Here is a 56,900-nt window from a genome sequence, read left to right as displayed (position 1 = left end):
GCTTGGAGGAATCCCAGGAGGATCCGGATGGCGTGATGGGGCGGCATCGGTGTTGCGGAGGGGCTGAACCCTTGCAGGTCCACGTAAAGCTGACCGTCGGGAAAGCGGTCGCGCAGCCGGTGAGCCCAGTGCACGGCGAGGGAGGTCTTTCCGACTCCTCCGGTGCCGCTGATCACACATGTCGTGGCGGCGTTGGGTGGCTGCTCAGCTGCTGAGCAGAGCAGCCGGTCAAGGTCGGCCAGCTCGGGTTCGCGGCCGCTGAAGTATTTGACGTCCGAGGGGAGCCGGCAGATCCGCGTGCGTGGCGCGGGGCCGCCGGCCGGCTTGGTGTCGGCCAGGATGGCAGCGTGGAGCTGCTGGAGCTCTTCACCTGGTTCGATGCCGAGTTCGCCGGTGAGCACTGAGCGGGCCTGCCGGAAGGCTTCGAGTGCTTTGTCGCGTTGGCCGGTCTGCGTATGCCCGATCATGATCAACTGCCAGGCGCGCTCGCACAGGGGCTGTTCGACGACGAAACCGCGCAGGCCTTCTATCGCCTCCGCAGGCCGGCCGAGGGCGATCTTCGCCGCCGCCCAGTTCAGTTTCGCCGCCGCCAGTCGTTCTTCCAGTTCGGTCAGGTGGGCGAGCATGGGGCCGGTGAGCTTGGTGCCTTCGGCAGGCTTGCCGCGCCACATGGATAGAGCTCTCTCGTAGTGGCGGGCGGCGGCGTGCAGGTCGCCCTGCTCGTCCTCGGCGTGTGCGAGCCGTACCGCCCGTTCGAACTGCAGGAGATCCACCTGCTCGACGGATGCCTGCAAAAGGTATCCCGCCTTCGTGGTGGCGAGCTGCGTGCCGGAGGGCAGCAGTTTGCGCAGCTGGGAGACGTGGTTGTGCAGGTTGGCGATGGCTGAGGCAGGAGGATCCTCCCAGAGCGTCGCCATCAACCGCTCCCTGGAAACCACCGTGTTGACATTGAACAGCAGGACGGCGAGCACAGCGCGCGGCTTGCCACCCAGAAGAATCTGCTGACCATCGGGCCGGCACACCTGCACCGGACCCAGCACCTTGAAAACCGCGTCAACCAAGGTTCCGACTCCTTGCATGTGGTGCGCCGGTGACATCGTTGCGATCAACGTGTGGCTCAAGACCTTATGAAACCCGGCCTGGACTTTCCGGCCTTCGCTGATGACGACGGCGATGATGGCAAGGGGGAGTGGCCTACGGGCAGGTCTTCGTCTTCACCGAGCAGAGCTTGACCTCGGGGTCGTTCCACCAGCAGTGCGGTCGAGTATCGGCACGGCACAGGTCTCAGGAAGCGGAATGGCCCGTGCCGTCGTCGACGGCCGACAGCACGTCGTTCAGGAGGTCCGCGGCAGACGGCTCCTGGTCGATACGGCACAGCCGCGAGAAAAGAGTGTCCCCGGCGTCCGGTGTCAGTACGCCGCGGGTGCATTCTTCGAATTTCGCGCGCAGTTCCGTACGGGACATCGGATCGCGCGGATGGCCTTTGGGCGCGGTCGATGACGCGGTCATCTCGCGGCCGTCGGAAAGGGTGACGGTGAGCCGTACGTCCTTGGCGTTCGATGGGAGCGTGGCCTCGTCGAGCACGTCGCGGGTCACCTTGCGCATGAGCGGTGCGAGCGCGGAAAGCCGCGCGGGCGACTCCTCCCGGAAGCAGCGCTCGGTCAGCTCGCCCGTGGTGAGCGCCTGGGCGACGCAGAACTCCGGGCTGAAACGCGCCTCGTCGCCGGTGACGGGGGAGGGGAATCGCAGCGTACGGCTCGTCTGCGCGGAGATCGTGCAGGTGATGGCCGTGATCGCGGGGATCTGCGCGGCGATGGACGGGTGCAGCCGTACCGCGCAATCGACCAGGCCGGTCGCCGATCCGCAGCACGGGTATGGCTTGAAGCGGATTCCGGCGTCGATGTACGGCCGGTCCGTTCGCGGCGGAGGCCAGGTGCCGCCGAACACCTGGAGGTAGGAGGCGTCCGAGGTCAGCGCGTGCGTGCCGGCCTCGAACCCGGCGGCGGCCAGTTCGGCGGCCAGCACGCCGTTGCCCGCTGCCCAGCCCGCGTGCAGCGGTTTGGTCATCGAGCCGAAGTTCGCCTGCACGCCGGAGGCCAGCGACGTCGCGATGCCCAGCGCGTGCCTGGCCTGCGCGCGGGTCAGCCGGAGGAGTCTGGCCGCCGCGATCGTGGCTCCCAGCACGCCGATCGTCGCGGTCGTGTGCCAGCCGCGCCCGCGCTGCTCGTCGGCCGCGCAGGCGCCTATCCGGCCGATCACCTCATACCCCGAGAGGTAGGCGTCGGCGAGTTCCGCGCCGCTGGCCCGTTCCTGGTGGCCGAGCGCCAGCACGGCCGGGATGAGCACCGCCGAGGGATGGCCGTGCAGTACTTCGGAGACGTCGTCGTAGTCGCGGCCGTGTGCGAGCGCGCCCCAGCCGATGGCGGCGTGCCTGGTGGTGAGGCCACTGCCACCGGGCAGGGGTATCGGGCCGGCGCCCGTACGTCGCAGATAGTCGGCCAGGATGCGGTACGGCCGGTCCGCGACACCGGCCAGGGACACCGCGAAGAAGTCGGCGAAGGCGAATCGCACGGACTCCCGGGATGACTCCGGCAGCCGGGACCAGTCGGCGTCGACGAGATCAGCGAGAATTTCCATTTCAGGCCACCTTCAGTTCGAGCCGTCGTGAGAGAAGGCTGAGCGAGTAGCAGATGACGAAATAGATCACGGCGGCGAAGAACAGCAGCTGGAACGGGTAGGCGAGACTCCGCGCGTTCGCTTCCAGCACCCGGGTGAAGAACTCGGGAATGCCGATGATGGTGGCTACCGAAGTATCCTTGATCAGCACGATCATCTGCGAGACGAGGGCCGGCATCATGCGCCGGGTCGCCTGCGGCAGGATGACGTACCTCATGGTCGCGAAGCTGGACAGGCCCGAAGCGCGGGCGGCCTCCGCCTGCCCCCGCTCGATGCTCTGTATGCCGCCGCGAACGATTTCCGCCACGTACGCACCGATGTAGATGATCAATGCGAGGGTGCACGACCAGAACGCCGACACGTCGTATCCCTGCGCCGCGATCATGAAGTACGTGAAGAAGATGAAAAGGATCAAGGGCACGCTGCGCACTCCCTCGACGATCGCCACGGCCGGATAACGCAGCCACCCGCAGTGCGAAAGGCGCAGCAGGGCGAGCACGGTGCCGAGCGCGAGGCTGCCCAGAATGGCGATCCCGGAGATGCTCAGCGTCCAGGTGAGACCACCGATCATGTAGCCGAAGTTGCCCCATATGACGTTCATCCCGATCAGACCTCCACTCTCAACCGCCGCAACGGTCGTGGCGTGCGCGGTTCACCGGTCCAGCGCCGGTCCAGCCATCGGGTGCAGAGGCTCAGCACGGCACCCTCGGCCAGGCAGACAGCTGAGAAGATCACCATCGCCACCCCGAACACGGCGAAGAACTGAAAGGTCGTGGACTGGATCTGGTACGCCTGATAGACGAGATCGGGCACGCCGATGACCATGACCAGCGCGGTGTTCTTGGTGACGGCCACGTATTGGTTGCCCAGCGTCGGCAGGATGATCCGGATGACCTGCGGGAAGATCACCCGCAGGACGGCGGAGCGGTACGACAGACCGGTCGACCGCGCGGCCTCCATCTGCCCGCCCGGCACGGACTGCCAGCCGCTTCTCACGATCTCCGCCATGTAGCTCGACCGGTAACTCACCAGCGCGCACAGTCCGGCGACGAACTGGGTCGAGTACAGGTCACGCGCCGGTTCGGTGATCGCCAGAACCCACTCGAGTGAGAAGACGCCGAAGTTCCACACACTGAGGTGGATCAGGAACGGCACGTTCCTGCAGAACTCGGTGACGGCCGCCATCGCCCAGCGAAGCGGCGCGAGCCGCGGCGAGATGCTCACCCGGCCGAGGGCGATCAGTGTGCCGACGATCGAAGAGAGCACGATCGCGTAGCCCGTCAGTTGCAACGTGATCAGAAGTCCGGAAAGGAGCAGGTTCCGGCCTTCGGCGCCGAGGACGACGCTCCAGTCCACACCACCGTCGGTCATGATTATTTCTCCGGCCAGACGTCGACCGCGAACGAGTTGTTAGGGCCCCACCATTTGCGCACCAGCCGGGTGTATGTCCCGTCGGCCTGCATTTCCATGAGCAGCCGGTTCAGCGTGTCCCTGAGCGTCCCGTCGCCCTGTCGTACCCCGATTCCGTACGGCAGCGGCAGCAGTCCCTCCGGTCCGATCACGCGTGTCCGGGTGCCGCTGGCGTCAAGCGCCTTCTTGCTGCCCTCGATGGTGCCCTTGGTGGCGAAGACCGCGTCCGCCTGATGGGCCTTCAGCGTCTGCATGGTGTCGGTCCACTTGGCGACGCTGAGCACGGAACACGTCGCGCAGACCTTCGGCACCAGGGTTTCCTGGATGGACCCCTGCGCCACGACGATCTTCTTTCCCGCGAGATCGTCGATCGCCTGGTAACGGGACTTGTCGAGCACCAGGAATTTCATCGACTCACGGAAATAGTCGATGCTGTAGTCGATCGTCTTGTCCCGTTCCCGCGTGTGCACCATCGAGGCCAGCAGCAGGTCCACCTTTCGGGTCTGCAGGTTGGCGATCCGGTTGGAGCTGGTCACCGGCTGGGTCTCGAACCGGACGCCGAGCCGTCTGGCCATCTCCTTGCCGACGTCGATGTCGAACCCCTCGGGGCTGGACCCGCCCTGCGGCACCGAGCCCCAGACGACCGCGTCGTACTTGGTGCCGGCGACCAGCGCCCCAGCCTTTTTGATCTTGGCCAGTGTGTCGGCGCCGGCCGCCTGGCCGCCGCCGGACAGCGCGCACCCGGACATGCCGAGCACCAGCGCGGCCAACGCCGCTATAAGTGGTCTCATCGAACTCACCTTCGTGGGCATCCGCCGCGGTTCACGTGATGATCTGGGAGAGGAACCGACTGGTGCGGGGGTCGGCCGGTGCGTCGAAGAACTGTGCGGGGGGTGCGACCTCGACGATCTCCCCGGCCTCCATGTAGACGATGGTGTCCGCGACCTTGCGGGCGAAGGCCAGCTCGTGGGTGACAACGATCATGGTCATTCCGCCCTGCGCGAGGTCGGTCATGACGTCGAGTACCTCACGGATCATCTCGGCGTCCAGTGCGCTGGTCGGCTCGTCGAACAGCATGATCCGCGGCTTCATGGCGAGGGCCCGGGCGATCGCGGCGCGCTGCTGCTGGCCTCCGGAGAGTTTCGCCGGATGTTTGTCGGCCTGCTCCGCGATCCCCACCTTCGTCAACTGCTCGACGGCCAGGTCGTTCGCCTCGGCCTTGGACAGTCCGCGGACCTTCATCGGAGCCAGCATGATGTTGGCCCGCACGGTCATGTGGGGATAGAGGTTGAACTGCTGGAACACGAACCCGATCTCGGCGCGCAGCTTGTCGAGGTTCGCCTTCCTGTCGTGCACGACGACGCCGTCGACGCGTACGGACCCGGACGAGATCGGCTCCAGTCCATTCACACAACGAATCAGGCTGCTCTTCCCTGAGCCCGAGGGTCCAAGGATCACGACCACCTCGCCGCCGCGCACCTCCAGCGATACTCCTGACAACACCTGGAAGTCGCCGTACCACTTCTCGATCTTCTCGATGCTGATGGCGGTCATGGCCGCGCGACGATCCGGTCGATGGCCTTCTCCAGCTCGCGCGCGCCGTTCGCGACGTGCTCGCGGGCGCGTTCGACGACGCGCCGGGCGGCGTTGAGCGCATGCGCGAACTCGCCCAGCTCCCGTTCGAGCGCGCTCGGCGCCGGGCCGCCGTACAGTGTGCGCGCGTGCACGGACGCGCGCGGGTCGAGCGCCGCGGCCAGGGCCTCCGGCGACAGGCCGACCGGCTTGCCGAAGTACTCGACCCCGGCCTCGTCCAGCATCTCGACGGTCGTCTCCAGCGGCGGCACGTTTCGCTCGAAGCTGTGGCGCACCAGGATTCCGACGATCTGGTGCGCGGTCCGCCAGGGGAGGCCCTTCTCCCGTACGATCGCGCCGGCGACGTCGGCGCCCTGCGCCCAGAACCGGCCGACGACGTCGAGCATTCGCTCCGCGTCCACACGAAGCTCGCGGAATACCATGATCGCCTCGTCGAGCCGTCGCTGCGCGCCGGTGAACGCGGCCCAGAGCGCGGACTCGGTGGCCTTGCGCCCCGCGACGGGCAGGCCGGTCGAGCCCTTCTCGACCATCAACGCGGTGAACAGCCCACCGGCGGTGGTTTCGCTGACGGCCTTCGTCGCCTCGCAGAAGTAAGGGTTGCGCTTCTGCATCATGATGCTGCTGGTGCCGCAGAACCGGTCAGGCAGGTCGACGAAGCCGAACTCCGAGCTGAACCAGAGTTGCAGGTCGTCGGCCAGCCGGGCCATGTTCGCGGTATGAATCGCCATGACCGACATGGCTTCCATGCACTCCGCGTCATGGCTGAGGATCGCGTCCATGGTGTGCGGAATCGGCCGGTCGAATCCCAGCAGCTCGGCCGTACGGTCGCGGTTCAGCGGGAACTCGCTGCCCGCCAGGATTCCGGCGCCCGCCGGGCTCATGTTGACCCGCTCGTAGCACTGCCGGAGCCGGTCGAAGTCACGGCCCAGCACGCAGACCCACATGGACAGCCAGTGGCCGAAGCTGGTCGGTTGCGCGTTCTGCGCGTGCGTGTACCCGGGCATGACGACGTCCGCGTAGGCCGGCGCCAGCTCGATGAGCACCGCACGGAAGCCGTTGATCTTCTCCATGGTGTCGAGCAGGTGGTCGCGGGTCGCGATGCGGCGGCCGACCGCGCCCAGGTCGCCGGAGCTGCGGCCGAGGTGGATGCGGCCGCCGACCTCCTCGCCCAGGTTCCTGATGAGGTACTGCTCTCCCGAGTGCATGCCGCCCTGCACACGGAAACGTGCCTCACTCACGCCCTCGCGCTCCATTTCCCGAATCGCGCGGAGTATCGCGGCGGCGGCGTCCAGCTCGATAAGCCGTTCCTCGGCCAGCATGACGAGATGCGCCTTGTCGAATTGGTGAATGGCGGGAAGCGTGTCGCCCAGTTTTTCGGTACGGTGCGATTCCAGTTCCGGGAGAATCTCCTCGGTGAGCCGGATGCCCGCTGTGCGAAATCCTCGGTATTCCGAGGGAATCTGCTGGCGGGGCATCAGTGCCCTGCCTCGTCAAAGCACCGCATCGCCGCGAACCCGTGTGTGTAGGCGGCACCGGCGCGCAGCGCGGCGGCGACGAAGGCGGTCTCGGCGATCTCCTCCTCGCTCGCACCCGCCTTCTTGGCCGCGACCGTGTGGCTTTCCAGGCACATCCGGCACTGTGTCGTCAGTGCCACCCCGATCGCGATCAGTTCGCGGTACTTCGGCGGAACGGTTCCGTCCGTGCGCGACATCACGGTGCTGGAGAAATTGGTGTACGCCTCGGCCTCGACCGGCGCGGCCCGGCGCAGTTTCGGCATGAAATCGCGGTCGGTACGGCCTGCGGCATTGGTAGAACTCATGCGACGTCCCCTCGGAATTCACGAATATCGGCACCGGCAATTCGCTGGAATTGCGGTAACCGCTAATGACTCCGATTGTTACCGTCGTGAAAACTCTGGGGCTAGACCGTGATCCCGATGACCTCATAGGCTACGACAATGACCTCGGGACGGGACAGGTTCGACCTTCAATCCCTCCGGCTGCTCGTGGCGATCGGGCAGCGACTGAGCATCGGCAAGGCCGCCGCCGACGTCGGTCTGTCCCAGCCGTCCGCCAGCCTCCGGCTTGGCGAGCTGGAGCGGAAGATCGGAGTCACGCTGGTGGAGCGGTCGCCGTCCGGATCACGCCTGACGCCGATCGGCAAGACCGTCGCGGGCTGGGCACGGCAGGTCGTCGACGCGGGCGACACCTTCGTTCACAGCGTGCGCATGCTGCGCGACCAGAAGGAACGCCGGTTCACCGCGGTCGTGTCGAAGACGATCGCCGACCACCTGATGCCGGGCTGGCTGGTCGCGATGCACGCGGGCACGCCCGATGTCACGGTTGCGCTGGAGGTCGCCGACCCCGACACCGTCGTCGAACGAGTGAGAACCGGCGGGGCCGGGGTGGGCTTCGTCGAGGGCGACGTATCGCTGGGCGGCCTGCGGTCCAGGAAGATCGGCGACACGGAGCTGATGGTCGTCGTCGGCTCGGGTCACCCCCTGCGCGGTCGTGCGCCGCTCGACCTGGCCGGCCTCGCGGAGATCCCGTTGGTGCTGCGCGAGAGCGGTTGCGGTAGCCGGGCGGCGCTGGAGAAGGCGCTGGCGGCGATCGGCGCGCGGCCGACGGTGGCGGTCGAGATGGCCTCAACGGCCGCGATCAAAGCAGTGGTCGCAGCCGGCGACGGCGTCACCGTGCTCAGCAGCCTCGCCGTCGCCTCGGACGTACGCACCGGCAGGCTCGTGGTGTTGCCGCTGGTAGGCGGCCCGCTGCGGCTGCCCCTGCACGCCGTGTGGCATCGGGGCTCACAGCCGGTCGGACCGGGGCGTGACCTCCTGGCCATCGCCACCGGAGTTCGCGGGCAGGTCCGTCCCGGAAACGCCTAGCTGGTAGCCCTGGTGGGCGGAGAAGTCGGCGGAGACGACGAACCGGTCGCCGCGGATATGAGTGTGCCGCCACTCGACCGGATCCCCTCCCGCCATGGCGACCCGCTCGATGGAGAAGGCCGCGCCGTCGGCGTTGAGCCCGAGCACCCGTCGCAGTGCCGGGCTCGGCCGTACCGCACGCAGCCGCTCCGTCCCGCCGGACAGCCGTACGCCACAGCGCGCGGCCAGCTCCGCGTAGAGCGCCGTCCTGGTGAAGTCGACCTCGAGCAGCGGGGCCGCCACCGCGAACGGCAGCCACGCGCGGTCCAGCGCCAGCGGCTCGCCCCCGGCCATGCGAAGCCGCTCGAGGTGGACGAGCCGGTCGGAGGCGCGGAGCCCGAGGCGCTCGGCGGCTTCGGCGTCGAGGACCGGCCGAAGCTTGCGAACGATGCTGCGCTGTTCCAGACCCGCCGCCTCGACCGACGCGAAGAGGCTGTACAGCGCGCCCAGCGGCTGGTCGATCTCACTCTGGACGGCCACCCGGGGCGCGCGACCGCGGCCGAACACCACCAGTCCGCGGTCGCGTACCTGCCGAAGCGCGGCTCGGGCCGTGTGCCGGCTCACCCGGTACTGCTCGCTGATCTCCATTTCACCGGGGAAGCTCTCGGCGAACTCCCCGGCCTCGATGCGTCGGACCAGGTCCTCGTACAGCTGTGACCACAGCGGTATCGGGCCTTCTCGATCCAGGTCCGCGGCGTCGGGCGTGCGTCCCATCCGGCATGCCTCCGTTCGAGTGCGGGTATGGACATCGAGCCTTAAATGTACGTACATTAGCCGTCCCATGGCGGATGAAAGGGAAGCCTTGCGGACAGAAATCCTCGACACGCCAGAACTCGGTGACCGCAGCTATCTCATCCACAACGGCGACGCTGCGATCGTCGTCGACCCACAGCGAGATGTCGAACGGCTCCTCGCTATCGCCGACGGTCTCGGCGTCGGCATCGACCTGGTGCTGGAGACCCACATCCACAACGACTACGTCAGCGGCGGGCGCCTGCTCGCCACGACCACGGGTGCGCGATATGCGGTCAACGCCGAAGACCCGGTCGGATTCCCACGGCTCGGCATCGGCGACGGCGACCGCCTGACCGCCGGGTCGTTGTCGGTCCAGGTGCTGGCCACGCCGGGCCATACCCACACCCACCTGTCCTACGTGGTGGCCGACCTCGCGGACTCCGGCCCGCCCGCGGTGTTCACCGGCGGTTCGCTGCTCTACGGCGGTGTCGGCCGTACGGATCTCGCCGGCCCGCGCGACACCGAGGAGCTGACCCGGGCGCAGTTCCGCTCCGCGCACCGGTTGGCGCGGATCCTCCCGCCCGCCACCGCCCTCTACCCGACGCACGGCTTCGGCAGCTTCTGCTCGGCCGGAGCCGCCACCGAAGGACACGGCGACGGGCACACCTCCACCATCGGCGGCGAGGTGGCACGCAACGACGCGCTCACCGCGAGCGACGAGGAGACCTTCGTCCGTGCCCTGCTGGCCCGGCTGACCGCGTACCCCGGCTACTACGCGCATATGGCGTCGCTGAACCACGCGGGCGCCGGCCCGATCGATCTCACCGGGCCAGAGCCGGTCGACCCGGCGGAGCTCGGCGCGCGGATCGCCGCCGGCGAGTGGGTCATCGACCTGCGCGAGCGGATCGCGTACGCGGCCGATCACGTCATGGGCACCGTCAACGTCGGCCTGGACACACGGTTCGCCACGTACGTCGGCTGGCTCGTGCCGTGGGGCAGGCCGCTCACGCTCATCGGGGCGCGTGCCGGCGACATCCGGCGAGCGCAGCGGCAGCTCGGTCTGATCGGCATCGCCCGGCCGAGCGGCGCGGCGGCCGGCGACCTGGCGACGATCGCCGGGCCGCTGGACCGCGGCGGATACGAGCGGGTCACGTTCGCCGGGGTGCCCGAGCCATCGGCTTCTGACGTGCTCCTGGACGTACGGCGCGACGATGAATGGGCCGCGGGCCATGTGGACGGCGCTGTTCACACTCCGCTCGCCGAATTGACCGACCGGCTGCCACAGATTCCCCCCGGGCGGGTGTGGGTGCACTGCGCCGGTGGATACCGAGCAAGCAGCGCCGCAAGCCTCCTGCACGGAGCCGGGCGCGACGTCGTGCTGGTCGACGACGACTTCGCCAACGCCACCTGCACAGGCCTCGCCATCGTCGGCGCCGACCATCCCCTGTAGGGAGCCGGAATGTTCCTGACCAGACTGCGTGACGCGCTCACCGAGGCCGACGTCGTCGACGATCCGCAGATCATCGAGAGCTACCGCGCCGACCACGCGCCCGGCGTGCCCGCCGGCATGCCGCGTGCCGTGGTGTTCCCCCGGAGCGCCGAGCAGGTCGCGGCCGTACTGCGCGCCGCCGTGGCCGAGCGGGTACCGGTGGTGCCACGTGGCGCCGGGTCCGGGCTGGCCGGTGGTGCCAACGCCGTGGACGGCTGCGTAGTCGTGGTCATGGATCGGATGGACGAGATCGTCCGGATCGACCCGTTGGACGGCGTCGCCGTCGTGCAACCGGGCGTGCGCAACACCGCGCTGCGCGAAGCGGCCGCCGAACACGGTCTGTGGTACGCGCCGGATCCGGCCAGCCGCGACTTCTGCTCGATCGGCGGGAACGTGGCGACCAACGCGGGTGGCCTGTGCTGCGTCAAGTACGGCGTGACCCGCGACTCCGTGCTCGCCCTCCAGGTCGTCCTCGCCGACGGCTCGATCACCCGGCTCGGACGGCGCAGCATCAAGGGCGTCGCCGGATACGACCTCACCGGACTGTTCGTCGGCAGCGAGGGCACACTCGGCATCATCACCGAGGTCACCGTGCGCCTGCGACCGCTGCCTCCGCCGGCGATCACCGTGGTCGCCTCGATGCCCGGCCTCACCGCCGCCGCGACCGCCGTCCAATCCTGTCTGACCACGATGACGCCCAGCCTGCTGGAACTGCTCGACCGTAGGACCATTCGCGCCGTCGAGGAGTGGAAGGGCCTTGGCCTGGACACCTCGGCGGCGGCGTTGTTGCTCGCCCAGACCGACCTGCCCGGCGAGGCAGGCGAGGCGGAGGCGCGCCGCCTGGAGCAGACCTTCACCGAGCACGGCGCGCTGGAGGTGTACCGCTCGGAAACCGCCGAGGAAGCCGAACTGCTGCTCGGCGCCCGCCGCTTCGCCTTCCCCGCGCTCGAACGGCTCGGCCGCGTCTACCTGGAGGACATCGCCATACCCCGGGGCCGGCTGGCCGACCTGCTGGCCGCCGTCGAACGCATCGCCGACCGGACCGGTGCCATCGTGGGCACGTTCGGCCACGCCGGCGACGGCAACATGCACCCCACCATCGTCGCCCCCTGGGACGCCCCCGAAGCCGGCACGGCGGCGACAGCCGCCTTCCACGCGATCATGGACGCGGCTCTCGACCTCGGCGGCACGATCACCGGTGAACACGGCGTCGGCCTGCTCAAACGCCACGGGCTCGCCGGCGAACTGGACGACACCGCGCGCCGCCTGCACCTGCAGATCAAACAGACCCTCGACCCGTACGGCCTGCTGAACCCGGGCAAAGCCCTCCCCTCCATGCCCTGAGCCCTCGCACGAACGCTGAAGGAGTCACCGTGCCCACACCCCTGATCGATGTGCCGACGCTGCGCCATGCCCTGGACGGCCCCCGCCCGCCGATCCCGCTGGACGTACGGTGGGCTCTGGCCACCGGGCCCGACCGCGCAGGATATGAGAAGGGCCATCTGCCGGGCGCCCGGTTCGTCGACATGGACGCCGATCTCGCCGACCCGCCGGGAGCGGGCGGCCGCCACCCCCTCCCGGCCGCCGAGCGGTTCACCCAGGCGATGCGCCGAGCGGGCGTCTCCAACGACACGCCAGTCGTCTGCTATGACGCGGGCCCGGCTTTGTCGGCGGCACGGGCCTGGTGGCTGCTTCGCCACTTCGGCCATGCTGACGTCCGCATTCTGGACGGCGGGTACGCGGCCTGGGTCGCGGCAGCCCTCCCCGTGACGACCGGCGACGTCACCGTACCTCTGGGAGACTTCGCCGTCTCCGCCAGTCGCGCGGCGACCATCGAAGCCGGCGACGTCCTTGGTTTCGCCGGCTCGGGCGGCCTCCTTCTCGACGCCCGCGACACCGAGCGCTACCTGGGCCGCACCGAACCCGTCGACCCGATCGCCGGACACATCCCCGGTGCCGTCAGCGCCCCCACCACCGAGAACACCACCACCTCGGGCACCTTCCACGATCCGTCGGCGCTCCGCGACCGCTTCACCGCCCTGGGCGCCTCCGACGACCGCCGCATCGCCGTCTACTGCGGCTCCGGCGTGACCGCCGCCCACCAGATCGCCGCCCTGGAAGCAGCCGGCTACCAGGCCGCCCTGTACCCCGGCTCCTGGTCCCACTGGATCACCGACCCATCCCGCCCGGTGGCGACAGACGCATAGCGCCGGCTCTCAATCGCGTTGCGCGAGTTCTTTCCCCCGGCCCTGGTCGCGTTCGGTGACCTGGCCGGGGCCGATGCATTGGACTTGCTGGGCCCAGCACCTCGTGGTGGTCCGTCCCCGCATGGATCAGCTGGAACCTACTTGTCCGGTTTTCGGGGCGCCCCTTGACAACGAGTTTCGGAGCCGCAAGCCTGGATTCAACTTTATGCGTAAGGAGCGAGACGATTAGTGTATAGCCCTGCCTCTGAGGGTCGCGAGTCTGACTCGGCCTTCCTCAGCACACTCGCGAATGGGCTGAAGGTTTTCGAGGTTCTCACCGAGCAGCGGGCGACCTTGCGCGCCCTGACCGAAGCGGTGGGACTACCGCGCCAGACGGTCTACCGCATCGTGCACACCCTCGAGGTTCTCGGCTGGGTGGAGCGAAGAGCCTCCGATGACACGTACGCGCCCACCGTACGAATGTGGGCCATCGGCGCCCGATCCCACGGTGCCACCGAGCTTCGCGTTCAGTGGGCCAACCTCGTTTCGAGGCTGGCGGAAAAAATCGGGGAAACCGTGCACCTCGCGGTCTATGACCAGGGGTGCAGCGTCTACATCGACAAGCGCGACGGATGGCATCCCATCGGCAGCTACACCAAGCTGGGCGGACGCTCGCCGGCGCACTGCGTGGCCACAGGCAAGGCTCTGCTCGCTCATCAGCCTCCGTGGGTGCCGGAGCAGTTGCTGAACGCGGGTCTGAGGCACTACACCGACACGACGATCACCGAACCCGCGGCCCTGCAGGCCGAACTCGAGGGCGTGCGCCGGCAGGGTTTCGCGATGAACAACGGTGAATATCGCGCGGAGGTGGGCGGCGTCGCCGTTCCCATCCGCTCACCACTGGGCGACGTCGTCGCCGCGCTGGGGTTCTCCGGCCCGGTGGACCGGATCCAGGATCGCAAGGACGAGCTGGTGACGATCTTGTTGAACGCCGTATCAGGCATTCCCGCCCAGCCACCCACCGAAAGTTGATCTCAACCACCCCTCCGTCCAATCCATGAGGTGGCCGGCAACTCCATGAGTGTCAGCAAGACTCACAACAGACCCGATGCCCCGCCGGTCCAGGAGATCCGCGAGGGGGAGTTCTTCGCCCAGGTCGGTCCGTCCGGCCGCGGCAAGTGCTGCGGCAAGTCGACAATCCTGAACATGGTGGCCAGGCTCCTGTCGCCGAACCTGAAACCGATGATCGTCAATACGGGCGATGTGATCGCCCTCGACTCACTCACCTTGACCGCATGAGGGCGGGGGATCACGGGATGGGGAGCGTGGCCGCAAACCCTGCCTCGCCGGAGATTCGTCAGCCGCTGCGTGGTGTGCGGGTGCTGGAGTTCGGGCACGTGGCGGCCGGCCCGTTCGCCTCATCACTCCTGGCCGACCTCGGCGCGGACGTGGTGAAGGTGGAGCCACCCGGCGGCGACCAGATGCGGGCCTGGCCGCCGCTCGCGCGCGACGATGACGACACCTTCAGCCACAACTTCGCGGCGGTGAACCGCAACAAGCGCAGTGTCGCCGCCGACCTGCGCGTCCCGGAGGAGGCGACGCGGGTCCGATCCTTGTGCGCCGCCGCGGACGTCATCGTCGAGAACTATCGCCCCGGCGTCCTGGACCGTCTCGGCTTCGGCTTCGACGAGGTCAGCGACGGGCATCGCGGCATGGTGTACTGCTCGATCTCCGGATTCGGCCGGGCTTCTGCGCACGCCTCGGCGGGCGCCTACGACGTGGTCATCCAGGCGATGAGCGGTTTGATGAGCGTCACCGGCGAGCCCGGCCGCCCTCCGGTCAAGAGCGGGGTGCCGGTCGCGGACTTCGTGACCGGGCTGTACGCCGCGTTCACGGCCGCGGCGTTGCTGCCGCAGGTACGGCGGACGGGTTCCTCGGTGCACGTCGACTGTTCGATGCTGGACTGCATGCTGGGGGTCTCGGCCCTGCAGACCAGCGCCTACTGGGGGAGCGGGCAGGATGAGGGGCCGCTGGGCTCCGCGCATCCACGTAATGCCCCCTACCAGGCGTTCTCCGGGTCGGATCGTCCCTTTGTGCTGGCCGCGGGCAACCAGCGGCTGTGGCGCTCGACCTGCGAGGTGGCCGGAACCGAGCACCTGCTGGACGATCCGCGGTTCGCGGACCAGGTGAGCAGGGTGGCCCACCAGGGCGAGCTCGCGGAGCTTCTCCAGGGCAGCTTCGGCCGCAAGCCGGCCGCCCACTGGGTCACTGAACTGCGACGGCGCGGCGTCCCTGTCAGCCTGGTCAACAGGTTCAGCGAGATCCTCTCCGACGAACACGTCGCCGAGAGTGGACTGGTGAGCGAGGTGCCGGTGCCGATCGCGGGCCCGACGTCCATGCTGAACTTCCCGGTGCGCATCGCCGGTGCTCCGGGAACCGTGGTGCGGCGCCCGCCGTTGCTGGGCGAGCACACCGATGAGGTGCTCGCGGACTGGACGGCACCTCATGACCGATAGCCCGCTGGTCAGGAAGGTTTCCGCGGCACGCTGGGACGTCGTCCTGAACAGGGAGGACAACCGTAACGCGCTGTCGGCGGAACTGGTCGAGGAGCTGACAGGGTGTCTGGCCGCCGCGCGGGCGGAAGGCATCGGTCTCCTCGTCCTGCGCAGCTCGGGCAGGGTCTTCAGCGCGGGCCTGGACCTGAGCGATCTCGACGGGGAGACCGACGCGACGCTCTCGCTGCGCCTGGCACGCATCAGCATGCTGCTGGAGACCGTGCGCCGCGCGCCGTACCTCACCGTGGCTCTGCTGGAAGGGCCGGCGGTCGGCGCCGGCGCCGACCTGGCCCTGGCCTGTGACCTGCGCATGGGTACGGAGGCGGCGTCGTTCCGGTTCCCGGGCTTGCGGTTCGGGCTGGTGCTGGGCACCGGCCGGCTGGCCGAACTGGTCGGTGAGGCGTTCGCCCTCGATCTCGTCCTGACCAACGGCGTCCTGGACAGCGGTACGGCGCGACGGCGAGAAGTGCTCGAAGTCGTGCCCAACCCAGAACACGCGGAGACGATCCTGCGGCGATGGGAAGCCGCGATCGACCGGCTTCCCCCGGGCGCGCTGCACGAACTCCTCGGCGCCGTCAGATTGACCCGGCAGGCGGGCGACGGAGTCGCTGAGGCCGTACGCACCTCCGCAGGCATACCAGGTCTTCAACAAAGGATCGCCGGCTACAGAAAGGCAGCCAACAATGGGACAGAACGCCAGCACCGCGGCGACCTCACCGGCCATCCAGCGCCTGATCGCCCAGGTGACCGAACTGGTGGAACGTCACACGGATGAGCACGCGCTGACCGCACGCGTCGCCCAGGCTCTCTCCGAAGCCCTCGCGCAAGGTCTCGACCTGGGCGCGGAGTTCCAGGTGCCCGACCCCGACCGCTACGTGATGTATCCCTTCTTCGTCGACCCGATGGGCCGGTTCTCCATCGCCTCGGCAGTCTGGAACGTGGGCCAGGGTACGCCGGTGCACGGGCACGAGACCTGGGGCGTGGTCGGCATCTACGCAGGCCGGGAATTCGAGCGCGCCTACGAGAAACCCGCTGCGGAAGGCGAGCCGCTCGCCGTCCGGGACGAGCACATCTGGTCCCCGGGAGAGGTCACCGTGTGCTGCACCACCGACGACGATGTTCACGAGGTCCGCTGCGAAGGCGACAGTCCGGTCGTCGGCATTCACGTCTATGGCGCCGACATCGGCCGCCTCCGCCGTCGCAGTTACCAACCCCAGACGGGCGCGGTCTCCTGGTTCGTCTCCTCGTGGGCCACCCCCGCCGCGAACACCTGATCGCTACGCATCAAGCCAGGGACTGTGAAATCAACGGCGGATCTGATGATCAAGGGAGAGTCGCTTGATGTCTGAGAATGCCGCAGCTGACCGGCGAGGGTGGTCTGCTGCAGCAGCTGACCAAGCGGACCGTGGTGACCGACGTCGACCCGGCGCAGGCGCGAAGAACGGCGGCGGTTAGCTGCTCCGTTGACCCGAGCATGACTGTTCGGCCAGGTCACGATACTCGGGCGTGGGTAGAGCTGCCGAAGGAGTGGATCCTGCTGGTTCGCCTGGCATGGGACGGATCATGGTGGAGCCGGCCTGCTCCAGGATTGGAATCTGAGGAGGAACAGTGGCCCAGGCTCATGGCCTCCGCCGCACGGCGGTTCTGCTGGTCGATCCCTATAACGACTTCATCTCCGAAGGCGGCAAGCTCTGGCCACGACTTGAGCCTGTGGCGAAGGAGGTCGGCCTGCTGGACAACCTGCGTACCGTGATCGCTTCCGCCCGCGAGGCCGGCGTCCAGGTGGTGTTCGTCCCGCACCGCCGCTGGGAGCCGGGCGACTATGAGACCTGGGACCACCCGAACCCTACCCAGCGCGGCATTCAGGAGCGGCACAGCTTCGCCCGGGGCTCCTGGGGCGGAGAGTTCCACCCTGACCTCCAGCCGCAGGCGGGCGACGTCGTCGTCCACGAGCACTGGGCGCAAAGCGGGTTCGCCAACACCGACCTGGACCTCCAGCTCAAGCAGCACGGCATCACCCACGTCGTGGTCGTCGGCGTGCTGGCCAACACCTGCGTCGAATCCACCAGCCGGTTCGCCATGGAGCTCGGCTACCATGTGACGCTGGTCCGCGACGCCACCGCTGCCTTTCTCCCCGAGATGATGCACGCCGCGCACGAGCTGAACGGCCCCACCTTCGCCCATGCCATCCTCACCACGGGAGAGCTCGTCACCGCGTTCGAAGAAGCGCGGCCATGATCCTCACCGCAGCGCGCACCTGCTCCACGTCTGGCGAAGGGGTGTCTCCCGCGCGACCCTGAAGCGGGAACGCTCACTGCCAGATCGCACCAGAGAGGGGCTCGCCTGCGCGGGTAGGGGTCTCCAATGGACGGGTCAGCTGTTCACGGTCGCCTGCTCAGGACATCGGCCAGCAGGTTGAGCGCCTCGATCACGCGTTCACGATCCGCGCCCAGCCCCTTCAGCAACTCGGCCTCCCGGGCCAGTTGCCGGGGAAAGATCGCGTCGACGGCCGCCTCGCCCTCGGGCGTCAGCCGTACCAGCGCGGCGCGCCGATTGCTCGGACTGGGTTCTCGCGTGATCAGGCCGCGACTCTCCAGGCGGATCAGTGTCTTGCTGATCGCGGCCCGTGAGTGGCGCATCTGGTCGGCCAGGTGACGCGCGATCGTCGGGTTGGGGTCATGGCGCAGTCGCAGGCACACGTCGAGTTCCGCACCGGTCAGCGCGGCATCGGCATACAGCGGGTCCAGCGCCTCTCCCAGCAGGGTGACGACGCGTTTGAGCGGGCCGATCACCTCCATGGGCGAGGTGTCAAGGTCGGGACGGGCCGCGGCCCACAGGCCACGAACGTGATCGCTACTCCGCTTCATGCCGGCCTCCATAGTTGTTAACTGGTTGACAACTAGGTTACCGTCGACAGCATGGCAGAGACCACGACTCTCCGGCGCCCTAACCTGTTGTTGGCCGTCTTGGGCCTGCTCACGGCAGTGGCGCCGCTGGCCATCGACATGTACGTGCCCGGTTTTCCCGGTCTCGGCCGCGAGCTGGCCGCGGGCGAGCCGGCGGTGCAGCTGTCGATGAGCGCCTTCCTGATCGGGCTGGTCGCAGGCCAGCTGGTGATCGGGCCGCTCAGCGACGGGCTGGGCCGGCGCCGGCTCCTGGTGCCGGGCACCGCCGCCTTCGCGCTGCTGTCAGCCACGTGTGCGCTGCTGCCGACAGCGCCGCTGCTGGTGGCCGGCCGTTTCCTGCAGGGCTGTGCGGCGGCGGCCGGGCTCGTCCTGGCCCGCGCGGTACTGACCGACAGCTTCCCCAGGGCGCGGCTGCCGCTCTACTTCTCCGTCCTGGCCATGATCTTGGGGGTGGCGCCCGTCCTCGGTCCGCTGGTGGGCGGCCTGATCGTGGCCGCTTCCGGCTGGCGCGCGGTGTTCTGGGTGCTGAGCGCCCTCGGGCTGGCGATGCTGGCGGCGACCTGGCTGGGGGTGCCGGAGTCGCTGCCACCGGCCCGGCGCTCAGCGGGCGGCCTGCGGCATGCCTTCGGCTCGATGGCCGTGTTGCTGGGCCAACGCGCTTTCACCGGATACACCCTGTCCCTCGGCTTGGCCGCCGGGGCGATGTTCGTCTACATCGGCGCCTCCAGCTACGTCTTCCAGGACGGCTACGGGATGAGCTCCGTCCAGTACGGGCTGGTGTTCGCCGTCAACGCCGGGGCCATGCTCGCCGCCAGCGCGAGTTTCGGCCTGGCCGCCCGCCGGATTGCGCTGCCCGCGCTGCTGACCGGCTACCTCGCCATCGCCGCCCTCGGCGCGCTGACGCTGACCGTCCAGGCCGTGCTGGCGCCCACCCTGACCGGCACCTGGCTCTGCCTGGCCGTGACGTTGTTCGGCGTCGGCGGCGTCTTCCCGGCCGTCACCACCATCACGCAGAGCATCGGCCATGCCCGCGCGGGGGCGGCCTCCGCGTTGTCCGGCGGCGCCGCCTACCTGTTCGGCGCCCTGGCCGCCCCGTTGAGCGGCACCACGGTGCGCGCGATGGCGTGGGTCATGCTGGCCTCACTGGTGCTGGCGGTTCTGGCACTCGTACTGGCGCGCCCCTGGCGGCCTCTGACCGAAAAGAGCTTCGCATGAGCACCATGCGCCTGATCAGGGTGCTGGCGGCGCTGAGCGGCCACCCGATCCGCCTGTCCAGCGTGGCCGCCCCGGATGACGACCCCGACAGCACCCGCCTGCGCGTGGAACCCACCGGCCAGATCAGGCCCGGCCGCGGCACTCGCGCCCATCGGGGGATCGTGTACGCCGCTCCGGCGCGCAAGCTGCGCATGGACATCCTGACCCCGCGAGCACCCGGCCCGCATCCGCTGGTGCTGTATCTGCCCGGGGGCGGCTTCGTCACCGCCCGGCGCGGGATGGCCGCCCGCCAGCGTCGCTACGTCGCCCAGGCCGGGTTCGTGGTGGCCAGCATCGACTACCGCACCGTCAACGACGGCGCCACCTACCGCGACGGGCTCGCCGACGTCGCCGCGGCGCTGCGCTTCCTGCGCGCCCAGGCCGATCGGTACGGCATCGATCCCGCCCGGGCCGCGCTGTGGGGCGAGTCAGCCGGCGGCTACCTGGCCGCCATGGCCGCGACCGACCCCACCAGTGGCGTCGCGGCGCTGACCGGCACGGGAGTCGACGCGGTGGTCGACGTGTTCGGGGCCTGCGACCTGGCCACCGTGGCAGACGGCTTCGACCCGGCCACGGTGACGGCCTACACCGCGCCCGGCGCGGCGCTGCCCACCTACCTGCTGGGACCCGGCCGGGCCCTGGCCGACCATCCCGGCGAGGTGACCCGCGCCGACCCGGCTGGCCATGTCACCGGTGCGACACCGCCGTTCCTGCTGTTGCACGGCGACGACGACCGCGTCGTGGCTCCCGCGCAGACCGCCCGCCTGCACCAGGCACTGCGCCGCGCCGGTGCGGACAGCACCCGCTACGTGCTGCAGGGCGCCGGCCACGGCACCATGTCGCCCAACCCCCGGATCTGGACCAGTACGCAGGTCATGTCGATCATCGTGAGCTTCCTCCACGCTCGCCAGGCAGCCGCTCAGGACTCCGGCGAGGAGAGCAGCAGATGATCACCTAGCGAGCGTGACGCAGCTTGCCTGACAACTCGCCGTGACCAGGAGGCCGGCTGGAGAGCCCTGGCCCGTGCTTCGAAGGCGATCTGGAAGGCGTTCCCAGCGGGTTCCCCTCGGGAGGAAATCCCTACGGGGGGCGGAAACCCCACAGGGGGGCAGGATGCTACCGGACGTCCATTGACGGCGCCGGAACCCGTCCACGAGCATGACCAAAGGCGCCCGAACTGTCCGCGTATCTCCGAACGCCCGTGGTGCGTCACCCCTTTTAACGTGCCCTGAGGCGAGCCGGTTCAGGTTCGCCGTGCGTTTCATCCCCCGGAGTAGCCATGAATTCCCTCAAGGGTCCGTTAGTGGTCTTATCGGCAGCTCTGCTCGTCCTCAGCACCCTCGTCGTCCCCGCGTACGCGGCCGTCCCGTTCCCTGTCGAGAGCCTCGACGGAAGCGGGAACAACGCGGCCAACCCGACGTGGGGCCGGACCGGCACCGCGTACTCCCGGGTCGGTTCCACTCGCTACGGCGACGGCGTCGGCTCTCCCACGACCGGCCCGAACAGCCGGTTCGTCAGCAATCGTGTCCACAGCGACCTCGCACAGAACGTCTTCTCGGAGCGGCATGTCACCGGCTGGGGCTGGACGTGGGGTCAGTTCCTCGACCACACCTTCGGCCTGCGCGACGGCGCCGGCCCGACGGCCACGACCGCGAACATCCCGTTCAACGCCGGTGATCCGCTGGAGACCTTCACGAACACACTCGGCTACATCCCGTTCGCCCGGTCGGCTGCCACCGCGGGCACCGGCACGAGCGCGGCCAACCCGCGCCAGCAGACCAACACGCTCAGCTCCTACCTCGACGCGTTTCCCGTGTACGGGGGCACGAACACGAGGCTCGACTGGCTGCGCGCCGGCACGGTCGACGGGAACCCGGCCAACAACAGCGCGACGCTGCTGATGCAGAACAACTACCTGCCGCGCAGAACCGCACGGGGGAACGCCTCGACGGCGCCCGCGACGGACGTCGACGGCCGCCTGCTGGCAGCCCCCGGCAACGCCCTCGTCGCCGGTGACGTGCGGGTCAACGAGAACATCAACCTGACCGCCACCCACACGCTGTTCGCCCGCGAGCACAACCGGATCGTGTCCCTGCTGCCCGCCTCGCTGAGCGAGGAGGACAAGTTCCAGATCGCGCGCCGCGTCGTCATCGCCGAGCAGCAGTACATCACCTACACCGAGTTCCTGCCCGCCATGGGGGTCAACCTCCCCGCCTACACCGGGTACAACGCCGGGATCAACACGAGCCTGAGCAACGAGTTCGCGACGGTCGGCTACCGGTCGCACAGCCAGATTCACGGCGAGATCGAGGTCGAGACCGACGCCGACCGCTACTCCCCGGCCCAGCTGAACGCCTTCACGGCGATGGGCCTGGAGGTCACGGTCGACGGCGACGAGGCCGCGATCGTGATTCCGCTGAACGTGGCCTTCTTCAACCCCGACCTGGTCAGCTCGCTCCAGCTCGGCCCGCTTCTGCAGGGCATCGGGCTGGAGTCCCAGTACCGGAACGAGGAGATGATCGACGACCAGTTGCGCAGCGTGCTGTTCCAGGTGCCGGTCTCCGGCAATCCGGAGTGCCTGGACGGGCCCGACCTGCCGCAGTGCTTCAGGGGTGTCGTCGACCTCGGCGCGATCGACATCGAGCGCGGCCGGGACCACGGCATGCCGACCTACAACCAGCTCCGGCAGGCGTACGGGCTTCCGGCGCGTACCTCGTTCACCCAGATCACCGGCGAGTCGACGGCGGCGTTCCCGGCCGACCCGACGCTGACCCCGGGCAACGAGATCAACGATCCGGACAGCATGACCTTCACCCGGCTGTTCGACCTGTTCGGGCTGCAGGTGGACGTCAACGACGAGGACGCCCTGGAGACCGACCCCGTCAGCTTCACCCGGCGGACCACGCTCGCCGCACGCCTGCAGGCGATCTACGGCAACGTGAACAATGTGGACGCCTTCGTCGGGATGGTGGCCGAGCCGCACATCGCGGGCACCGAGTTCGGCGAGTTGCAGCGGGCGATGTGGGCGCGTGAGTTCCGGCGGCTGCGCGACGGCGACCGGTTCTTCTACGGCAACGATCAGGGACTGACGACCATCCTCAACCAGTACGGCATCGACTACCGGGCCAACCTCGGCGACATCATCGCGCGGAACACCGACATCCCGCGTGCCGAGCTCGCGTCCAATGTGTTCTTCGTCCACGGTGACACGCCCCCGACGAGCTGCCGGGTGACGTACACGATCGTCACGAGCTGGCCGGGCAACTTCCAGGCGAACATCAAGATCTGGAACACGGGGACCAGGCCGATCAACAACTGGACCCTCCGGTTCGCCTTCGCGAACGGGCAGCAGATCACCCTGCCATGGAACGGGACCTTCGCCCAGGACGGGGTACGGGTGCCGGTGGAGAACGCCGACTGGAACGGCACGATACCTGCGGGCGGCTCGCTGGACGGGGTCGGGTTCAACGCGACCCGTGGTGCCGCGAATGCGAGTCCGGCCAACTTCACTCTGAATACCACTCCATGCGCCTCGGGCTGACTCCTGGCGTGATCGGGTCGTCCACGGGGGCGCCGCCCCCGCCGGGCGGCCCGATCACGCCGCTCTGGTACGCGATGAGCAGCGCCTCGGACCGGTTGCGCGCGCCCAGTTTCTGGAACAGCCGGGACTGGGTGCTCTCCACGGTCTTGACGGTGACGCCGAGGCAGCGCGCCGTCTGCCGGGTGGTGCTCCCGCTGCCGATGCAGTCGAGGACATGGAGCTCCCGGTCGGTGAGGTCGGGCACCCGGATGGGCCGGTGAGCCACCCCGCCCCACGCGGGCGCGCCGAGGTAGGACCCGCTCATCAGAAAGTAGCCGCGCGACACCAGTGAGATGGCGGCGCGCAGGTCGCGGTCCACCGCGTCCCCCCAGAGCACCGCGTGCGCGCCGTGCCGCAGTGCGTCGAGGACGGCGGCCAGGTCCGGTGGCGTCGACCAGACGAGGACGACCGGGCAGCGCAGCCGCGCCGGCAGCAGCCAACTGGCCGCGCACGGGTCCACGAGCAGTACGGTCATCGGGCCCCGATGCCAGCGGGTCCAGTGCGCGCCCGTCACGTCGGCCCGCCGGGTGACCACGAACGGCATGTCGTCCCCGAGCAGCGTCTGTGCGATCGACTGCAGGTTGTTGCCGGGAGGGGCGTGCACGACGACCAGGCAGGGGCGGCCGCCTTCCGCCGGGGGCTGCAGCCGGCCGTCGACGCCGAGCAGTCCGTCGAACAGTCCGAGGGAGATGGCCCGCGATACGGCGTGTGACTGGTTGCCGACGCCCAGCTTGTCGTAGAGGCGGCGCTTGTAGCCTTCGACCGTGCGTCGGCTGACCGCCAGGAAGGTGGCGATCTGTGGCACGTTCTGGCCACAACCCAACAGCGTCAGGACGGTCATCTCCGCATCGGTGAGATCGGCCGGCCGTGATGAGGGACTGTTCATGGCGCCCCCAGCTGAGGGTGATCCATTTGGATAGTGGGCTGGTGACCGAAATTTGTCAATAATCTTTCCAATTGGGGCCGGATTCCCCGGCCACGCTGTGCTCCTCCTATGTCGCAGCGGGTGTGGCCCGCCCATGGGGCGGGCGTGTGACGTGCGAAAACTCGACCTGGAGGTTCGCTTGCGAGCGGCTGCTGTGGCTGGGATCTTCCCGTCATGCCACCCGCTACATGATCGTCAGGGTCACGCTCACCGCGATATGGCTGCGCTCGCGGCGCACCATAACGGGCCCGCCATTAGTCATGGCCTACCGGCTCTGCCACGGCCCGATGATCAACACCAGACCGGCATGCGAACTCCCTGTCTACGCGGCAGAACCAGCTCCGAATCCCAGACCGGCGGAGGCGTCATCCTCGTGGCTTCACGAGTTCTCCCTCGCCTTGGGCAGGATCGAGCTTGGACGACCGGGAGGACGCCCCGCATCGGCGAGAGATACCTACCTCGATCGCCTATCCCACCGCGGACGAGGCCTCTCCATGGACTCGCCGACAGCCCCAGCTGGGTTCTCCCGAACCAGGCGCGCGACGGTGTCCGGCCGGATGGGCGGCATGAAGCTGACCTGGCTGGCCAACGGCGGGCACCGGCTGCTGTTCGACCTCGCGTCCGATCCGGACGAGCTCGATCCGGTACAGGAGGAGCGTTCAAAAGACGCCGAGCAGCTACGCGTCGAGGGCGTGACGGAGTGCCTCGATGGTGTCGGGCTGCGCACCTTTCCGTACGAGACGTGGCCGCTGAGCCGGATCCATCAGTTCGACCTGTCGCGCGGGGTGACCGGCTTCGGCGCAGGATGAGCCGCCCGCCGGGGGGCGTCGGCACGAACGGCCCCGGGTGCCGCGCAGTAACGCGTGATCGGGATCGCTTTCGAAAGCGAACGTCAGCGGTACGATGACGAATGAAACACGCTGACGGGAAGGAGCCCCCACGTGCTGGCCGAGGAGCGACACGGGGCGATCTTGCGAGAGCTGAGCCGTAAGGGCTCGGTCAAGGTGGCGGATCTGGCCGCCGGCCTTGGCGTCTCGGCCGTCACCATCCGGCACGACGTGCGGGAGCTGGCCGGGCGCGGGCTGCTGCTCCGGGTGCACGGCGGCGCCGTGTCGGTACCGGAGGCGCCACAGCGGGAGCGCGAACGGGAGGGGCCGGCCGCCGGCGAGCAGGCCAGGGAGCGCGCACGGCCCGAGCCGTACGTGCTGGGCATGCTCGTGCCGCAGACCGCCTACTACTTCCCGGCGGTGATCAGGGGCGCGCAGGAGGCCGCACACGAGCTCGGCGTGCGCATCACCCTCGCGGTCTCCCGGTACGACCTGGGGGAGGACCGCCGCCAGGTGGCGCAGCTGCGGGCCTCCGGCGTGGACGGGCTGCTGCTGACGCCCAGCGACAACCCCACGCTCTCGCCGGCCACGGAGCAGTGGGTGAACCAGCTCGACATGCCCGTGGTCCTGGTCGAACGGCAGGCGGGCTGGTCGATCCCGAAGGCGGAGCAGGTGGCCACCGACCACGCGTACGGTGCTTATCTGGCCACGTGCCATCTCGCCGGGCTGGGGCACCGGCAGGTGGCGCTGCTCGCCTGCGAGAGCAGGACCACCCCGTGGATACGCCAGGGGCACGAGCTCGCCCAGCGCTCACTCGGCCTGCGGGAGGGACCGGTGCGGATGTTCCCGCGCGCCGCCCCGGGCGCACCGGCGGCGATGGACGAGCACGTCGACGATCTTCTGGGCGTCTTCAGGGACGAGGGCGTGCGTGCCGCTCTCGTGCACAATGACATGGACGCTCTCTCCCTGGTCAGGCAGCTGCGCAGCCGTGGGGTCTCGATACCGGAGGATCTGGCGATCGTGACCTACGACGACGAGGTCGCCGCCCTCGCCGACATCCCCCTGACCGCCGTGTCGCCGCCCAAGGAGGAGGTGGGGGCCGCCGCCGTGCGCATGCTCGTCGCTCGGCTGAACGACCCGGACCGGCCGCTGCATGTCCAGCTGCTGCGGCCGAGGCTCCGGATCCGGGCCTCGTGCGGTGCGCCTCCCGGGTGATCGTCAGTTTCGTTTACCTTCACTTCGCGTCGCTGTAATACAACTGTAACTGATCTTCGCTCGACGGTGCATTGACAGGCTTCATTCGAAATCAAATGATTGCAGCCATCTTCACTCCCTCCTCTGGACGGTGCACATGAAGCCTGGATGCCTGCGGATTTCGGCCCTCGTCGCGGGCGCTGTCGTGTCGCTGTCAGCAGTCGCCGCCTGCGGAGGCGCGGACTCGGGTGCCTCCGGCGCGAAGCCGGGGCCGGCCGTCATCACCTTCCGCTCCTTCGTCAAGGCCTCTGACGTCGTCACCGCCGCCTTCAACAAGACGCACAAGGACTTCCAGGTCAAGTGGGAGAACGTGCCGAGCGGCGGGGACTACTACACCAAGCTCGCCAGCTCGGTGAAGGCCGGCAACGTTCCCGACGTGGCCATCGTCGAGTACAACCAGCTGCCCGACGTGGTCAGCCAGGGTGAGCTGGAGGACCTCACCGAGACGGCGGGCCCGGTGGTCGCCAAGAACTTCCCCCCTCAGGTCCAGCAGCTGGTGAACCTCGGCGGCAAGACGTGGGGCATTCCCCGCGACGTGGCCCCACTGGTGTTCTTCTACCGGAAGGACTTCTTCGACAAGCACGAACTCGAGCCGGCGAAGACCTGGGACGACTACACGAAGCTCCTCGAGAAGGTGAAGAAGGCCGATCCGAAGGCCCGAGGCGGGATCTTCGCGACCGCCGACCCCGGCGCGCTGGCCGCGCTCTCCTGGCAGGGCGGCGGACGGTGGTACGGCACCGAGGGCCAGTCCTGGAAGGTGAGCATCGACGACGAGCCGTCCAAGAAGGTAGCCGCGTACTGGAACGACCTGGTGCTGAAGGGTCTGGTCGGCACGTACGCCTCGACCAGCGAGGACGCGTTCTTCCAGGCGCTGCAGAAGGGTGAGGTCGTCTCCTACCTCTGCGCCAACTGGTGCGCGGGCGCCCTCCAGTCCACCGTCCCCGACCAGAAGGGCAAGTGGGCCATCGCGCCGGTGCCGAGCCTGGACGGCCGGCCGGCTTCCGCGATGCTCGGCGGTTCGGCCTTCACCGTCCCCAAGGGCGCCAAGCACCCCGAGCAGGCCCTCGAGTTCATCAAGTGGATCACTACGGATCCCGAGGGCATGAAGGCATGGCTGTCCAGCGGCACCAGCAGCATGTTGCCCGCCGCGCCGGCTCTGCTGCCGGCCACCAGTGCCTTCAATACCGACTTCTTCGGAGGCCAGGACATCTTCTCCGTCGTCTCCAAGGCCTACGAGTCGGTGCCGGCCGGCTGGACGTGGGGGCCGAGCGCCGGTGTGACGGGGACGACGATCTCCGACTCGCTCGGCAAGGTCGCCAGCGGCGAGGCGAAGCTGGCCGACGTGCTCACGAGTGCCCAGCAGGCCACCGTGGCCGACTTCAAGAACCGCGGCCTGAGCGTCGCCCAGTAGTGCCATCCAGGACCGGTGTCCGCCCAGAGAGGCGGACACCGGCGTCGACCCGTGAAGGAGATGCCGTGGCGACCCGCTCGGTCCGGCGGCAAGGGCGCACCGCCGCCCTGCTCATCGGCCCGTTCCTCCTGCTCTTCCTCACCTTCTCCGTCGCACCGCTGGTGTACGCGGCGTGGCTGAGCCTGTTCACCGAACGCAGCTCCGGCCTCGGTTTCGGGGGTGTCGAGACCTTCTTCGCCGGCCTCGGCAACTACGGCCGGGCGCTCGGCGACGCGGCGTTCCGCGACAGTTTCCTGGTCATCGCGATGTACGTGCTGCTGTACATCCCGGTGATGATCGGGGGTGCGCTCGTGCTGGCGCTGCTGCTGGACTCGACCATGGCACGGGCGAAGCGCTTCTTCCAGCTCGGCCTCTTCCTGCCGCACGCCGTACCGGGACTCATCGCCGCGATCATCTGGGTGTACCTGTACACGCCTGGACTCAGCCCGGTGATCGACCTGCTCGAGTGGGCCGGCGTGCGGTGGAGCTTCCTGTCGGCCGACCACGCGCTGTTCTCGGTGATCAACATCTCCACCTGGGAGTGGATCGGCTACAACATGGTCATCCTCTATGCCGCCCTGCAGGCCATTCCGAGGGACGTCCTGGAGGCGGGGACGGTCGATGGGGCGAGCGGGCTGCGGATCGCCCTGCGGATCAAGATGCCGCTCATCCGCCCGGCGATCGCGCTCAACGTGCTCTTCACCGTCATCGGCGCGCTGCAGCTCTTCACCGAGCCGAAAGTCATCTACCGGGCGTCGACCGAGATCGGCAGTTCCTGGAGCCCGAGCATGTACGCGATGCGGGCCGCCTTCGACAACCACGACTACGGCCTGGCCGCCTCCGCCTCGATCCTGCTCGCCCTGCTCGGCGGAGTCCTGTCCTTCGTCGTGACCCGATTCTCCGCGCGGAGGATGCAGCCATGACCCTCACCGCCACGTCCGCACCGGCGCTTCCCGCCTCCACACCGCCCAAGAAGGCCGGTGCCCGTCTCGTGCCGCGCATGCTCTCACGTACGGCCGTCAACGGTGTGCTCGCCCTCGCCATGCTCTACACGGTGATGCCGCTGCTGTGGCTGCTCATGGCGGCCACCAAGAACATGCGCGACCTGTTCGGCACCAACGGCTTCACCTTCGGACGGACCTTCGACCTCGGGTCCAACCTGGCGCACCTGTTCGCCGCGGGCGACGGCATCTACCTTCGGTGGCTCGGCAACACCGCTCTCTACGCCGTTGGAGGCGCCTTCATCGCCACCACGCTGTGTGTCGCGGCGGGATACGCCTTCGACAAGTTGTCGTTCCCGCTCAAGGAGAAGATCTTCGGGCTGATCCTCCTCGGCGTACTCGTGCCGGCCAGCGCGATGGCCCTGCCGATCTACCTGCTGGCGTCGAAGGCCGGCATCGTCAACACCTTCTGGGGCGTCTTCCTCCCGAGCCTGGTCTTCCCCTTCGGCGTCTACCTGGCCAGGGTGTTCAGCGCGGCCTACGTGCCGGCCGAGGTGATCGAGGCGACCCGCGTCGACGGCGCCGGCGACCTGCGGACCTTCCTCAGCGTCGGCCTGCCGATGCTCCGCACGGCCTTCGTCACCATCTTCCTGTTCCAGTTCACCGGCATCTGGAACAGCTTCTTCCTGCCGCTCGTGATGCTGACCGACCAACACCTCTATCCGCTCAACCTGGGTCTGTACACCTGGCAGACCACGTCGCTGAACCAGGGCCACCCGGAGGACTACCTGCTCGCCATCACCGGCTCGCTGGTGGCCGTCGTGCCGCTGGTCATCGCCTTCGTGGCGCTGCAGCGTTACTGGAAGGCGGGCATGACCACGGGAGCCGTCAAGTGACCCGTCCCCGCGCGTTGCTCGCCATGGAGCCGCGATTCATGGACGGCCTGTTCGGGCCGGACGGGCTCGACCGGCTCACCGGCTTGGTGGACGTCGACCCCGGCCTGGTCGTCGACGACTTCACGGACGTGCCGGAGCTGGCCTCAGCCGAGGTCCTGGTCACCTGCTGGGGTTGTCCGGCCATCGACGCGGCCGTCTTGCGACGGGCACCCGATCTGCGTGCCGTCGTCCACGTGGCGGGCACGGTCAAGAGCCTGATCACGGACGCCTGCTGGGAGCGCGGCATCGCGGTCTCGTCGGGGGCCGCCACCAACGCGGTCCCTGTGGCCGAGTACACCGTCGCCGCGATCCTGTTCGCCGGCAAGCGGGTCCTCGGCATCCGGGATCTCTATCGAGCCGAGCGCCGCGCCCTCGACTGGGCCGCGCACTTCCCTTCACTGGGCAACTACCGCAAGACCGTCGGGATCATCGGGGCCTCTCACACCGGCCGCCGCGTGCTCGGCCTGCTCCGCTCTTTCGACCTCGACCTGCTGATCAACGATCCCTACCTGGACGAGGCCGGGGCCGCCGCGCTCGGTGCCTCACCGGTGGGCCTCGACGAGCTGCTGGCCGCCGCCGACGTCGTCTCCGTGCACGCCCCGGCGCTGCCCGAGACCCGTCACATGCTGGACGCCCGGCGTCTGGGGCTGCTCTCCGACGGCGCCACGCTCATCAACACCGCACGCGCCTCGCTGGTGGACATGGGGGCGCTCACCAAGGAGCTGGTCTCGGGCCGGATCGACGCCGTCCTGGACGTCACCGAGCCCGAGATCCTCCCGGCGGACTCGCCCCTCTACGACCTGCCGAACGTCCTGCTCACCCCGCACATCGCCGGCTCGGCGGGTGGCGAGCTGCGCCGCCTGGCCCACGCGGCCCTCGACGAGCTGGACCGCTACAGCCGTGGCGTCCCGTTCGCACACCCTGTCCTGCCCGAGACGATCGGCCGCTCGGCGTGACACAGACCGCTCTCGTGAACCTAGTTCGGGTTGTTCGCGTGGGTGAGGGTCTCCCACGCGACGAACAGGTTGTTGCTGCCCGCCGGCCGCTGCCGCTCGGTCAGCGTCTGCGTGTTCGTCATCCCGATGCCCATCCGGTTGTGCAGGCCGTTGAAGCCGACCTCGGTGATCGGGCCCAGCCCGAGGGTGAGGCCGCCGCCGCACAGCCAGCCCGGCACGGCGGTGCCGAGCTGGTACTTGGCGTGGAAGCCGAGCGCGTGCCTGAGCCGCTCCGCGACCTCGGGGTAGAGGTCCTGGCCCTGGATGCGGCTGATCTCGGCGATGTGTGAGATGGAGGACAGGCCGTAGCCGGTGTGCGTGAAGTCGCGGCAGGTCTCCTGACTGAGACCGTCGACGAAGGTGCTCTGGCCGTGCCAGAACCCGATGATCTCGGCCGGGGTGTCGATGCCCCCTACGGGCGGCGGGACCGGCAGGCTGCCGTCGGCGGCCACGTAGACGAAGGCCGGCAGGCGGGCGCGGAACTTGGCGACCGCCCGGTCGTATGCGGTGCGGTCCTCCAGGAAGACGGCGATGCCCAGGGCCGCCTCCGTCATGGTCAGCTCCCAGTTGCCGTTGCTCGACGAGCCGCCGGCGACCTCGGGCAGGTACACGTTGCGCAGCATGGTGGCGAAGCGGCCGGCGTTGGGCCAGCCGGTGTAGGTGTAGCGGATGATCTCGGCGGCCCGCGGCCAGGTCGAGCCGGCCCAGCCGCTCTGCAGGGGCGCGTTGCTGTTGGTGTGGTCCTGGATCGTCGCGGACCAGGCGTCCATGATCGAGATCGCCTTGTCGGCGTACCGGCTGTCGCGGGAGATGTACCAGCGCAGCGCGAGCGTGTACGCCGCCAGGGCGTCCTCGCGCTCGTCGGTGCAGCCGTTGTTCGGGTTGGAGTAGGACCCGCACTCCACGACCGCCCGGGGACGCGGGGTCCTGGTCAGGGAGGCGTAGGGGCTGGCGTTCATCTGGTCGTACGCGGTCTTCCACGGTTGCGCGTTCGCCTGGACCTGGGTCCTGACGAAGTCGAGCTGTGGCCGGCTGACGAGCACGCCGGGGTGGGTGAAAGTGGCCGGGGCGGCCTCGGCGGTGCCGCCGGTGAGCCCCGCGACCAGCAGGGTGAGTAGCGCGGTCAGAGAGAGGAAGGTACGGCTGCGCATGGGGATGTCCCTTCGTCCACATATGTGTACGGCATGCAGGAGCCTGGACGGTTGCGACTGATGGCGAACATAAAGCCCGCGCCCGGCCCGGTCAAGGCTTTCTGTTTGTAAACTTTCCTATTGACAGCTCGCTTGTCGGTTGGTTGGATCCGCGTTGATTCACTCCCAGGAGCTATTTGCACTCAGTGCAGATGCACCCTGCATGCCGAGGCCCTACTGTCTAGGGGTGACCTCCACGTCCCCGGGCACCCGAACCACCTTCGGCGCGGGCAAGACCGAGCGCTGGCGCCGGCTGCGTCAGGCTGCCCTGACCCTGTTCGAGCAGCGCGGATTCGCCGCCGTGTCGATCGACGACATCGCGGAGGCCGCCGGCGTGTCCCGGCGCACCTTCTTCAACCACTTCGACACCAAGGCGGGCACCCTCTTCGACCCAGACCCCGGCGAAGCGGCCCAGATCGCGGATCTGCTCGCACGGGAGATCGGCGCCGATCCGTGGATCGCCCTGACCAGGGCACTCAAGGCATACCTGACCGCGGAGTTCCGGACGGTGTCCGCGCGGCGGCGCATCCTGGCCGACCAGCCCGAGCTGAACCGCTTTCTCTGGGTGGCCAACGCTCACTTCGAGGAGTCCATCGTCGACTGGCTCCATGATCTCGGCATCACCGGCCTCAATGCCAGGACGATGAGCGGCATGGCGCTGGTCTGCGTCAGGGAAAGCTTCACGGTGTGGGACGCCGGGGGCGGCCCGGCACAGCTGTTCGAGATCCTCGACCAGACGTTCGCCCTGGCCGCGTCGGGTACGGCGGCCATCCGCGCGGCGCCGGCGTCGCGCACGGGCACAGGCACGGGCACAGGCACGGGCGCCGACACGACCACGCTGAAGGCGGGTCAGACCCGGACCCGGATCCTGCTGACCGCCGAACGTCTGTTCGCCGAGCACGGGGTGTTCGCGGTCTCCAACCGCCAGATCAGCGACGCCGCGGGTCAGGGCAACAACGCCGCGGTCGGCTACCACTTCGGCACCAAGACCGGCCTGTTGCACGCGATCGTCGAGCACCACACCACGCTGATGGAGCGGATCCGGGAACAAGAGCTGCGGGCCAGGGGTGACAGCACGGATCTGCGCGACTGGGTCGCCTGCGTCGTGCTGCCGTTCACCGAGCATCTGAGCAGCCTGGGAACGCCGACCTGGTATGCCAGGCTCGCCGCTCAGATCATGACAGAACCGCAGCTACGCGAACTGGCGGCCGCGGGGCTGCACGACGCGCCCACCTTCTACACGGTCGTCGGCGGTCTGCACCGCTGTCTGCCGGCGCTTCCACCCGAGCTGCGCCGCCGGCGCGACGACATGGCCCGCACGCTGCTCGTACACACCTGCGCCCATCGCGAGCACACGCTGCCGGTCGGCGCGGACGCGGCCAGGGCGGCATGGTCGGCCACGGCCGCCGAGCTGATCGATGCCATCGAGGGGCTGTATCGGGCGCCGGTAACCGAGCTTTAAGGCAGTCATTTGACTTAATTTTCTAACTTCGGTTAGCTTTTCCCGGACGGGGCAACGAATCGGAAGGGCATCCATGCACCACTCTTCGACGCCGCCTGCCCACCTCTCAGTCGCGGAGCTGGGCTTCGACCCGGACGTGCTGCGCGCCAGGTACCGCCACGAACGTGACCGCCGGCTGCGGCCCGACGGCAACGCCCAGTACCAGGGCGCCCGCGGCGAGTTCGGTTATTACGCCGCCGACCCGTACACCGGACGCGCGGAGCGGGAGCCGGCCCGCGACCGGGTCGAGGCGCTGGTGGTGGGTGGCGGCTTCGGCGGGCTGCTCACCGGGGCCAAACTTCGTGAGGCCGGCCTGGACGACATCCGGATGCTCGACGAGGCCGGCGACTTCGGCGGCACCTGGTACTGGAACCGCTACCCGGGCATCCACTGCGACATCGAATCATCAGTCTACCTGCCGCTGCTCGAAGAGGTCGGCTACCTGCCCACCATGCGCTACGCGCCCGGTGAGGAGATCCGTCAGCACGCCGTCGCGATCGCCAAACTTTACGACCTGTATCGCGACACGCTGTTCCACACCCGCGTCACAGAGCTGCGCTGGGACGACGCCGCGGCCGAATGGCAGGTACGCACCGACCGCGGCGACGACTTCCGGGCCCGCTACGTCGTGATGTCCTCCGGCACCCTGGCCCAGCCGAAGCTGCCCGGCATCCCCGGCATCGAGACGTTCCGCGGGCACACCTTCCACACCAGCCGCTGGGATTACGACTACACCGGCGGCGACCAGAGCGGCGGCCTGCGCGAGCTCGCCGACAAGCGGGTCGCGGTCGTGGGCACCGGCGCCACCGGGATCCAGGTCATCCCGCACCTGGGGCGCGACTCGCAGCAGCTGTACGTCTTCCAGCGCACCCCCTCGTCGGTCGACGTGCGCGACAACCGCCCCACCGACCCGGCCTGGGCCGCCTCGCTCAAGCCCGGCTGGCAGCGGGAACGGATGGAGAACTTCCTCACCGTCGTCACCGGCGGGCTCGCCGAACAGGACCTGATCGACGACGGCTGGACCAGCACCGCACGGCTGCAACGTCACCTGCTGGCCGGCACCGTCGACACCGACCTGTCACCCGAGCAGCGCGAGTACCTCGACGAAATCGCCGACTTCCAGAAAATGAACCAGATCCGCGCCCGCGTCGGCGAGATCGTCAGCGACCCGGCCACCGCGGAGCTGCTCAAGCCCTGGTACCGCTACATGTGCAAGCGGCCCACCTTCAGCGACCACTACCTGCAGACGTTCAACCGGCCCAACGTCACCCTGGTCGACACCGCCGACCACGGTGGCATCACCGGGATGACAGAGTCGGCGGTCGTGGTCGGCGAGCAGGAGTACGAGGTCGACTGCGTCATCTTCGCCACCGGCTTCGAGGTCGGCGTCTCCGGCATCGTCTCCGGCGCCCTGCCGGTGTACGGCCGGGGCGGCGCGACCCTGCTCGGCACCTGGCGACAGGGCCCTCGCACGCTGCACGGCTTGCACAGCCACGGCTTCCCGAACCTGTTCCACCTGGGCCCGCTGCAGAACGCCTCCGCGGTCAACTTCGTACACATCCTGCAGGAGCAGGCCACCAACATCGGCGCCATGGTCGCCGAGGCCCGCAGGCGTGGCATCGCTCTGGTCGAGCCGACCAGGTACGCCGAGGACGCGTGGGTCGCCACCATCCGGGAGCTGGCACCGGACAACAGCCGGTTCCAGGCCGAATGCACACCCGGCTACTACAACAACGAGGGCAAGCCCCGCCCGGTCAGCCAGACGTACGGTCCCGGCCCCGTCGCCTTCCACGCCCTGCTGCGCCGCTGGCGTACCGAGGGCGGCATGGACGAGGTTCTGGCGGGCAACCGATGAATCGCCGCAGAGTCGAGCCGCTGATCCGGGCGCGCCCCCTGTGGGGATCGAACGGCATGGCCTTCGGACCCGACGGACGCCTGTACGTGGCCCAGTTCCTCGCCGGGCAGATCAGCGCCGTCGACCTGGCCACCGGCGACGTCGAGGTGGTCGTGCCACCGGACGGGCCGCTGCAGGCCCCCGACGACCTCGCCTTCGACACCGACGGCGCGATGTACGTGACCGACCTGGTCCCTGGCCGGGTGTGGCGACGCGACCCGGCCGGGAACTTCACGCTGGTCACCGACGCGGTCACCGCACCCAACGGCATCGCCTGCGTCGGCACGCGGGTGTTCGCCAACGAGATGATCCCGGGTGGACGCCTGCTGGAGCTGTCCCCTGGCGGCAACGAACTCACGGTGCTCACGGCGGGCCTCGCCATGGGCAACGCCATGCAACTCGGCCCGGACGGGCAGCTCTACTACCCGCACATGCTCACCGGCGAGGTGTTCCGCATCCCGCTCGACGGCGGCGAGCCGGAACTCGTGGCCGCGGACGTCCCGGACCCGGTCGCCGTGCGCTTCGACCGCGGTGGCGCCCTGCTGATCCTCTCCCGCGGCGCGAGCGGGATCGTCACGCGCGTCGACCTGACCGGCACCGGTGACCGCTCCACCATCGTCAGCGAACTCAACGCCCTGGACAACGCCGCCTTCGACGCCGACAACCGGATGTTCGTCTCCAGCTACGCACATGGCGGTGTCGCCGAGCTCGCGGCCGACGGACGTACCCGACAGATCGTGCCCCGCGGCCTCGGCGGTCCCTTCGGGGTGAGCATCGATCTCGGCGGCGGTATCCACGTGGCCGACCACTACCGCCTCACCCAGCCCGCCGGCCGGCCGGACGAAGACGCCACCACCACCCACCTGCTGAACTTCGTGCACGGCGTCGCCGCCGACGGCGACCTGCTCCACACCACCTCCCAGTACGGGCACGTGAGCACCTACGACCGCCGCTCCGGCGCGGTGCGCACCCGGGCCCGCGGCCTGAACCGTCCGCTGGGCATCGCCGTGCGCACCGACGGCACCCTGCTGGTCGCCGAATCCGGCGCCGGCCGCGTCGTCGCCATCGACCACGACGACCAGGTCAGCGTGCTGGCCGAGGGCCTCGGCCGCCCGGTCGGCGTAGCCGTCGACGCCGACCAGCGCTGCTACGTGAGCGACGAGCAGCTCGGAGCGGTGTACCGCGTCGAGCACGGCGTACCCGAACTGCTCGCCGACGGGCTCGGCACCCCGCAAGGCATCACCGTCAGCGACGGCACCGTGTACGTCGTCGAGACCACCCACCGCCGTCTGCTCGCCATCGACCTCGCCACCGGCGACGTCGAGGTCGAAGCCGACTCTCTTCCTGTCGCGTCCGCGGCCGGCCTGACCGGCCCAGAACCCGGCCTGTTCATCCCGCCCGGCCTGCCCGGAATGCCGCGCCCGTTCGCCGGAATCGCGGCCACGGCGGACGGCTCCCTGATCATCGCTGCGAACGGCGACGGCAGCGTCCTGCTCATGCGCCCCGAGAAGTCCGCACCATGAGCTCCACCACTGACAGAACCCACCGGCAGATCCTCGAAGCGCTCAGCGGACTGCTCCTCGCCCTGTTCGTCTCGACGCTGGCCAGCACCGTGGTCTCCACCGCGCTGCCGCGCATGCTCGGTGACCTGCGTGGTTCCCCCACCCAGTACACCTGGGTGGTGACCGCCACTCTGCTGGCCGCCACCGTCGCCACCCCGATCTTCGGCAAGCTCGCCGACCTGTTCTCCAAGCGGACACTGGTCCAGATCGCCATCCTGATCTTCGTCGCCGGCTCGATCGCCGCCGGCCTCTCCCAGAACGCCGGGCAGCTGATCGCCTCCCGAGCCCTGCAAGGCATCGGCGTCGGCGCGCTGCAGACCCTGGTCAACATCGCGATCGGCGCGCTGGTGTCGCCCCGCGAACGTGGCCGCTACGCGGGATACCTGTCCAGCGTCACGTCGATCTCCACCATCGGCGGGCCGCTGCTGGGCGGCTTCATCGTCGACACCTCGTGGCTGGGCTGGCGCTGGTGCTTCTTCGTCGGCATCCCCGTCGCGATCGTCGCGCTGATCATCCTGCAGCTGACCCTGCGGCTGCCGATCTACCGCCGCGACAACGTGAAGATCGACTACTGGGGCGCCACGCTCATCACCGCGGGCGTCAGCCTCCTGCTGATCTGGGTTTCGTTCGTCGGCGACGCCTTCGCCTGGGCCTCCTGGCAGAGCGCCGCCATGGCCGGTGGCTCGATACTGCTGCTCGGCGTCGCGCTCTGGGTCGAATCCCGGGTCGCCGAGCCCATCGTGCCGCTGCGCATCATCCGGCAACGCGCCACCGCCCTCGCGATCCTCGGCAGCCTCGCCGCCGGCACCGCCATGTACGGCGCGACCGTCTTCCTCACCCAGTACTTCCAGATCAGCCGCGGCCACACCCCCACCGAGGCCGGTCTGCTCACCATCCCGATGATGGCCGGCATCCTGGTCTCCTCGATCGCCGGTGGCCGGCTGGTCTCCCGTACCGGAAAGCTCAAGCCGTTCCTCATCACCGGAGCCGTGAGTCTCACCGCCGGATTCGTGATCCTCGGCCTGCTCGACCAGCACACGCCCATGCTGCTCATCGGGTTCGCGATGGTGCTGGTCGGCGCCGGCGTCGGCCTGACCCTGCAGAACTTCGTCCTCGTCGTGCAGAACGCCGTCGCGCTGACCGACATCGGCTCGGCCAGCGCCACCGTCGTGTTCTTCCGCTCCCTCGGCGGCACCGTCGGCGTCGCCGTGCTCGGCGCGGTCCTGGCCCGTCAGGTAGGCGCCGGCACGGCCGAAGGCGTGCCACCGGCCACCGCCTACGGTGACGCCACCGGACACGTCTTCCTCATCTCCGCCGCCGTCGCCGTTGTCGGTGTCGTCGCCGCGCTGCTGCTCAAGCCGATCACCCTGCGCACCAACGTGGACGCGCGCAAGCCGCCGGCCGAGGCCACCGCCGCGACCGGCGCGGAAGCCCTGGATCACCGGAAATGATCAATGGCTGGGGGAGCGGCTGAACCGGCGCGTTCCTCCCGAGGTCATCGACATGGCGGGTTCCCCTGACGGTCCCAGGCGAGCAGGGGTCACCAGCCCAGGGGGCCGTTCACGTCGAAGAAGCTGCCGCTGGGACCGTCCGCCGGGAGTGTGGCGGCGCGCACGACGACCTTCGCGCCCTCTGATGGATGCTGCGTTCCGAGGTTGTTGTTCAGATCGGTGGCGTTGTACCCCGGGCACACTGAGTTGATCTTAATCGGCGTGTCGGCGAGTTCGACGGCGAACCATCCGGTGAGCGCGTTGAGGAGGGTCTTCGACGTGGGGTAGGCGAAGGACGGGAACTGTCCCAGAGGGTTGCCTGGAGATACGAGCGTGGTGATCGAGCCCATCGTGCTGCTCACGTTCACGATGCGCCCGGCCGGCGCCTTCTGCACGAGCGGCAAGAATGCCTGCGTGACGCGCAGCGCCCCGTAGAAGTTCACGTCGAACGTGTGCTGGATCGTTTCCAGCCGCACGGTGCTGGGAAGGCCTTCACCTTCCCCGATCGCGACGCCCGCGTTGTTGACCAGCACGTCCAGTGCGCCGGTCTCGTCGCCGATGTGCACCGCGGCAGCACTGACGCTTTCCGCGTCGGTCACGTCGAGGCTGACGAATCGGACGTCTCCTTCATGGGCAAGTTCCTTCGCTGCGGCTTCGCCGCGCTCCTGGTGGCGGCATCCCAGCCATACGGTGAAGCCCTGCTGCGCGAGCTGACGCGCGGTCTCAAAGCCAATGCCCTTGTTGGCGCCTGTGACGAGCGCCGTTTGCTTCGTGGTGTTCATGAACTCGATGCTGCAGGACCGGAGGGGTACGATCCATAACGTGAAGTCTCCGATTCTTTACGCATCGTCCACGAAGGGATCAGCTCTCGGCACCCACGATCCCATCGCTGACGCCATCGGTCTTCTACGGCCCCACACCGTGGTCGAAGCCGGCCTGCACGCTGCGGGGCCGTGGGCGGTGCGTTTCGATCCGTTCCCGCACGTGAAACTCGGCGTCGTCGTGCGTGGCGAATGCTGGCTGGCCCTCGAAGGGCACGAACCCGTGCGACTGCGACAGGGCGACTTCTACCTCCTGGGCAACCCTCCGCCCTACGTGCTGGCCAGCGCGCTCACCGCGAAAACGCGCGCCGCGAAGTCGTTGTGGGACGGCGCTACGAACGGCGCCGTGCGTATCGGATCCGAGGCCGAGGAAGACACATTCCTGTGCGGCGGGCACTTCCTGTTCGACGACACGAATGCCTCGATCCTGATCGATGTCCTGCCGCCGCTCGTGCACGTCCATGCCGCGGATCCTCGGGGCAAGCTGCTCGCGCACCTGAGCGAACTGCTGGTCACCGAGGTCGAGACCACCGCCGTCGGCGGCTCGCTGGTCCTGGACCATCTCGCGCAGATCCTGTTCGTCCACATGCTGCGCGCCCACGCCGACCAGGCCGGTCGGCCCACCGGCTGGCTGGGAGCGCTCAGCGACGACGGCATCGGTGCCGCACTTCGCGCCATGCACGCGGACGTGGCACACCGTTGGACACTCAAAGAGCTCGCCGGTATCAGCTGCATGTCACGCTCCGCGTTCGCCGCGTCCTTCAAGAACCAGGTCGGAACCGCACCACTGGATTACCTGATCGAGTGGCGAATGAGCCTCGCCCGCGATGCCCTGCGCCGCGGCACCCGATCGATCTCCGAACTCGCATTCGCGACCGGCTATGAATCCGAGAGCGCGTTCAGCACCGCATTCCGCCGCGTGGTCGGCTCCTCACCCAAACAATTTCGCGATGCGGCACATCGCGCTGCGACCAGCGGGCCGAGCCAGGAGTCTTTCGTCGACTCCGGCGCAGTTTGACAGTGCGGCGAATGCCCGTCCCTGCTCGGAACGGGCATCGCCGGATGCGGAAGGCTACGAGGTCAGCGGACGCACTGCGCCCTGGCGACCGTGGAGGTGCCGAGGTCGGTGGCCCGGCCATGGACCGTGTAGCCGACCGCGGGGTTGATGAAGTTGGTGATGGGCATCGAGATGTCGGCGAAGCCCAGGCTCGGCGTACCGTCGGCCTTGATCAGGGCTATGCCGCCGGAGATCGCCGTCCATCCGGACGGGCATATGGCGTTGGCCGTGACGAGCTGGCCGTTCACCGACGGCGTGGACGCCTGGACGAGCATGTCGCGCCGCGGGCTGGCGGACTGGGCACACCGGGCGGTGACCACCAGGCGGTCGGTGACGGAGTTGTTGCGGGCGGCGTAGGCCCAGCCCCTCCCGTCCGGCGTCGGGGCGTTGACGGTCATGAAGTCGGTGTTGCTGGTGCGGAAGCCGCCCGCGTCCACGAAGTAGCCGCCGCCCCCGAAGGAGTAGAACCCTGCCGGGCACGTCACGGTTCCTTTGTGCAGCACCGCGCTAGTGGGCGGGAACTGCGTGGTCACGCGCGTGGTGGAGCCTAACTGGGCCTGGGGGAGGCAGGCGACGACCGCTTGCAGGGTGGCATTGGGGAAGCCGACATGTCCCAGGGCGCTGAAGAAGGTGTCGATGCCGATGGAGGGAGCCAGTTCGGAGATGGTCACGCCGTTGCCGGCGACGCCGCTGCCCACCGTGACCTGGGTCGCTCCACACGGCGGGAACGCCTCTATGCGTGGTTGTCCCGGAGTGGCCTGACGGAAGTCTATGTCGTACTCGATCCCGGCTGGACTGATCGCGGCCGAGGCCGGCGGCATCGGTGCGGCCAGGACCAGCCCCGCCACCGCGACCAGCATCAGCGTACCGATGCGTGTGAACTTGTACATGATGAAGTCCTTCTCGAGTGTCAGATGGTGCGGCACCGGCCCCGGACGGCAACCCGCAGCGCCCCGTCAGGCCGTCGTTCGAGCCGTCCCACACTTTGTACGGGGGCTCGTGCCGTCGCGGCATCCGTGCCGGATACCGAAACCGGCCGCGACGCTACTGAGGTCGGGGCGGGCTGTGACGGAGCCCGGGGCGGCGAAACCCTGGTTAGTGGCCCTGTGCGTGCCCGCAGTGGGGTGCCAGGCTTTGCGGGATGGACGGGGTCATCCTGGAACGCGAAGGGGAACTGGCCGCTCTGGCCGGTGCCGCCCGGGACGCCGCCCGCGGAGCCGGCACGGTGGTCCTCATCTCCGGCGAGGCAGGGATCGGCAAGTCGAGCCTGGTCGAAGCCATGGGCGGGATGCTGCCGGCGCGGGGCCGGCTGCTGGTCGGTTACTGCGACGACCTGTCGACGCCCCAGGTGCTCGGCCCGTTGCGGGACCTCATCGGCAGCGTCGGCACCCGGCTTTCCCGCGCGCTGGAGCAAGGCGACAGAAGCGAGGCGCTGAAGGCCATGCGCGCGGAGTTCGGCCAGGCGAAGCGCCCGGCGGTGCTCGCCGTGGAGGACGTGCATTGGGCCGATGAGGCGACGCTGGACGTGCTGCGCCACCTGGTGCGCCGGGCCGCGCGCTTGCCGCTGGCACTCGTGCTGACCTACCGCGACGACGAGCTGGGCGGCGGCCATCCGCTGCGCGGGCTCCTCGGGCTGATCTCCAACGCGGAGCGGGTCCGCCGCCTGCGCCCGGCCCGGCTCAGCGTGGCCGCGGTACGCCGCCTCACCACCGCCTCGGGTTCGAACGACGTCGATGCGGCCGAGGTCCATGCGGTGACCTCGGGCAACCCGTACTTCGTGGCCGAGGTGCTGGCGGCAGGGAACGTGAACACGGTGCCACAGACGATCGCCGACGCCGTCCAGGCCCGGCTGGCGCACTTGGACGCGGCGACATTGGAAGCCCTCGAACGGCTCGCCGTGGTGCCGCCGGTCGCACCGCACTGGCTGGTGGAGGCGCTGGTGCCGGCCGGTTCAGCGGCGCTGTCCGCGGCCGAGCGCCACGGCCTGATCGCGGTCACGCCGGGCCGCGTGAGCTTCCGCCACGAACTCGCCCGGCGCGCCGTGGTGGACGCGATGACGTCGGCGCGCAGGATGGCGGCCAACCGCGGCGCGCTGGCCGCGCTCCTGACCCGGCCGGAGATCGAGGTGTCACGAGTGATGCATCATGCGAGGCAGTGCGGCGACACCGACGCCATCCTGACCTACGGCCCGGTCGCGGCCCGCGAGGCGATCGAGGCCGGGGCACATCGGGAGGCGGCGGCCCACCTGCGCCAGGTGCTCGAACTGCGCCCGATCCTCGACCCGCCGGATGAGGCCGTTCTCTGGCAGACCCTGGCCATCGAGAACTACACCATCGACGCTCCGCCCGGCGAAACGCTGGCCGCGCAGCGGCGGGCCGTCGCGCTGCGGCGCGGCGGCGATGCGCGTGCCCTGGGGACCTCGCTGAGCTGGTTGTCGCGGATCTCCTGGTGGGCGGGAGACCCCGACGCCGCGGGCGCGGCGGCCGACGAGGCGATCACCGTCCAGTCCTGCGTCGGCGATGACGGACTGCTGGCGATGGCGCTCAGCAACCAGGCGCAACTGTACGCGCTGGCCGGACGTGACGCCGAAGCCGTCACGATGGCGCGGCGGGCCATCGCGCTCGGCGGGGATTCCCCGGCCACGCTGTCGCACGCGCTGAACAACCTCGCCCTGGCGCTCTACCGGCGCGACGACCCGAGCGCGACCGCGACGATGCGGGAGAGCCTGCGGGTCGCGCTCGCCGCCAACGAGCCGGAGCACGCCTGCCGGGCCTACGTGAACCTCATCGGATGCGAGGTCGAGGCGATGCGGCCCGGCGACGCCGGACGCTACGCCGCGGAGGCCATGGCGTTCGCCGAACGCGCGGAGTTCGCGATGTTCGCCGCATATCTGCACTGTGCGCTGGGCCAGCTCCGTCTCGCGACCGCCGACTGGGACGGCGTGCTACCGGCCGTGCGGCAGGCCCTGGACGGCGCGCCGCCGGTGCGATGCGCCGCGCTGATCCTGGCCGGCCGCGCCCGGTTGCGCCGTGGCGAGGCAGGCGCCGTGGAGATGCTGCGCGAGGCGTGGCGGGTCGCGGTTCCCCTGCGGGAGCGCCAGCGGATCACGGCGGCCGCCGCCGCGCTGGCCGAGGCGGCGGTGCTCGGCGGTGACACCGGCGTGCCCGCGGGCGAGCTGATCGAGGCGTACGAGCTGGCGCGCGGTTGCGGCAAGCCAGTCGAACAGGCGGATCTCGGGTACTGGCTGGGCCGCGCGGGCCACGTTGCCGACCCTCCGCGGGTGGATCACCCGTACGCGCTGCTCGCCGCCGGCCGGTGGCGGGAGGCGGCCGAGATCTGGCGGACGGCCGGCTGCCGCTACGAGCACGCGCTGGCCCTGGCCGACAGCCCGGAGACCGGCGACCAGTTGGCCGCGCTCGCCCGGCTCGACGCGCTCGGGGTCGGGCCGCTGGCCCGCCTGGTCCGGGCGCGTCTGAAGCGCTCGGGCGTGGCCCGGATCCCGCGCGGCCCGGTGCCCGCGACCCGGGTCAACCCGGCCGGGCTGACCGAACGCCAGGCGCAGGTCGTCCGGCTGCTCGCCCAGGGCCTGACCAACGCGGAGATCGCTGACCGGCTCGTCCTGTCGGTCCGCACGGTGGACAGCCACGTCGCGGCCGTGCTGGAGAAACTGGACAGCGGCACCCGCAGACAGGCCGTGGCCCGCGCGACCGAGCTGGGCATCCTCGACCCGCGACAGGACAGAAACCTGACGTCGTTGTAGTGGATCAGGTGCTTCTGGAGCGCCGGCAGCTCAACGTCCTTCGTTGAGCGCGACCGGCGTCATCGGTGACGGCTCGACCTTCACGCTCCGGCTGCCCGCGTACGGTCACCCCTGGGAAAGGAGCGAGGTGTAGGCGTTCGAGTGCTGTTGCCCGGACATGAAGGAGACGAACTGCCTGACGAAGGCGCTACGGGAGTAGCTGTCGCCGCTGTCGGTCAGGTCGCGGTGGAAGGCCGTACGGAACAGGTTGCGGTATTCCTCGGCGTCGATCTTCTCGTCGTCGTCGACGTCGGTGGCGTCGAACAGCACATCGGCGATCTTGATGAGCCCGGAGCCGGGCAGGGACGCGGCCGCGGCCGCGTACTCGCGGCGGGTGACGCGTCCGTCCCCGTCGTCGTCGAGGGCGGTCCGCAGCTCGCGCCACCAGGCGGCGTACGCCTGGAACAGCCGCTCCTCCTCCTGCTCTCCCAGGTCGAGCCGCGTGGCGATCTCTCTGGCCATGGCGGCCAGATCGGGCCAGCGCAGGTAGCCGTCGCCGGTCTGGTCGAGGACCTCGGCGAAGAACCGGTCGGCCGATCGGACGACCTGGTCGTCCTCGTCGGAAGCAGGGGTGAGGAGACGTAGCAGGGCCGCGGCCTTGCCTGCCTGGCGGCGTACGGTCTCCCATGGGCCCTCGCCCGTGTGGGAGGGGTCGAGCAGATCCATGAAGAAGTCCACCCGGGTCCAGCTCTCCGGGAGGTAGCGGGTGGCCAGCGCGGTGGTCAGGTACGCGGACCGCATGAGCGTCCGGGCTCCCGGCAGGTCGGGCAGGGCGAGTCGACGGCTGAAGGACTCGGGGAGCGAGGCGATGGTGACAGCGGTGGCCACCGGGCCTGCCACGGCCCGGCCCATGATCCACAGCGCGGGATGGCCGCGCAGCACCGGAGGCGCGGGCACGTTGGCGAACAGCCGGTAGAGGATGACGCCCACCGCCTCGTTGTTCTCCAGGCGATGCTCGATGACGTCGTCGTAGTAGGACCAGAACTCCGGCACCGTCGCGGGGAGATGGTCGCTGGTGCCGTCGATCAGGGCCAGGAACGTGCGGTGTTCGCGGTAGAGCCGCCGCATCGCCTCGGCGTCGAGCGCCTCGCCGCTCAGCCGGCACATCGTCACCGTCGACTCGAAGAGGGCCGCCACCACCCAGGCGCGTGCCTCGGGGTCGGTCGCGTCGTAGGGGCGGCCCTGCGCGTCGGTGCCGGACATGCGGGCGTGGAGGCGGTTGAGCCGGGCTGCTTCGCGGTCGCGTACGCGCGGGTCGGGGTCGAGGATCCGCCGCGAGCTCATCGTGGTGTTGCGCAGGCGCCGCCACGGGTGCGTGAGGAACGTGGAGTTCTCCATCAGCGCCGCGCCGATCTGTGGGTGGGCGGCTTCCAGCAGGGTGGCCCGGGTCACCGCGAGGCCCCAGCGCGCCTCGTTGACCAGGCGGCGCAGGATGGAGTCGGGTCCGAAGACGTCGACGCTCTCCTCCGGGGTGGTCTGACTCATCGAAGACCCTCTCCTGTCATGGTGGTGGGCCGGCGTACGTCGCCGAACCGGCGCCGCCGCCGGAGGTAGGCGTCAAGGCATTCCCAGAAGTGGGTCGCGCGGAAGTCGGGCCAGAGCACCTGCGGGAAGACCCACTCGGCGTAGGCCACCTGCCAGAGCATGAAGTTGGAGATGCGCTGCTCGCCGGAGGTGCGGATGACCAGGTCGACGTCGGGTGTGTCGGAGTAGGGCAGGTGCTCGGCGAAGCTGGCCTCGGTGACCTGATCGGCCGGAGTCGCGGAGCGGATCAGCGACCGCGCGGCCTCCACGATGTCGCGGCGCCCGCCGTGGTCGAAGGCGACGGTCAGCGTCATGCGCTTGTTGTCGCGGGTGAGCGTCATCAGGTCGTTGACGTCCTGGACCAGCGGCGCGGGGATGCGCGGATCGGTCATGCCGAGGAACCTGCAACGGACACCCCGCGCGTGCAGTGCCGGCGCGTGTTTGCGGATGGCCCGGCGGACGAGTCGCATCAGGATGTCGACCTCGCCAGTCGGCCGCCGCCAGTTCTCCGTGGAGAAGGCGTACAGGCTCAGCCAGGTGACCCCGCAGGAGCGCGCCGCCTCGATGACGTCCATCACCGCGGCCTCGGCGGCCTCGTGGCCTGCGGTGCGCGGCAGCGACCGCTGCGCGGCCCAACGGCCGTTCCCGTCCATCACACAGGCCACGTGACGCGGTACGGCCATGACCACCCCCATGGCTCAGTGTAACTTTATTTTTACTCTCCGTGTTGCCAAGGCGACCGTTTCATGTTCGACCGAAGATGCCTGTCACCGCGTGTGCGGACGGAGTCGAGCGAGGCGCCGCCCACCAGGATGACGGCGTCGGCCCGCTGCTCGCGCATGGCCTCGACGACGGCCACATCGCCTCCCCGGCCCTGCGCCATGCTCAGTTCGATCGGGTCGCGGTGAGTACGGCGATGTCACGGTCGAAGCAGACGATGATGTGGCCCTGCGGGGTGGCGGCGACGGCGTTGACCGTGCCGGGGAATTCGATGTCAGGGCTGATCTTGTCGAAGGTGATGAGGCTCCATACCACCACCGTGCTCTGGCCGGCGGCAACTGCGATGGGGTGGCCGTCGACCGTGGTGGCGGCGAGTGCGTCCACGGTTCCCGTGGGAAGCCGGCCGATCTGCTCAGCGGTGGCGACGTCCCATACCTTCATCGGGCGGTCGCGCCAGTCGTCGTTCGTGGTGACGGCGATGGGTCGTCCGTCCACGATGGTGGCGGCCACGAGGCGGACCGGTTTGCCGTTGCCTCCGGTGGTCTGGAGTCCGGTGTCGCGGTTGGTGGCGAGGTCACGGACCCGGAAGCCGCCGCCCCACCGTCCGACCAGGGCGACGGGCTGGTCGTCGAGCGTGGTGGTGGCGAGGGCGTGTACCCATCGATGGTCGCTCTTGCCGGGGTTGCCGGTCTCTTCGCCGGTGCGGAGATCCCATACCCGGATGGTCTTGTCGTCGCCGGCGGTGATGGCCCGGGGTGAGTCACCCGTGTCGTCGGCCGCGACGGCGGTTATCGGGCGGCGGTGGGTGGACAACGGTGCTCCGGCCGCTTTCCCCAGTGTGAGGTCCCAGAGCTGGACATTGCCGTCCTTGCCTCCGGTGATCGCCACCGCGCGACCGTCCACCTGGGTCGCGGCCACGGCAGTGACGGCGCCGGTGTTGCCGGTGAGTGGCCGGCACACCTGATCGCCGGTTTCCAGATCCCATACTCGTACGGTTTCGTCATCGCCGCCGGTGACCGCCACCGGCCGGCCGGCCACTGAAGTGGTGGCCACCGCCGTGATCGCGGCGTCGTGGCGAACCGGCTTGTCGGCCGGTTCGTCGTCCGGTGCGCCGACGACCAGATCGGACACCCGGACCGACCCGCCGTCGCAGGTCGACACCACCACCTGCCGGCCGTCCACCACCGCCGTCGCCACCGCATGCACCGTGCGGGGATGCTGAGGGAACAGCTCACCGGCCAACTCGGTCGTTTCCAGGTCCCACACCTGGAGGGTCGGCTCGTTGGAGGTGCAGGTGATCGCCACCAGCCGGCCGTGCGCAACTGTGATCGTCACGGCCTGCAGGTCCGCAGATCGGGGGAGGTCACCGACCGGAAGTCCGGTGGCGAGGTCCGACACGCGCGTGGTCGACTGGTAGCCACCGGAGACGACCACCAGATGGCCGGCGGCCAGCTCCGCGACCGCAACCGCGCCCACGTATCCACTGTGGCCGGTGAACGGGCTACCCACCGGATCGCCGGTATCCAGGTCCCATACCCGGACCGTCCGGCCGCCGCCCGTGACAGCCACCCAGCGGCCGTCCAACATCGTGGTCGCCACCGCGTACACCGGGCCGGCATGGCCGCGGATCGGTGCCATCACCTCCTGCCGCGTTTCCAGATCCCATACCCGTACCGTCGTGTCGTAGCAACCGGCGACCACCACCCGGCGGCCATGGCGTTCCGCGATCGCGAGGGCCTCCACGCTGTCAGCCTGAAGGTGGAACGGCTCACCCACGGGCCTGCCGGACGCGAGTTCCCACACCCGTACCGTGTTGTCGTCACCACCGCTGATCACAACAGGGCGACCGTCCAGAACGGTCAGCGCCAGCGCCCGCACCGCGTTCGTGTGACCAGCCCATGGGGCGCCGACCCGCTCGCCGGTCAACAGATCCCATACCCGTACGGTGTGGTCGCCGCCTGCGGTGACCGCCACGGCACGGCCGTCGAGGACCGCGGTCGTCACCGCCGCCACCCAACTGGCGCGGCCGTCGATGGTGCCCAACGGCGGGCATGACCTCACGCCCTTCGGCAGCAGACTGGTCCAAGTCTGTTGCACACGCCAGACAGCAGGACGAACAACCGGGACCTCATAGCGGGACAGCGACGACATGCCGCGCATAGTAGCTGTCGGCGATGGGACGCGTCTCCAAGATCCGCACGATGGTGGCGATCTTCCCGGCGGGCGGTTTCCGTCGGCATGAGCCGATCGCCGATCCCGAGGAGTTGCTCGCCGAGCTCAGCTCCCGCTCACGCCGCCGGGAGACACTGCGCGCATGCGGCACCTCGCGCTCACCTTAACGCCTTGCTGCCGCACGGGTCATCCAGCTGTTTCGACCGTTGTCCTGGGCACACCGCGACCCGGCCGGAGGCACCCGGGTGGTTGTGTCAGAAAGGTATTCTCACTGCCTGATCACGACCGGCGCAGCCCGTCCAGCACGAGGGTGATGACACCGTCGGCCTCGGCCCGCCAATCGGGGCGGTCATGGGCCGCACCGATGCCGTGCAGTGCCATCATCACGGCGCCGGCGCCCACGTCGTCGCGGACGGCGCCGTCCCGCACGGCGGCGGCCACCAGGTCGGTGACAGCCTGCTCCAGCGCCCGGCTGCCCTCGGCGAGCGCACCCGAGCCGGTGGCCATGAGCGTGGCCAGCGTCCGGGCGAGGCCCTCGTGGGCGTCTATGTGATCGACCATGCCGCGTAGGAAGGTCGCCAAAGCCTCCGCCGCGGGCAGCGTGGCCTGTAGCCGGCGGGCGCGGTCGCACAGCGCGGCGACTTCCCCGTGGTAGACCGCCTCGGCCAGCGCCTCCCGGGTGGGGAAGTGGCGGTACAGCGTGCCGGTGCCCACCCCGGCCAGGCGGGCGAAGTCATCGAAGCGCAGGTCGAAGAAGTCGCCGGCGTCGAAGACCTCTCGTGCCTTGGCGAGCAGGGCGTCGCGGTTGCGTTGGGCGTCGGCCCGCAGCGGCTTGTCGGCGGTCATGCGCTCCCTCGCGTTGACAAATGGAGATGACCTCCATATCTTAAGAAGTGGAGATTGCCTCCAAATCGATCGTACCCCACGAGGTGCAGCGTGAAGATCCTCATGTTCGGCCGAGGCGTGATCGCCACCATCTACGGCTGGGCCCTGCAACAGGCGGGGCATGACGTCGAGTTCTACGTCCGGCCCGGCCGCGCGGCGACGTACGGGGACGCGGTTGACCTCGACCTGTTCGATATGCGGCGCCGGGTGTGGGGGCAGCGCGTCGCCGAGAAGTGGCCGGTGCGCTACCGCGAGGCGCTGGAGCCGGACCACGACTTCGACCTGATCCTGCTCAGCGTGCCCCACCATCGCCTCGCGGGCGCCACGGCCTTCCTGGCCCCGCGTGTCGGCCAGGCCACGGTGCTGATCTTCGGCAACCTCTGGACCGAGCCGCTCGCCGCCATCGGCGCACTCCCCGCCGACCAGATCGCCTGGGGCTTTCCCCAGGCCGGTGGCGGTTTCGGCGCGGACGGCGTGCTCCACGGGGCACTGCTGCCGTCGGTCATCTTCGGCACACTCGACCGGCCCCCGACCAGCCGGGAACGGGCCGTGCGCCAGGCGTTTCGCGAGGCCGGGCTCCGGATCAAGGAGCGGCCTGACTTCCGCGGCTGGCTGTGGGTCCATTTCGCGTCGGATGCCGGCCTGTTCTCGCAGGGCCTGCGGCTGGGCTCCCTGTCCGAACTGGCCGGGGCAACGGGCGACCTGCGCGAGGCGCTGCTGGCCGGCCGCGAACTGCTGCCGCTCCTCCAGGCGCGCGGCCTCGACCTGCGACGTCACCGGGGCGGTCTGCTGCCGTTCCGGGCGCCCACCTGGCTGACGGCCCCCGTGCTCGCCTGGCTGACTGCTCATGTCGCGCCCGCGCGCCTGAGCCTCACGGCGCACTCCGACCCCGACGCCGAGGAGCCGCGCGAGGTCTGCCGGGACACCCTGGCCGAAGCACGACGGCTGGGCGTCGCGGTACCGCGACTGGAGGCGGCGGAACCGAGCTTCGCCCGCGAGGTGACAGGCTGAGCGAGCGGCGCGGCAGAGGTCCGCTCGGCCGACCCCCGGCGGCGACATGTCACGGCCGAACGGAGCCGGGAGCGGCCGACGTCGTCACCTGTCCGGCAGGACAGGTCTTGGGCGGTCCTGCTCAGCGCGAGCGTCGCAGCCCCCGCAGGAAACTCCACAGCGGGGAACGTGAGCGCGGCACTGCGCCCCCATCGGCTGAGGGCGGCGGCGTCACCGGGGCGTCCACCCCCCTGGGGGCAGGCACGCGGCTCTCCGCCAGTTCGTACTGGACGGGCAGCGACCGCAGCGCACGCATGAAGGGGGAGGCCCGCCAGGGCAACTGATCGGCAGGAAGCGCCAGCTTCAGCCTCGAATACTGGCTGAAGAGCCGTTGCACGGCGATTGTGGCGATCTGGGTCGCCAGCCGGTGACCCAGGCACGCGTGCGGTCCGGCTCCCCAGGCGAGGTGGGCCCGGGTGCTGCGGATGGTGTGCTGGTCAAGCCCTCCCGCGAACCGCGGATCCGCGTGGGCGGCCGCGACGGAGAGCATCACCGGATCGCCGGCCGCGATCGTATGGTTGCCCAGCTTCACGTCGGTCTTGGGGAAGCGGAAGGTCAGGTTGGCCATCGGCGGATTGAGCAGGGCGACGCGGTTGACCGTCTCGTCGATCTCGCCCGCGGACAGGCTCTCCCGAACGGCTGGATTGGAGACGACCTCGACGACCACGTTGCAGATCAGGCTGGCGGTGAAGTCCAGCAGGCCGGGCAGCATGAGAAGCTCGCGGGCCAGTTCGTCCAGCGTGAGGTCCGGGTCGGCCTCGATCATGTAGGACGTCAGATCGTCCCCTGGACGTTGCCGCTTGGCGGCCGCGAGTTCCGTCATGGCCTTGTGCAGGCGCTGGAACGCCGCCGCGGCATCGGGGCCGGCGTCGATCATTCGCCAGATGTCCATCACGACCTCCTCGCCGCGGGCGGCGGCGAAACCGAGGAGGCGGTTGGCGACCATCAGCGGCAGTGGCCGCGCGTACTGTGCCGCCAGGTCTGCCCACCCTGTGGTGCCGCCTTCCGACATGACGCCTATGAGGTCGTCGGCGTACTGCCCCATGGCCTGCTTCAGCAGCTGGGCCTGCGGGTGGGAGTGGTCCTGGAACGGCGCGAGCGCCTTCGTCCACGCGGCCCGCAACTTGTGCTGCGTGGCGCCCTCCGAGAACGCCGAGTTGTTGACCTGGAAAACCGGAAGCAGGGGCCAGTCCGCTGGGACGCGCGCCTCCGCGTACTCCCGCCACCTGTCCACGTTCTTGCTCCAGGCGCCGCCCTTGTTCTGCAGGACGTGCAGCACCTCCTCGTATCCGAGGACGAACCACACATGGACACCCAGGACGTCGACAGGTGCGACCGGTCCGTACGTGGCGCGCAGGCGCTCGTGCACGGCGCCGGGGTTCGCGTCGTAGTCCCTGGTGAGCAGTGCTTCTACGGACATCGATGGCAAAGTTTCAGCTGGCGGGTGAGACCACGGGCCGTTGGTCACAGTGATGAACTACCTCTCTCTGGTCGCCGCCCGTGCTCTGGGGGCTACCGGTCGATCACTCAAGAGTTCTGTAGCATCACCGATACCGCCAGTTATGGCAAGAGGAACGCGGTCCGCGAGGTATGGGACTCAACGCCGTCCTTGTCCTGCTTGCACAGATCGGGCGATGAGACTGAGCGTTCGCCAAGTCCGTCAACCTCGTCCGCGAACGCCTCACCGACAACGGCCAAGAACCCTGCGCACTCCGCCGAGAAGATCGGCTGTGCGCGTGCTGTGGGGTGGCAATTCGCCCCCTCCCCGCGCCCCGAACCGGGGCCTCGCGGCCGGGGATACGTTCCCCTTCGCACGGGAGGATCGTGTAACAGTCGGGCATGCAGGCCGACTTGATAGAACGGACCATGTCGCAGCAAGTCTCAATAAGACGGGAAATGGAGCACTTTGTGGCCGATCTCTCCCCCTCCGATGCCTCTGATGCCTCTGCGTTCGAGAGGATCGACACGACGCGTCCGAGCCAGGCTAGGGCGTGGAACTACTGGTTAGGCGGCAAGGACTACTATCCGGTCGACAAAGAGCTGGCCGACATGCTCGAGCTGACCTATCCCGGGATGCAGCAGATCGCCCTGCACGCGCGGGCCTTCCTGCGTCGCGCCGTTCGCCACCTGGCCGAACAGGAGGGCATCCGGCAGTTCCTGGACATCGGAACCGGCCTGCCCACCGTGGACAACACCCACGAGGTGGCCCAGCGGGTGGATCCGGCCAGCCGGATCGTCTACGTCGACAACGATCCCGTGGTGCTCGTACACGCCCGCGCTCTGCTGACCAGCCACCCGGAAGGGACCTGCGACTATCTGGACGCCGATGTGCGCGACCCCGACGACATTTTGCAGCGGGCGGCCCGCACACTGGATTTCACCAAGCCGATCGCGCTGTTGATGCTCGGAGTCCTGGGCACCGTGCGTGACGACGACGAGGCCGGCGCACTCATCGGCCGCTACCTGCAGGCCGTACCGGCCGGCAGCTACCTGGTCGTCGAGGACGGCACCAACGTCGTCAAGCCGCAGGCCGCCGCCCAGGCCGAGCAGTTGCGCGACGAGGGCCAGGTCTATTCCTACGAGCTGCGCACACCCGAGAGGATGGCCCGCTTCTTCGACGGTCTGGAACTGTTCGAGCCGGGCGTCGTGTCGGTGTCTCGCTGGCGCTACGAGGGTGAGGCGGTCGACGGCGTCCCGGAAGAGGTGGACGCTTTCTGCGGTGTGGCGCGCAAGAATTGAGCCGAACACGCCCGGCGAGCCGGGCCCGGCGCCTCACGCCCGTACGAGGCCACGCACCAACGCCGCCGTGGCCGAGGCCGGCAGCGCGGCCACACTGAGCTGGTCCATCAGCGCGTGGTAGGGCAGCACATCGGCGCTCTTGGTGAGATATTGCGCCGTGGTCAGCTGCTCAACGTAGACCACGTCGCACAGCTCCTGCTGGGGGAAGCGCAAGATCGTGACGGGGCCGATGCCGCCCACGTTGCCGCCGGAGGTGAACGGCAATACCTGCACGCTCACGTATGGCCGCTGGGCCATCTGCGCCAGGTGCTCCCATTGGGCATCCATCACGGCCTCATCGGCGACGCGGCGATGCAGCGCCGCCTCGTCCATCACCACCCACAGCCGGTGGGCGCCCGGCTGGGTGAGCAGGTGCCGGCGGCGCATCCGCACCGCGACCCGCCGCTCGACCTGCGTGCGGGAGGCGCCCGGCAGGCCCTGGCTGATGACCGCGCGGGCGTAGTCCTCGGTCTGCAGCAGGCCGGGGACCAGCTGGATCTCGTAGGCGCGGATCAGGCTCGTGTCCTGTTCGAGCCCGAGGTAGGGCTCGAACCAGTCGGGGATCACATCCCGGTACTCCTGCCACCAGCTGGGCGCGTTGGCCTGTTCCACCATGGTCAGCAGGCCCGATCGGTCGGCCTCGTCGCTGATGCCGTACAAGGTGAGCAGATCGGCCACGTCCCGCGCTTTGAAGCTGGTGCGACCGGCCTCCATCCGGCTGATCTTCGAAGGCGACGCCCGGATGACGTATCCGGCCCGCTCACGATCGATGCCGCGGGCTTCCCGGTGCCGGCGCAGTTGCGCGCCGATCAGGATGCGGATGGCCGTGGACCCCGACCACACGGGAGCGCCGGGGTTGACGTCGCTCCGATCGTCATCGGTAGCCGGCATGCATGCTCCTTGTTCGAGTGCCCCAGCCGTATTTCATCCCGGAGCACATCCTGCCACGGAGCATTCATTTGTCGATCCCTTCACTCAACATCGCACCCGTCACCATCCCCTCCATGCTGAACGCGCCACCCGCCGTGACGACGAGCTCGGCCAGGGGCGCGGGGGAGACGCCGACACCGGAAACGTCACCGACCCACAGCTCGAGACCACGAGGGCCCGCAGATGCACGTACAGGTCGGGCGCGGGGGCGCCGTCCTGCCAGGCGCCGGCTCGTGCCTCCAGCCACGCCACGATCGCAGAGGCCGTCGGAGCCGTCGGCGTAGTTGTAGCCGCGCCGCAGCTGGTCGGCGTCGCCATGGCTGCTGAGGTGCGCCAGCCGTACGTGGGCGTCCGGTTTTCATCGCCACCAGCGACACCACGCCGTTCACGCCCGCCGAGACGACCGCGCCGCGGTCCTTCGGCGTACGGCCGCCCCGCTTGATCACGACACGCCGCCGGGTTTCGCCGCACGCTCGGCAACCCGTCCGCCGGTCAACCCCATCCGCCGGTCAACCCCATCCGCCGGTCAACCCCGCCCGCCGGTCACCCCCCTCTCCCTCCCGGCCGGTCAACCCCGTCCGCTGTCGGCCGGCCGTGTCCTCGCCTCGTCCGCGCGATGTCATGGCGGAGTCACGGTCGCGCCGGCGGTGGCCGCCGTCGATGAACGGTGACATGTGGCGGACAACGCGCGCACATCCAGCGCCAATGGTGGTTCGTGATGAACGAGCCACGCACCCTTCCGCCCCAGCCCCATGACCGGCTGTACGCCGCGGTCACGCCTGCCGCAACGACCTGCGCCCCGAAGCCGTCGATCAGCACTGCCCGCCCATGAGCGCCGACCTACGCACGACCCACGTGGGCGTGACAAGCGCGCCGCGGTCTACCGGAGGTGAACAGCCCTTGCCGTCTCGTCCTTCTCTCATCACGCGGGTGATCGGCGTCGCCGTGTCCGCCGTCCTCGCCGTCGGGTGCTGGCTGGTCTACAACAGCGGCGCGCAGGCCCAGCCGGCGTCGTTACCGAACTCCACGCCGGCATCGATCATCTCAGCCTGGCCGTGGGCTCTGCCGTGGCCGACGACGGGACAGGCGGCTGTCACCGTCAACGGGCAAGCAGACAGTCTCACTGTGCACGGCAGGCAGCGGCCCGTGGCGATCGCGAGCGTCACCAAGGTGATGACCGCTCTGGTGATTCTTCGTGACCACCCGCTCGGCAGGAACGCCGCAGGGCCGTCCATCCAGGTCGACCGGCAGGCGGCGATCGAGTCAGGCAACCGAGACGAGTCCACGGTGCCGATCACCGCGGGCCAGATCTTCTCCGAGCGGCAGCTTCTCGAGCTGATGCTGATCCCCTCGGGAAACAACGCCGCACGTCTGCTGGCCCGCTGGGACGCCGGCTCGGAGCGGGCCTTCGCTCGCAAGATGAACGCGACCGCCGCCAAGCTGGGCATGAAGAACACCACCTACACCGGGGCGAGCGGCTATGAACCCACCACGGTCAGCACGGCGGTGGATCAGCTCAAGCTGGCCAGGCAGGCCATGAAGAACCCGGTGCTGCGTGACATCGTCGCCACCGCCAAGACCACCGTCCCGGGCATTGCGGATGAGATCGTCAACAGCAACAAGCTGCTCGGACTGCCCGGCGTGATCGGACTCAAGACCGGCACCAGCACACCGGCGGGCGGAGCACTGCTGTGGGCCGCCCATCCCACTTCGGGGGACCGCGACCGGCTGATCCTCGGGGTGGTCCTGCGCCAGGGCGATCCCGAGGACACGCTCGAGGAGAGGAAGGAGGCCGCGTTCATCGCGAGCAGGCGGTTGATCGTGGCGGCCCAGCGATACCTGAATCGTCAAAGAACACCGAATTCGTGAACGCCCCCAGCCGTTCATCGCCTCACGGGCGTCCTGACCACCCTGCTCGCCCGCGCGAAATGGGACGCCGGCCTGCTGCGAGATGCGATCCGTGGCTATGTGGTGGAGCATCTGGCCCGTCCCGGTGCACAGTCGCCGGCATCTCGAAATCCGCCTAAGGGCTCCGCTCAGCCCTTAGGGAGGAGATGGAAAATAGCTCCTTGTATTGAGCTAGATCATAGAAGCTCCTTGAATAGAGGGTGATGTTCTCGTCCAGCGTTTCATATAGGGCGCTACGCACATCCGCCACCCCAAGAAACGTCCACTCCACAGATTCGCCGTATTCATTGGCGTAGGAGATCTCATCACCGCGTCCCGAGGATTCCGCCACGGCACGAGCTTCTTCCTCGGAGGAAGCATAGATCAAAGCGATGTCCTCACTGTATCGAGGGCGAGCATAGCCTCCTTCGACGTGGGTCACATAAACCAATACGGCGATGAATGGATTCTTCCTCTGACTTTGCATCAGCCTCTTCCGGCCCCTACGTCAGCGGTTCTCTACTTCCCCCGGAAGGATATCGCAGCTACGCCTACCGCCGCACAGCGTACGGCTGGGAGAAATGCGAAAAGCCAACGCGGCTATACCGTTCCCACGAATCTACAAATGCAGTGCCAGGACCACCCTGTGCCGCTCGACTATTGTTACGTGGTCTGAGCTGCGGTTAAGCGGCGTCGTGGTATTCGCTGATCCTGCCTGTGGCGACGGGCTTTCGGCGGATGGATCGCAGGTCGTTGAGCTCGATCATGTCCCGGCCAGGCTGCGTTGCGATGTCCGGAGGCGTTGTTGCCGCGACTGGTGCCCTGGTCATACAGGCCGAGCCCGCATGCCGCTTTCCACCGCAAATCGAACCGCAGCGCTCCGACCGCGTCCTCATCGGACAACCCGTGCGAGAACACGCTCCCAACCGGGATCATCTCCCTGCACACCACCCACGCCTCAGGCCCGGACGAACCCTCCGACGGCCCATCATGGCCCGAGCCTGAA

At 69.0% G+C, this 56,900-nt stretch carries 50 protein-coding genes (1 of these 50 cut by a window edge); 29 read left to right on the top strand and 21 right to left on the bottom strand.

Annotation, left to right across the window (positions count from 1 at the left end):
- The 8 genes from ACFPZ3_RS64225 to ACFPZ3_RS64190 form a co-directional block, all read right to left on the bottom strand.
- On the bottom strand, positions 1-1,061 hold the beginning of the coding sequence (locus ACFPZ3_RS64225) for an AfsR/SARP family transcriptional regulator (RefSeq protein WP_379524236.1). It extends 1,744 nt beyond the left edge of the window; the window shows 1,061 of its 2,805 coding nt (coding positions 1-1,061); the start codon lies at positions 1,059-1,061; the stop codon falls past the left edge of the window.
- A 223-nt stretch (positions 1,062-1,284) separates the two neighbouring features.
- Positions 1,285-2,637, bottom strand: a complete 1,353-nt coding sequence (locus tag ACFPZ3_RS64220; protein WP_379524235.1) for an MmgE/PrpD family protein — start codon at positions 2,635-2,637, stop codon at positions 1,285-1,287.
- A gap of 1 nt (position 2,638) precedes the next feature.
- The gene (locus ACFPZ3_RS64215) at positions 2,639-3,277 is read right to left on the bottom strand and encodes an amino acid ABC transporter permease (RefSeq protein WP_379524234.1); all 639 of its coding nucleotides are present in this window, start codon (positions 3,275-3,277) and stop codon (positions 2,639-2,641) included.
- A gap of 5 nt (positions 3,278-3,282) precedes the next feature.
- Entirely contained in the window at positions 3,283-4,047 is a 765-nt protein-coding gene (locus ACFPZ3_RS64210; protein WP_379524233.1) for an amino acid ABC transporter permease, read from the bottom strand.
- Positions 4,048-4,049: 2 nt separating this feature from the next.
- On the bottom strand, positions 4,050-4,877 hold the full coding sequence (locus tag ACFPZ3_RS64205; RefSeq protein ID WP_379524232.1) for a transporter substrate-binding domain-containing protein: 828 nt from the start codon (positions 4,875-4,877) through the stop codon (positions 4,050-4,052).
- Positions 4,878-4,908: 31 nt separating this feature from the next.
- Entirely contained in the window at positions 4,909-5,640 is a 732-nt protein-coding gene (locus ACFPZ3_RS64200) for an amino acid ABC transporter ATP-binding protein (protein WP_379524231.1), read from the bottom strand.
- Positions 5,637-7,154 carry an argininosuccinate lyase gene (argH, locus tag ACFPZ3_RS64195; protein ID WP_379524230.1) on the bottom strand — a complete coding sequence of 506 codons (1,518 nt, stop codon included), beginning with the start codon at positions 7,152-7,154 and terminating at the stop codon, positions 5,637-5,639. Before argH ends, ACFPZ3_RS64200 begins: the two co-directional genes overlap by 4 nt.
- Positions 7,154-7,498 (bottom strand): carboxymuconolactone decarboxylase family protein, encoded by a 345-nt coding sequence (locus ACFPZ3_RS64190; protein ID WP_379524229.1) that lies wholly within the window; start codon positions 7,496-7,498, stop codon positions 7,154-7,156. The genes argH and ACFPZ3_RS64190 overlap by 1 nt, the downstream gene beginning before the upstream one ends.
- Before the next feature lie 138 nt (positions 7,499-7,636).
- Here ACFPZ3_RS64190 and ACFPZ3_RS64185 point away from each other — a divergent pair, with 138 nt between their 5' ends.
- Positions 7,637-8,563, top strand: a complete 927-nt coding sequence (locus tag ACFPZ3_RS64185) for a LysR family transcriptional regulator (protein ID WP_379524228.1) — start codon at positions 7,637-7,639, stop codon at positions 8,561-8,563.
- On the opposite strand, the gene ACFPZ3_RS64180 is transcribed toward ACFPZ3_RS64185, so the two are convergent.
- A complete protein-coding gene (locus ACFPZ3_RS64180; RefSeq protein WP_379524227.1) occupies positions 8,483-9,316 on the bottom strand; it encodes a GntR family transcriptional regulator in 834 nt (277 codons plus the stop codon). The two genes, ACFPZ3_RS64185 and ACFPZ3_RS64180, sit on opposite strands and share 81 nt — an antisense overlap.
- Positions 9,317-9,404: 88 nt before the next feature.
- Between ACFPZ3_RS64180 and ACFPZ3_RS64175 the strand changes: the two genes are divergently transcribed.
- The 9 genes from ACFPZ3_RS64175 (at position 9,405) to ACFPZ3_RS64135 (ending at position 17,805) form a co-directional block, all read left to right on the top strand.
- Positions 9,405-10,787 carry an MBL fold metallo-hydrolase gene (locus ACFPZ3_RS64175; protein ID WP_379524226.1) on the top strand — a complete coding sequence of 461 codons (1,383 nt, stop codon included), beginning with the start codon at positions 9,405-9,407 and terminating at the stop codon, positions 10,785-10,787.
- A gap of 9 nt (positions 10,788-10,796) precedes the next feature.
- Positions 10,797-12,170, top strand: a complete 1,374-nt coding sequence (locus tag ACFPZ3_RS64170) for an FAD-binding oxidoreductase (RefSeq protein ID WP_379524225.1) — start codon at positions 10,797-10,799, stop codon at positions 12,168-12,170.
- Positions 12,171-12,199: 29 nt separating this feature from the next.
- Positions 12,200-13,033, top strand: coding sequence for a sulfurtransferase (locus tag ACFPZ3_RS64165; protein WP_379524224.1), 834 nt, complete (start codon positions 12,200-12,202; stop codon positions 13,031-13,033).
- Positions 13,034-13,261: 228 nt separating this feature from the next.
- Complete coding sequence (locus ACFPZ3_RS64160) at positions 13,262-14,044, top strand: IclR family transcriptional regulator (RefSeq protein WP_379524223.1); 783 nt, start codon at positions 13,262-13,264, stop codon at positions 14,042-14,044.
- Positions 14,045-14,089: 45 nt separating this feature from the next.
- Positions 14,090-14,311: a hypothetical protein gene (locus ACFPZ3_RS64155; protein ID WP_379524222.1), complete on the top strand. Its 222-nt coding sequence runs from the start codon at positions 14,090-14,092 to the stop codon at positions 14,309-14,311.
- A gap of 26 nt (positions 14,312-14,337) precedes the next feature.
- On the top strand, positions 14,338-15,528 hold the full coding sequence (locus ACFPZ3_RS64150) for a CaiB/BaiF CoA transferase family protein (RefSeq protein WP_379524221.1): 1,191 nt from the start codon (positions 14,338-14,340) through the stop codon (positions 15,526-15,528).
- A complete protein-coding gene (locus ACFPZ3_RS64145) occupies positions 15,518-16,342 on the top strand; it encodes an enoyl-CoA hydratase/isomerase family protein (RefSeq protein ID WP_379524220.1) in 825 nt (274 codons plus the stop codon). Before ACFPZ3_RS64150 ends, ACFPZ3_RS64145 begins: the two co-directional genes overlap by 11 nt.
- Positions 16,323-16,841 carry a cysteine dioxygenase family protein gene (locus ACFPZ3_RS64140; RefSeq protein WP_379524219.1) on the top strand — a complete coding sequence of 173 codons (519 nt, stop codon included), beginning with the start codon at positions 16,323-16,325 and terminating at the stop codon, positions 16,839-16,841. Before ACFPZ3_RS64145 ends, ACFPZ3_RS64140 begins: the two co-directional genes overlap by 20 nt.
- 334 nt (positions 16,842-17,175) lie before the next feature.
- The gene (locus ACFPZ3_RS64135; RefSeq protein ID WP_379524218.1) at positions 17,176-17,805 is read left to right on the top strand and encodes a cysteine hydrolase family protein; all 630 of its coding nucleotides are present in this window, start codon (positions 17,176-17,178) and stop codon (positions 17,803-17,805) included.
- Between the two features lie 143 nt (positions 17,806-17,948).
- Here the strand turns inward: ACFPZ3_RS64135 and ACFPZ3_RS64130 are convergent, their stop codons facing one another.
- Positions 17,949-18,434 (bottom strand): MarR family winged helix-turn-helix transcriptional regulator, encoded by a 486-nt coding sequence (locus ACFPZ3_RS64130; protein ID WP_379524217.1) that lies wholly within the window; start codon positions 18,432-18,434, stop codon positions 17,949-17,951.
- Between the two features lie 51 nt (positions 18,435-18,485).
- Between ACFPZ3_RS64130 and ACFPZ3_RS64125 the strand changes: the two genes are divergently transcribed.
- The 3 genes from ACFPZ3_RS64125 to ACFPZ3_RS64115 all read left to right on the top strand — a co-directional run bounded on the left by ACFPZ3_RS64125 (position 18,486) and on the right by ACFPZ3_RS64115 (position 23,268).
- On the top strand, positions 18,486-19,688 hold the full coding sequence (locus ACFPZ3_RS64125) for a Bcr/CflA family efflux MFS transporter (RefSeq protein WP_379524216.1): 1,203 nt from the start codon (positions 18,486-18,488) through the stop codon (positions 19,686-19,688).
- Positions 19,685-20,677 (top strand): prolyl oligopeptidase family serine peptidase, encoded by a 993-nt coding sequence (locus tag ACFPZ3_RS64120; RefSeq protein WP_379524215.1) that lies wholly within the window; start codon positions 19,685-19,687, stop codon positions 20,675-20,677. The genes ACFPZ3_RS64125 and ACFPZ3_RS64120 overlap by 4 nt, the downstream gene beginning before the upstream one ends.
- A 353-nt stretch (positions 20,678-21,030) precedes the next feature.
- The gene (locus tag ACFPZ3_RS64115) at positions 21,031-23,268 is read left to right on the top strand and encodes a peroxidase family protein (protein WP_379524214.1); all 2,238 of its coding nucleotides are present in this window, start codon (positions 21,031-21,033) and stop codon (positions 23,266-23,268) included.
- Here ACFPZ3_RS64115 and ACFPZ3_RS64110 read toward each other — a convergent pair.
- Positions 23,234-24,193: a LuxR family transcriptional regulator gene (locus ACFPZ3_RS64110; protein WP_379524213.1), complete on the bottom strand. Its 960-nt coding sequence runs from the start codon at positions 24,191-24,193 to the stop codon at positions 23,234-23,236. The two genes, ACFPZ3_RS64115 and ACFPZ3_RS64110, sit on opposite strands and share 35 nt — an antisense overlap.
- Positions 24,194-24,798: 605 nt before the next feature.
- Between ACFPZ3_RS64110 and ACFPZ3_RS64105 the strand changes: the two genes are divergently transcribed.
- The 6 genes from ACFPZ3_RS64105 (at position 24,799) to ACFPZ3_RS64080 (ending at position 30,595) form a co-directional block, all read left to right on the top strand.
- Entirely contained in the window at positions 24,799-25,041 is a 243-nt protein-coding gene (locus ACFPZ3_RS64105) for a hypothetical protein (RefSeq protein WP_379524212.1), read from the top strand.
- Between the two features lie 132 nt (positions 25,042-25,173).
- Positions 25,174-26,274, top strand: a complete 1,101-nt coding sequence (locus ACFPZ3_RS64100) for a substrate-binding domain-containing protein (RefSeq protein ID WP_379524211.1) — start codon at positions 25,174-25,176, stop codon at positions 26,272-26,274.
- A 184-nt stretch (positions 26,275-26,458) separates the two neighbouring features.
- Positions 26,459-27,724, top strand: coding sequence for an ABC transporter substrate-binding protein (locus ACFPZ3_RS64095; RefSeq protein WP_379524210.1), 1,266 nt, complete (start codon positions 26,459-26,461; stop codon positions 27,722-27,724).
- 65 nt (positions 27,725-27,789) lie between these two features.
- On the top strand, positions 27,790-28,686 hold the full coding sequence (locus ACFPZ3_RS64090; RefSeq protein ID WP_379524209.1) for a carbohydrate ABC transporter permease: 897 nt from the start codon (positions 27,790-27,792) through the stop codon (positions 28,684-28,686).
- Positions 28,683-29,600 carry a carbohydrate ABC transporter permease gene (locus tag ACFPZ3_RS64085; protein ID WP_379524208.1) on the top strand — a complete coding sequence of 306 codons (918 nt, stop codon included), beginning with the start codon at positions 28,683-28,685 and terminating at the stop codon, positions 29,598-29,600. The genes ACFPZ3_RS64090 and ACFPZ3_RS64085 overlap by 4 nt, the downstream gene beginning before the upstream one ends.
- Positions 29,597-30,595 (top strand): hydroxyacid dehydrogenase, encoded by a 999-nt coding sequence (locus ACFPZ3_RS64080; protein ID WP_379524207.1) that lies wholly within the window; start codon positions 29,597-29,599, stop codon positions 30,593-30,595. Before ACFPZ3_RS64085 ends, ACFPZ3_RS64080 begins: the two co-directional genes overlap by 4 nt.
- 20 nt (positions 30,596-30,615) lie before the next feature.
- Here ACFPZ3_RS64080 and ACFPZ3_RS64075 read toward each other — a convergent pair whose 3' ends face one another.
- A complete protein-coding gene (locus tag ACFPZ3_RS64075; protein WP_379524206.1) occupies positions 30,616-31,785 on the bottom strand; it encodes an alginate lyase family protein in 1,170 nt (389 codons plus the stop codon).
- 226 nt (positions 31,786-32,011) lie between these two features.
- Between ACFPZ3_RS64075 and ACFPZ3_RS64070 the strand changes: the two genes are divergently transcribed.
- The 4 genes from ACFPZ3_RS64070 (at position 32,012) to ACFPZ3_RS64055 (ending at position 38,232) form a co-directional block, all read left to right on the top strand.
- The gene (locus ACFPZ3_RS64070; RefSeq protein ID WP_379524205.1) at positions 32,012-33,286 is read left to right on the top strand and encodes a TetR/AcrR family transcriptional regulator; all 1,275 of its coding nucleotides are present in this window, start codon (positions 32,012-32,014) and stop codon (positions 33,284-33,286) included.
- A 73-nt stretch (positions 33,287-33,359) separates the two neighbouring features.
- Positions 33,360-35,180 (top strand): flavin-containing monooxygenase, encoded by a 1,821-nt coding sequence (locus tag ACFPZ3_RS64065; RefSeq protein ID WP_379524204.1) that lies wholly within the window; start codon positions 33,360-33,362, stop codon positions 35,178-35,180.
- A 56-nt stretch (positions 35,181-35,236) separates the two neighbouring features.
- The gene (locus tag ACFPZ3_RS64060; RefSeq protein WP_379524203.1) at positions 35,237-36,742 is read left to right on the top strand and encodes a hypothetical protein; all 1,506 of its coding nucleotides are present in this window, start codon (positions 35,237-35,239) and stop codon (positions 36,740-36,742) included.
- On the top strand, positions 36,739-38,232 hold the full coding sequence (locus tag ACFPZ3_RS64055; RefSeq protein WP_379524202.1) for an MDR family MFS transporter: 1,494 nt from the start codon (positions 36,739-36,741) through the stop codon (positions 38,230-38,232). The genes ACFPZ3_RS64060 and ACFPZ3_RS64055 overlap by 4 nt, the downstream gene beginning before the upstream one ends.
- A gap of 89 nt (positions 38,233-38,321) precedes the next feature.
- Here ACFPZ3_RS64055 and ACFPZ3_RS64050 read toward each other — a convergent pair whose 3' ends face one another.
- Positions 38,322-39,053, bottom strand: a complete 732-nt coding sequence (locus ACFPZ3_RS64050) for an SDR family oxidoreductase (protein ID WP_379524201.1) — start codon at positions 39,051-39,053, stop codon at positions 38,322-38,324.
- Here ACFPZ3_RS64050 and ACFPZ3_RS64045 point away from each other — a divergent pair.
- On the top strand, positions 39,052-40,110 hold the full coding sequence (locus ACFPZ3_RS64045; protein WP_379524200.1) for an AraC family transcriptional regulator: 1,059 nt from the start codon (positions 39,052-39,054) through the stop codon (positions 40,108-40,110). The genes ACFPZ3_RS64050 and ACFPZ3_RS64045 overlap by 2 nt on opposite strands.
- Positions 40,111-40,172: 62 nt before the next feature.
- On the opposite strand, the gene ACFPZ3_RS64040 is transcribed toward ACFPZ3_RS64045, so the two are convergent.
- Complete coding sequence (locus ACFPZ3_RS64040) at positions 40,173-41,039, bottom strand: hypothetical protein (RefSeq protein WP_379524199.1); 867 nt, start codon at positions 41,037-41,039, stop codon at positions 40,173-40,175.
- A 251-nt stretch (positions 41,040-41,290) separates the two neighbouring features.
- Here ACFPZ3_RS64040 and ACFPZ3_RS64035 point away from each other — a divergent pair, with 251 nt between their 5' ends.
- Positions 41,291-43,909: an ATP-binding protein gene (locus ACFPZ3_RS64035; protein ID WP_379524198.1), complete on the top strand. Its 2,619-nt coding sequence runs from the start codon at positions 41,291-41,293 to the stop codon at positions 43,907-43,909.
- A 105-nt stretch (positions 43,910-44,014) separates the two neighbouring features.
- Here the strand turns inward: ACFPZ3_RS64035 and ACFPZ3_RS64030 are convergent, their stop codons facing one another.
- The 3 genes from ACFPZ3_RS64030 to ACFPZ3_RS64020 form a co-directional block, all read right to left on the bottom strand.
- A complete protein-coding gene (locus ACFPZ3_RS64030) occupies positions 44,015-45,433 on the bottom strand; it encodes an oxygenase MpaB family protein (protein WP_379524197.1) in 1,419 nt (472 codons plus the stop codon).
- The gene (uppS, locus tag ACFPZ3_RS64025; RefSeq protein WP_379524196.1) at positions 45,430-46,155 is read right to left on the bottom strand and encodes a polyprenyl diphosphate synthase; all 726 of its coding nucleotides are present in this window, start codon (positions 46,153-46,155) and stop codon (positions 45,430-45,432) included. Before uppS ends, ACFPZ3_RS64030 begins: the two co-directional genes overlap by 4 nt.
- A gap of 202 nt (positions 46,156-46,357) precedes the next feature.
- Positions 46,358-48,235, bottom strand: coding sequence for a WD40 repeat domain-containing protein (locus ACFPZ3_RS64020; protein WP_379524195.1), 1,878 nt, complete (start codon positions 48,233-48,235; stop codon positions 46,358-46,360).
- Positions 48,236-48,366: 131 nt separating this feature from the next.
- On the opposite strand from ACFPZ3_RS64020, the gene ACFPZ3_RS64015 reads away from it, so the two are divergent.
- The gene (locus ACFPZ3_RS64015) at positions 48,367-48,531 is read left to right on the top strand and encodes a hypothetical protein (protein ID WP_379524194.1); all 165 of its coding nucleotides are present in this window, start codon (positions 48,367-48,369) and stop codon (positions 48,529-48,531) included.
- A gap of 112 nt (positions 48,532-48,643) precedes the next feature.
- On the opposite strand, the gene ACFPZ3_RS64010 is transcribed toward ACFPZ3_RS64015, so the two are convergent.
- Entirely contained in the window at positions 48,644-49,210 is a 567-nt protein-coding gene (locus ACFPZ3_RS64010; protein WP_379524193.1) for a TetR/AcrR family transcriptional regulator, read from the bottom strand.
- Between the two features lie 90 nt (positions 49,211-49,300).
- Between ACFPZ3_RS64010 and ACFPZ3_RS64005 the strand changes: the two genes are divergently transcribed.
- Positions 49,301-50,260, top strand: coding sequence for a ketopantoate reductase family protein (locus ACFPZ3_RS64005; protein ID WP_379524192.1), 960 nt, complete (start codon positions 49,301-49,303; stop codon positions 50,258-50,260).
- A gap of 121 nt (positions 50,261-50,381) precedes the next feature.
- On the opposite strand, the gene ACFPZ3_RS64000 is transcribed toward ACFPZ3_RS64005, so the two are convergent.
- The gene (locus tag ACFPZ3_RS64000) at positions 50,382-51,719 is read right to left on the bottom strand and encodes a cytochrome P450 (protein WP_379524191.1); all 1,338 of its coding nucleotides are present in this window, start codon (positions 51,717-51,719) and stop codon (positions 50,382-50,384) included.
- Between the two features lie 446 nt (positions 51,720-52,165).
- Between ACFPZ3_RS64000 and ACFPZ3_RS63995 the strand changes: the two genes are divergently transcribed.
- Positions 52,166-53,038, top strand: coding sequence for an SAM-dependent methyltransferase (locus tag ACFPZ3_RS63995; protein ID WP_379524190.1), 873 nt, complete (start codon positions 52,166-52,168; stop codon positions 53,036-53,038).
- A 33-nt stretch (positions 53,039-53,071) separates the two neighbouring features.
- Here ACFPZ3_RS63995 and ACFPZ3_RS63990 read toward each other — a convergent pair whose 3' ends face one another.
- Positions 53,072-53,968 carry a helix-turn-helix domain-containing protein gene (locus ACFPZ3_RS63990; RefSeq protein ID WP_379524189.1) on the bottom strand — a complete coding sequence of 299 codons (897 nt, stop codon included), beginning with the start codon at positions 53,966-53,968 and terminating at the stop codon, positions 53,072-53,074.
- 969 nt (positions 53,969-54,937) lie between these two features.
- On the opposite strand from ACFPZ3_RS63990, the gene ACFPZ3_RS63985 reads away from it, so the two are divergent.
- Positions 54,938-55,876: a D-alanyl-D-alanine carboxypeptidase family protein gene (locus ACFPZ3_RS63985; protein WP_379524188.1), complete on the top strand. Its 939-nt coding sequence runs from the start codon at positions 54,938-54,940 to the stop codon at positions 55,874-55,876.
- Positions 55,877-56,030: 154 nt separating this feature from the next.
- On the opposite strand, the gene ACFPZ3_RS63980 is transcribed toward ACFPZ3_RS63985, so the two are convergent.
- The gene (locus tag ACFPZ3_RS63980) at positions 56,031-56,381 is read right to left on the bottom strand and encodes a DUF4288 domain-containing protein (RefSeq protein WP_379524187.1); all 351 of its coding nucleotides are present in this window, start codon (positions 56,379-56,381) and stop codon (positions 56,031-56,033) included.
- Positions 56,382-56,900: the final 519 nt, after the last annotated feature.

Source organism: Nonomuraea insulae, assembly GCF_042656245.1.
Note: the sequence above shows the minus strand (reverse complement) of the source record. Positions and strands in the feature narration are given on the sequence as shown.

What these genes read in the sequence shown, in the direction of transcription:
- ACFPZ3_RS64000 (WP_379524191.1), bottom strand. Translation starts at nt 51,719, where the DNA reads ATGTCCGTAGAAGCACTGCTCACCAGGGACTACGACGCGAACCCCGGC.
- ACFPZ3_RS64035 (WP_379524198.1), top strand. Translation starts at nt 41,291, where the DNA reads ATGGACGGGGTCATCCTGGAACGCGAAGGGGAACTGGCCGCTCTGGCC.
- ACFPZ3_RS64110 (WP_379524213.1), bottom strand. Translation starts at nt 24,193, where the DNA reads ATGAACAGTCCCTCATCACGGCCGGCCGATCTCACCGATGCGGAGATG.
- ACFPZ3_RS64085 (WP_379524208.1), top strand. Translation starts at nt 28,683, where the DNA reads ATGACCCTCACCGCCACGTCCGCACCGGCGCTTCCCGCCTCCACACCG.
- uppS (WP_379524196.1), bottom strand. Translation starts at nt 46,155, where the DNA reads ATGGCCGTACCGCGTCACGTGGCCTGTGTGATGGACGGGAACGGCCGT.
- ACFPZ3_RS63980 (WP_379524187.1), bottom strand. Translation starts at nt 56,381, where the DNA reads ATGCAAAGTCAGAGGAAGAATCCATTCATCGCCGTATTGGTTTATGTG.
- ACFPZ3_RS64200 (WP_379524231.1), bottom strand. Translation starts at nt 5,640, where the DNA reads ATGACCGCCATCAGCATCGAGAAGATCGAGAAGTGGTACGGCGACTTC.
- ACFPZ3_RS64180 (WP_379524227.1), bottom strand. Translation starts at nt 9,316, where the DNA reads ATGGGACGCACGCCCGACGCCGCGGACCTGGATCGAGAAGGCCCGATA.
- ACFPZ3_RS64045 (WP_379524200.1), top strand. Translation starts at nt 39,052, where the DNA reads ATGAACTCGATGCTGCAGGACCGGAGGGGTACGATCCATAACGTGAAG.
- ACFPZ3_RS64125 (WP_379524216.1), top strand. Translation starts at nt 18,486, where the DNA reads ATGGCAGAGACCACGACTCTCCGGCGCCCTAACCTGTTGTTGGCCGTC.
- ACFPZ3_RS64220 (WP_379524235.1), bottom strand. Translation starts at nt 2,637, where the DNA reads ATGGAAATTCTCGCTGATCTCGTCGACGCCGACTGGTCCCGGCTGCCG.
- ACFPZ3_RS64105 (WP_379524212.1), top strand. Translation starts at nt 24,799, where the DNA reads ATGAAGCTGACCTGGCTGGCCAACGGCGGGCACCGGCTGCTGTTCGAC.
- ACFPZ3_RS64065 (WP_379524204.1), top strand. Translation starts at nt 33,360, where the DNA reads ATGCACCACTCTTCGACGCCGCCTGCCCACCTCTCAGTCGCGGAGCTG.
- ACFPZ3_RS63990 (WP_379524189.1), bottom strand. Translation starts at nt 53,968, where the DNA reads ATGCCGGCTACCGATGACGATCGGAGCGACGTCAACCCCGGCGCTCCC.
- ACFPZ3_RS64190 (WP_379524229.1), bottom strand. Translation starts at nt 7,498, where the DNA reads ATGAGTTCTACCAATGCCGCAGGCCGTACCGACCGCGATTTCATGCCG.
- ACFPZ3_RS64170 (WP_379524225.1), top strand. Translation starts at nt 10,797, where the DNA reads ATGTTCCTGACCAGACTGCGTGACGCGCTCACCGAGGCCGACGTCGTC.
- ACFPZ3_RS64185 (WP_379524228.1), top strand. Translation starts at nt 7,637, where the DNA reads ATGACCTCGGGACGGGACAGGTTCGACCTTCAATCCCTCCGGCTGCTC.
- argH (WP_379524230.1), bottom strand. Translation starts at nt 7,154, where the DNA reads ATGCCCCGCCAGCAGATTCCCTCGGAATACCGAGGATTTCGCACAGCG.
- ACFPZ3_RS64205 (WP_379524232.1), bottom strand. Translation starts at nt 4,877, where the DNA reads ATGAGACCACTTATAGCGGCGTTGGCCGCGCTGGTGCTCGGCATGTCC.
- ACFPZ3_RS64010 (WP_379524193.1), bottom strand. Translation starts at nt 49,210, where the DNA reads ATGACCGCCGACAAGCCGCTGCGGGCCGACGCCCAACGCAACCGCGAC.
- ACFPZ3_RS64075 (WP_379524206.1), bottom strand. Translation starts at nt 31,785, where the DNA reads ATGCGCAGCCGTACCTTCCTCTCTCTGACCGCGCTACTCACCCTGCTG.
- ACFPZ3_RS64015 (WP_379524194.1), top strand. Translation starts at nt 48,367, where the DNA reads ATGGGACGCGTCTCCAAGATCCGCACGATGGTGGCGATCTTCCCGGCG.
- ACFPZ3_RS64215 (WP_379524234.1), bottom strand. Translation starts at nt 3,277, where the DNA reads ATGAACGTCATATGGGGCAACTTCGGCTACATGATCGGTGGTCTCACC.
- ACFPZ3_RS63995 (WP_379524190.1), top strand. Translation starts at nt 52,166, where the DNA reads ATGTCGCAGCAAGTCTCAATAAGACGGGAAATGGAGCACTTTGTGGCC.
- ACFPZ3_RS64040 (WP_379524199.1), bottom strand. Translation starts at nt 41,039, where the DNA reads ATGTACAAGTTCACACGCATCGGTACGCTGATGCTGGTCGCGGTGGCG.
- ACFPZ3_RS64155 (WP_379524222.1), top strand. Translation starts at nt 14,090, where the DNA reads ATGAGTGTCAGCAAGACTCACAACAGACCCGATGCCCCGCCGGTCCAG.
- ACFPZ3_RS64145 (WP_379524220.1), top strand. Translation starts at nt 15,518, where the DNA reads ATGACCGATAGCCCGCTGGTCAGGAAGGTTTCCGCGGCACGCTGGGAC.
- ACFPZ3_RS64130 (WP_379524217.1), bottom strand. Translation starts at nt 18,434, where the DNA reads ATGAAGCGGAGTAGCGATCACGTTCGTGGCCTGTGGGCCGCGGCCCGT.
- ACFPZ3_RS64055 (WP_379524202.1), top strand. Translation starts at nt 36,739, where the DNA reads ATGAGCTCCACCACTGACAGAACCCACCGGCAGATCCTCGAAGCGCTC.
- ACFPZ3_RS64050 (WP_379524201.1), bottom strand. Translation starts at nt 39,053, where the DNA reads ATGAACACCACGAAGCAAACGGCGCTCGTCACAGGCGCCAACAAGGGC.
- ACFPZ3_RS64120 (WP_379524215.1), top strand. Translation starts at nt 19,685, where the DNA reads ATGAGCACCATGCGCCTGATCAGGGTGCTGGCGGCGCTGAGCGGCCAC.
- ACFPZ3_RS64210 (WP_379524233.1), bottom strand. Translation starts at nt 4,047, where the DNA reads ATGACCGACGGTGGTGTGGACTGGAGCGTCGTCCTCGGCGCCGAAGGC.
- ACFPZ3_RS64060 (WP_379524203.1), top strand. Translation starts at nt 35,237, where the DNA reads ATGGCCTTCGGACCCGACGGACGCCTGTACGTGGCCCAGTTCCTCGCC.
- ACFPZ3_RS64030 (WP_379524197.1), bottom strand. Translation starts at nt 45,433, where the DNA reads ATGAGTCAGACCACCCCGGAGGAGAGCGTCGACGTCTTCGGACCCGAC.